Raw genomic sequence first — 55,794 nt, forward strand, 5'->3', positions numbered from 1 at the left:
CGAACACATAGCCCGCTGAGGCAGAAGCGCTCACGGTGCCGGCAAAGTGCAGCGCGATTGGCGTGCCGAAGGCAAAGCTGACGGTGAACGTCTGGCTGCCGAAATCTCCATTGCTGGACTCGAACAGGGCACCGTTGCCGTTGCGGGAGATCGAATGATCACCATGCCAGGCGGCGCTGGTTGACAAGGGCGACCCCGGCAGATAGCCCGCGTTCAATGTGACGTCTGCCGTCCAGTGCCCGATGACTGACCAGTTGCCACTCACGTTGCCGTTGCCGCCGATGCTCCCCGAGGCACCGATCGAGAAGGTCAGCAGCCCCAAGGCGCCGGGGCCACACAGAGTCAGGTTCTGGCAATTGACGGCATTGATCGTGAATGCATCGTCAATGCTGCCGCTGGCCGAACTGCTGCCATTCACGGACATGGCGGCGCCATTCGTGCTGGTCAGGTTGGCGCTGGCTTCGGCCAGCAGATGCAAGGCGCCCAGCCCGGCGGAGGCTGAGGCATTGGAACGGCCCAGCCCCGTGGACACCGCCGCCCCGCCGCCGGCCGCTTCGAATTGCGAAGACGCGGCCGTGAAACTGACAGGCACCGCGTCAGCGTTGGAGTGGTAGTCGGTCGGGCCCGGGATATTGATGGTGCCGCTGCCCGCCGAAGCCGTGGCCGAGAACTTTGGCGTCGCTGCTTGCGCGGCAGCGCCGATCGACAACAGGCAGGCGGCCAGAACGAGTGCAGGTGGACGTGCCATGCCAATCTCCGATGTCGCTGAAGCGCCGGATTGACGCATGGAACCACCGTGCCGCCTAGCGCCAGCCCGGCCCGCATCGTCACTGTTGATGGCGCCAACCACCCTGTTCGGGTAATGGCACCCACCACGATTGAATTCGCGGCCGGCGCGCGATTTGACTAGATTCCCTCGGCCCGACCGTAACGCCGCAACCGAAGGAATTCATATGCATAGATCCTGGAGACTGCCCTCAATCGCCCTGCTTTTGAGCTTGCAATTCGTGGCATCCGCAGCAGCGGCAGCGCCCTGCGACGGGTCGAGCGACCCCTGCACCATCGACCTCGACCGTGCGTCGGCCAATTTCGCAACCGGCGCCGCGTCGTACTACGCCGAAGCAGTGCTGGTGAATGGCACGGACGCCTACTACGGTGCGAACCCACAGTTCCTGCCTACGCTGCAAATCACTCACTCGGCCGGCAGTGACGGCTTCACTTTCCAGCCGCAGATGTACGCCAGCGTGGGCGGTAGCGGTATCCAGGGGTTGTTCGAAGTCGCAGCCACGCTGCAGTTCACCGGCCTGTCATTCACTGCGGAACCGGGCTACCAGATCACCGGCCTTCAGGCCGTGGTGAAGGGCAGCTTCTCCTTGGTGGGCAACGGCTACGGGGGCCTGGCCTTGCCCGGCCCGCTCCAGTGGGTCGACCAGAACTTCACCGCCACGGTCCCACTCGATCCGGCCGCCGCCGACTTCCAGACCGGCTTCACTGTCGCGGCCAGCTATGTCGAGGGAGAAGAAGGCACGGCGCTGTCGTACGGGACCGGCAGTGCCAGCATCGACAGCGTGGCTTTCATCGTCAGCGTCTCACCTGTGCCCGAGCCCGGCCCGTGGGCCATGCTCGCGGCCGGTGGAGCGCTGCTGCCGTGGCTAGTGAAGCGTCGGTCACGGCGTTCTCAGGGCGCTCGCTCAAACCCTCCCCTAACTCGCGTTTGAACCTGCCGGCCGCGCGCCGGCACCCACGCCCCAACTCCCACTTCAGGAGAAGGCGTGCTTTCCATCCTGGTCGGCCACAGCTTCTTTCTGCGCTTCGACACCAAGCAGTTCGAGCGCGCCAAGCCCTACCCCCCGTTGGCCACCCTGCAGGTGGCGGAACTGCTGCGCCGCCAGGGGCATGAGGTCGCCCTCTTCGATGCGATGCTCGCCACGAGCACGCAGGACTTCGACCGCCAGCTCGCCGCCGTGCAGCCGCAGGTGGTGCTGCTCTACGAGGACAACTACAACTACCTCAGCAAGATGTGCCTGGCCAAGATGCGCGAGGCCGCCTGCGCCATGGTCGCCAGCGCCCGCCGGGCCGGAGCCCGCGTCATCGTCGCCGGCTCGGACGCCAGCGACGCGCCCGACCACTACCTGCGCGCCGGCGCCGACGTGGCACTGCGCGGCGAGGGCTTGGACGTGCTGCCCGCGCTGCTGCGCCGCCTGGAGGCCGAGGCCGCGCTGCCGGGCGACGAACTTCTCGCCGGCCTGGAACAGCCTGTCTCGCTGCAGCCGCGCGGCGGCGACGCCGACCTCGAAGCCCCGGCCGCCTGGGATCTCGTCGACATCGAGCGCTATCGCACCACCTGGGTCGCCGCCCACGGCTATTTCAGCCTCAACATGGCGGCGTCCAAAGGCTGCTCCTTCCGCTGCAACTGGTGCGCCAAGCCCATCTGGGGTCAGCGCTACCAGCAGCGCAGCGCCGCGGCGGTGGCTGCCGAGATGGCCGAGCTCAAGGCCCGCTTCGCGCCCGACCACATCTGGTTCGCCGACGACATCTTCGGTTTTCGCGCTGACTGGGTGCAGCGCTTCGCCGCCGAGCTCGACGCCCGCGGCGGTGGCGTGCCTTTCACCATCCAGACCCGCGCCGACCTGGTCAGCGACGCGATGGCCCGGGCCCTTGCCGACGCCGGCTGCCGCGAGGCCTGGATAGGCGCCGAGAGCGGCAGCCAGCAGGTGCTGGACGCGATGAACAAGGGCACGACGGTGGACGAGATCCTGCAGTCCCGCCAGCGCCTGAAGGCCGCGGGCGTGCGCGTGGGCTTCTTCATCCAGCTCGGCTATCTGGGCGAAGGCCTGCCCGAGCTGCTGCAGACCCGCCAGCTGATCGAGGCGGCGCGGCCCGACGACATCGGCGTCAGCGTGTCCTACCCGCTGCCGGGCACGCGCTTTCATGAGCAGGTCAAGGCTCAGCTGGGCGCCAAGACGCATTGGGACGACAGCGGCGACCTCGCCATGATGTTCCGCGGCACCTTCGGCAGCGAGGTCTACCGCACCGTGCGCGACCTGCTGCATGAGCAGGTGAGCCTCGGCGGCCTCGACGCTGCAGCTCGACGCCGCGCGGGGGACGAGATCAAGCGCCGCTGGGCTCAGCTGATCGAAAGCCTGAGCCCCGCCGCCGCGCTCATGCCATGAGCAAGCCCTTCAAGGCCAGCGCCCCCGTGCGCGGGTGGCTGCCACGGCGCAGCTCCCAGCCATGAAGCCGGCCGCAGCCCTCGGCAAAGGCCGCCCAGCCCGGTTGGCCGGCGGCATAGGGCTGGCTGACGTGCAGGCGCTCCAGCAGTTCGCCGGCATCCAACGGCCGCAGCAATGCATCGTCGGCAGCTCTCTCAGGCGAGGCGAAGACGAGATGGGCGAGGCGCTGCGGCTCGGCCGCCAGCGGTGCCCAACCGCCACGCAGGTCCAGCTCGTGCTTCTCGACGCCACTGCGCCGGCGGATCACCGGCGAGGCCTGGATGCGCTCGCGCAGCGCAGCGTCATCCACCCAGCGCAGCGCATCAAAGCGCAGGTGCAGGAAGTTGGCAATGCCGGTGGCCCGCAGCGTGTGTGGGTCAACAAAGCTGGCGTCTTCGGTCAGGAAGTCCAGCCCCTGCTGCATGGCATGCAAGGCCAGCGTCGACTTCCCCGCGCCGCTCTCGCCAACGATCAACGCACCGACGCCGCCCCAGCCCACGCAGCCCGCATGCAGCGGCACCAGGCCCTGGGCGCGGCAGGCCAGGCTGAACAACGCGAACTCGATCAGCTCGTAGCGTGCGTGGTACGGCCAGGCCAGCAACGCGCGCGACATCTGCACCACAGCGCGGCCCGCCGCGGCATTGACCAGCACGACATTGCTCTCATCCATGGCCGCCCCGAGCAGGCCGGCGCCACCGAGCATGCGCGCGGCGGGCGGCTCGGCGTTGAACTCGCGGCCACCCTCCACCAGCCTCAATTCGACTTGCAGCGCCGGGCCACCCAGGTCGTGCGCGGGCAGGCCGCGATAGGCCGCGTCGGCGAGGTCCAGCAACTCGGCGCTGTCGCTGCGGAACTCGACAGCAGTGCCGAGCAGCGTGAAGCCGCGTTGCAGGGCCAGCGGTGCGCGCTCGCCAAAGGGGTCGGCGATCTGCCGTGGATCAGCGCGCCAGGTGCTCATGAAGGAAGTTTCCGTGAAAGAGATTGAATTGCCCGGCACCGCGGCATTGCAGGCCGCGTTGCGGTCGACGACGGACCGCCTGGCCGCCGAGCTGGCCAGCCCGATGCCCGTGGCCCCGGCCTGGAATGATTTCGAATGGCGCGCCGCCACGGCCGTGGCCGTCATGCACGGCGTCAGCGCCCTGCTTGCCGGCCGGCTGAAGTGGGCCGGGCCGTCGCACTGGCAGGCCTTCATGGCCGAGCAGGCCGAGCAGGGCCGCAGGCGCGAGACCCGCGTGCGCACGCTGCTGGCCCGCCTGGACCAGGCTGCCGCCAGCAACGGCCTGCCGCTGCTGGCGATGAAGGGCTCGGCCCTGCTGCGGCTGGATCTCTACGCGCCGGGTGAGCGGCCGATGAGTGACGTCGACCTGCTCGCCCAGCCGCGCGACGTCGACGCCGCCGACCGGCTGATCCTCGCGGCCGGCTACGAGCAAGGCATCGCCAAACACCGCCATATCGCCTACGAGCCCCTGCAGCAGCGCGCCGACCGCGCCTTCGGCGAGCACGAGGACAACCCGATCAAGATCGAGCTTCACGAGGCCGTGCGCGAGCCGCTGCCGGTACACGAGGTCGACATCACGCCCGGCCTGCTGGCGTCCACCGCGCCGCCGGGCCTGAACACCTACGCCAGCCCGGCCATGCTGATGCGCCACTTGCTGATGCACGCGGCCGGCAATCTCTGTGGCCGCAGCGTGCGGCTGATCCAGCTGCATGACATCGCCGCGTTGGGCGCGCGGCTGAACAAAGCCGATTGGGCTGAAGCCCTGGCTCCGGCGAACGACGGCCGCGCCGCCTGGTGGGCCGTGCCGCCGCTGGCGCTGGCCGAGCGCCTCTTCCCCGGCCGGTTGCCACCCGCTGCTGCGGCTGCGGCTGCGGCTGCGCTTGCCGCCTGTCCGCCCTGGCTGCGCCGGGCCAGTGCCGGCTACCAGTTGGCCGACGTGTCCCTGTCGCGGCTGGGCATTCCGCTGCTGCCGGGCCTCGAATGGTCGCGCGGCCCGGCCGACGCGCTGGGCCTGGCCTGGCTGCGCCTGCGTCCCCAGGAGCAGGCCATCACCGCGCAGATCCTGCCGCGCCAGCACTCGCTGGCCGGTTCGGCCTGGACGCGCCAGCCGCATTGGCGCAAGGCGCTGAGCTTCCTGTTCGGCACACCACCGCGGGCGCAGACGCTGTATTCCTTGCATCGCGCCCTCGCCTACCGGCCCGCCAGCTCGGCATGAAGGCGCTCGAACTGCTCATGGCTGAAGTCCGCGTCCTCGGCGAGCGCGCGGCGCTGGGCCTCATCGGCGAGCTGCAGCCGCAATGCTTCATCGCCATCCACCCGCTGGATCAGCGCGGCCAGGCCGGCAGCGTCGCCCGGCTCGACGACCAGCGCCGCCTGTGGCGCCCATTCGGCCAGATGGCCGACCGCCGTACCGACGCCGGGCACACCCAGAACCGCCGCTTCCAGCACGGCCAGCGGGCCGGCCTCGTGGCGGGAAGTGACGACATGCAGATGGGCGCGTGCCAGCAAGGGTTGCAGTTCGGTTTGCGTCATGAAGCCGTGAAAACGCACGCGCCTGGCCACGCCCAGCCGTGCCGCCAAGGCCTGCACCTCGCCACGCAGCGTGTCCTCGCCGATGAGATCCAGCTCGGCCAGGGGCAGTTGCGCCAGCGCCTGCAGCAGGCAGGCCTGGTCTTTCACGCGATTGAGGCTCGCGACCTGGGCGAGGCGCAGCGCCTCACCGGCTTCACGTCGACGCGGCTCGCGGCTTGGCCAGGCTTCGAGGTCCACACCCAATGGCAGGCGCCGCCCCACATGACCCAGCGCGGCCAGTTGATCGAGCACGGCGCGGCTGGCAGCCGTCAGCACGTCGGCCCCACGCAGCACCCAGGCCTCGCGCAACCGGCCGCGACAGCCCAGGCGGCCGCCGTAGCCGATGTCATGCAGCGCGACGAGCTCGCCGCCGGCCACGTGCACGGCGCTGCGCAAGCCCAGCCACTTCGCCGCCGCGACGGCCACCAAGCCGCAGCTGCCCGACCAGATGGACTGCACGAGGTCGAAACGGCCGCGGCCGTGCTCCTGCACGATGGCCCGCACCGCCCGCGGCACAGTCAGGCGCCCGCCGATGTTGTGCACCCGCGCACCGCACAGCCACCACGCGCCCGGCTCGGCCTCCTGCCGCAGCGCGAACACATGCACCTCATGCCGCACAGCCAGGCGCTTGAGCAGGGCCAGCAACGCCGGCACCACCCTCACCTCGCCCGAGCGGTCCACGCCGCCGGGCACGACGACCGCGATCTTCACGAAAACACTCCATGAACACCGACACCCGACTGCTGGACACGCAGCAAGCCTTCGACAGCGTCGCCGCCGACTACGACGGCCCGCGCGGCAACAACATCGCCATTCAAGCCATGCGCGACGAGATGTGGCGCTGGCTGGCCTCCAGCTTCGCGCCTGCCAGCCGGCTGATCGACCTGGGCTGCGGCACCGGGTTGGACGCCGTGCATCTGGCGAGCCAGGGCCACCATGTGACGGCGACCGACTGGTCCGAGCGCATGGTCGAACGCACGCGGGACCGCGCTCGCGACGCCGGCCTCGATGTGGACGCGCGCGCCATCGGTGCCCACGAGCTGAACCGGCTGGAGGGCAGCTTCGACGGCGCCTATTCCAACCTCGGCCCACTGAACTGCGTGCCCGACCTGGGCGCCGCGGCTGGCGAATGCGCCCGCCTCATCAAACCCGGTGGCCGCCTCGTCTTCACCGTCATCGGGCGCTACTGCCCTTGGGAGGTCGCCCACTATGTGCGCCAACGCCGCTGGGCCCGCGCTGGCATCCGCTTCGCGCGCGACACGGTGGCCGTGGGCATGAACGGCCGCACGATCTGGACGCGCTACTACACGCCGGCCGAGTTCTACGCCGCGTTCGCGCCGCACTTCGAGCTGGAAGTGCAGCGCGGCCTGTGCGTCTTCGTGCCGCCGCCCTACCTGACCTGGCTGGCCGAGCGCCACCCGCGCTGGCACGAGCGGCTCTGGGCCCTGGACCGGCGCGTGGCCGGCTGGCCGGGCATCAACCGCCTGGGTGATCATTTCCTGCTCGTCATGCGCCGGCGCATGAGCTGAACGATCTCGTCGAGCAGGGGATGGCGGCACCAGCGCAAGGCCGCCACACAGGCGATGGGCGCGAGCGTCAACGGCACGGCCAGCACGGCCAGCGCCGCGAGCGCACTGCCACCCAGCGCCGCCCACAAAGCATGCGGCGTCTGGCCGAGATGCCGGGCCGCCAGCCAGAGCTGCACCGGCAGCGCCACGCAGGCGGCCGCACACAGCGCCCAGGCGAAGGACTGCAGGCTGCCATCAAAGAGCACGGCGCCCAGCGCCAGGCGCGCGACCAGCGTCACGCCCGTCGGCAGCGCGGCCAGCTCCGGCCGCCCGACCGCGGCCAGCGCGGCGTTGAGCTGCGTAAACACGAGGCCCAGAGCCGCTACCAGCGCGAGCGGCAGCACAGCTGGCGTGCAATCGGCCCAGGCCGGGCCGTAGAGCAGCCGCACCAGCGGTTCGCGATAGGCCACGGTGAGGGCGAGCAGCGGCCAGCCCAGGCCCGTCAGCAACGCGGTCGCTCGGCGCAGCGTCGGTTCCAGCGCCAGCGCCCGCGCATGCCGGTCGGCCAGCAGCGGCAATACGCCGAAGTTCAGGGCGCGGCCGGCCACCGTCTGCAGCAGGCTCACCACCGCCTGCGCACGACCCAACAGCCCCAGTTGATGCGCCCCGCCCAGACGCCCCAGCAGCAGGTCCGGCAGCAGGCCGTTCAGGCTGGCCAGGCTGCTGGACAACAGCGAGGCCCCGCCAAAGCCCAGCATCCCGCTCCAGCCCTGCCAGGCCGGCCGCCAGCTCAGGCCCTCGGGCCGCATGCCGGCGTAGGCCAGGCCGCAGGCGGTTGCGGCCGCGAGCTGCGCCCAGACCAACCCCATCGCGCCCGCGCCGCTGGCGCACAGCACCACCCCCACCAGCGCCTGCGTCAGCACGCCCAGCCACGACACGCGCGCAATGCGCGCCGCCGCCAGTGCGCGCAGCTGCAGCGCCGCCATCACGCCGCCGAAGGCCGACAACGGCAGGCCCAATGCCAGCACCTGCAACAGCGGCGCCAAGCCCGGCTGACCCAGCAACCGTGCCAACGGTTCGGCCAGCAGCGCCAGCGCCAGCGTCGTCACCAGCGTCGTGGACACCACCAGGCCCAGGCATGCGGAGAAGCGTGCCGGCGTCAGCTGGGGTTCACGCTGCAGATAAGCCGACACGCCGAAGTCGCGCAGCAGCTGGGCGGTGCTGAACACCGCCATCGCCAGCGCAAATAGGCCCAGCTCGGCGGGCAGCAGCAGGCGCGCCAGCACCAGGCCAAGCAGGAAGCGCATGCCGGTTTCGCCGATGGAGGACAGCAGATTGCCCAGCGCGGCGCGGCGCACGTCGACGTGGCCCAGAGCAAGCGGCAAGGCGCTCATTGGTGCATCCTTCGGCCTGCGGCCTGTCCCGCCAAGCGGGAGCGAGCTTGCTTGGGGCGGCCCGGCGCTGCGCTCATGCCGTGAGCGCATCCGAGTAGGCAGACACGAGGCTGCGGCCAAGCGCGGCGGGCGAGCAATGGGCGTCGAAGCGCGCGCGCACGCGCTGGCGCCGCTGCAACCACGGTTCGTTGGCGAGTTCGATCAGCGCATCAGCCAGCCGTGCCGCGTCGCCTACTGGCCACAGCCGTGCCGCCTGCTCGCCCGGCAGTGTGCCGAGCAGGCCGCGGAACGAGGGAATGTCAGTGACGATGGGACTCAGCCCGCAGGCCAGCGCCTCGATGACGCTGTAGCCCGAGCCCTCGCGGTGGCTGCCCTGGACGAGAAAGTCGGCCGCAGACATCAGCTGCTCGATGGCGGCGTGCGGCTGGGTGCCGAGCAGGTGCACGCGGCCGGCCAGCAGCGGGTCCCTGAGCCGCTCGCGTACGGCGTTGTAGAGCGGCGCCTTCCCAAAGCACATCCACAGCTGCAGGCCCGGCAGGCGCGGCACCGCCAGGGCAATGCCGTCGAGCACCGCCAGCGGGTCCTTGTTGGCGTTCAGGTGCCCGACCCAGAGCAGGCAAGGCGCGCCTGCCAGGCCGGTGATGCGACGCGCGTCGTCACGGTCACGTGGGCGGAAGTCGCAGCTGGATTCGGGCACCTCGTAGATCCGGGTGCGGGCCGCGACGAGGCCGCGCCGCACGAAGGGCTGGGCCTGCTCGCGAGCGCTGAACATCAGACCACGGGCCCGCGCGAGCGCACGCCGCCAGCGCCACCACGTCCAGGGCCTGCCAGGCGGGCGGGCCGCATGGTCCTGCAACAGCAGCGGTACCGCCGGGGCCAGCGCGGCAAGCCAGTGGATCTCACGCGCAAAGTCCAGCCCCTGCAGATGCAGCACATCGGGATGCAGGCGCGCCAGCAGTTCCGCCAGTGGCGCGGACGGGTGGCGCCCATCGCCTGCGTCCAGGGGCAGGAAGTGGTAGTCCACGCCGTCCTGCGTCAGATGATCACGCCGGTTGCTGCATTGCACGACGCTGACCTGTGCGCCGGCCTCGGCGGCCGACCGTCCGCAATGCACCAGGGTCGACCATTCCTGCAACAGCTGCTCGGGTGGCCTGCCGAGCGTGTCGAGGAAGGGGTTGATCTGGACGACGCGGAGCATGTCAGTGGCCCATCATCTTCACAGTGCGTGCAGTTGCGGGTCCCACAGCTTCACGGCGCGCTCCAGCCAGCGCAGCTCACGCGGGCTGTCATAGCGCGCCGTCCGGTAGCGCCAGGCCGAAGCGGCACGCAGCGCCGCCTTCTGCCAGCCGGGTGCGCGGATGTCCGTCAGCGTCGGGAAGCGACAGCCCAGCACGGTGCGGAAGTCGCGGATGCGCTCGCGCAGCGCGGGGCTGAGCCAGGGCGCATCCTTGTGGCACCAGTAGTCCACCCATTCTTTCTGCGCCCAGGCGTCGGCGCTGTCTGGGAAGGTGAAGCCGCGCGGCAGGGCGGGGTCGCGGGGCGTCCAGCGGCCATCGCCAAGCCGGCGCGGCGGCAGCGGCGTGTGGATGTGCAACATGATCTCGGCGGCCGGGTGCAGGCGCTTGACCTGGCGGATGAAGGCGAAAGTTTTCTCCGTCTCGCCCTCGGGGTCATGCGGCGGCGCCAGCATGAAGGAAAGCTCGGGCACCACGCCGTTGGCGCGGCAGGTTTCGACGACGGCCAGGGTCTGGTCGACCCTTGTGCCCTTGCGCATGTCACGCAGCATGCCATCGCTGGGTGACTCGGCGCCGATATAGGCCATACGCAACCGGCTGCGCCGCACCAGGGCCCAGGACGCGGCGGACAGGCCTTGCAGCGCGTCGGCGCGGGCATAGCACCACCAGGGCATCTGCAGCCGCGCCAGCACCTCCAGGAGCGGCTGCATGTCGACCTCGCGGTCGAAGAAGTTGTGGTCGTAGAACTGCACCGAGTCTGCGCCGAAGCGGGTCTGCAATAGCCGCAGGTCACGCTCCAGGCGTTCGGCCTCGGGCAACGCCGTCTTGCCGCGGAACATCGCGGCCACGCCGCAGAAGGTGCAGCGGTAGCGGCAGCCCAGGGCCGCCTGGTAGCCGGTGGTGCGTCGGCCGAGATAGGTCGGTCCGACATAGCGCTGCGGGTCGTCGACCTCGTCGTAGCTGACGTCGAGTTGCAGCGGCGCCGTCGAGAAGGCGCGGTCGGCGTTGTGCACGATCTCGCCGTCGCGGCGCCATGACAGGCCGGCAACTTCGTCCAGCGGTGTGCGCTTGTTCAGCGCATCGAGCAGCTCCATGAAGCCCTGCTCGCCCTGGCCACGCAGTGCGTAGTCCACGCAGTCGCTGTTCAGCGCCGCGTCCGTGCACAGCGTCGGGAAATAGCCGCCCCAGACGATGGGCAGCTCCGGCGCGACGGCGCGGATAGCGCGCGACACGGCCAGCGCCGCCGGCAGCTGTGGTCCACCCATGACCGAGAGGCCCACGGCCACGTAGCCACCGTCGCGCACCGCTGCCGCGGCGGTCTCGGGCAGATGGCGGTCGAGGTTGCCGTCAAGGATGCGCGTTTCGTAGCAGCCCTTGAGCGCCGCGGCCAGGTGCATGACGGCCAGCGGGAAGCGCGCGTTGGACGTGATGCGCGGGTTGATGAGGAGGATGCGCGTCATGCCAGCACTTCCTCTTGCAGCAGCTCCAGCCCGGGCTCACGCAAAGGCGTTGCCTGCAGCGCGGCGACGAGATGCGGCGCCAGCGCCTTGGGCCGGCCGTCGATGCGAACCGGCACGAGGCCGAGGGCCTCGCCGAGATCGGCATCGGCATACAGCGGCCGGCCGGCCAAGACGACAAGGCGCAGGTCGGCTCGCGTCGCGCTCGCCAGTGGCAGGCCCGCCGGCAGCGCGATCAGGTCGGCGCGCAGGCCCACATCCAGCCGGCCGCGGTCATGCAGGCCCAGCAGGCGCGCGGCGCCCTCGGTGACCCAGGATTCCAGGCGCTCGTCGCGCCAACCCGTCAGCTCACGTACCAGGGCCAGCTCGGCCAGCAGGTCACGCCCGCCGCTGATGCGCGAATCGCTGCCCAACGCCAATCGACCGCACGCAAAAAGCCAGTCGGCATCCAGCGTGCGGCCGAAGAGATGCAGGTTGGAACCGGGGCACCAGATCAGGCCAGCGCGGGCTTCGACCATGCGGCGCTGCTGAGCCGCATTCAGGCCCAGGCCATGCACGAGCAGTGTTCTGGGAGCGATGCAGCCCAGGGCTTCGAGGCGGTCAAACTCCAGCGCCGCGGCCGTGTCGATGCCCTCCGCCGCATGGACGATCCATGCGCGGCCCGGGCGCGCGGCCTGCCGGGACTCGCGCACGGCCTCCTCGCCATCCAGCGCGAGGGAATGCGACCAGCCGCCCAGCTCGAGCACATCGACCGGGAAGCCCGCGTCGTCCAGCGCCGCATCGTGTGGGTCGTGGTGGGCCACCGACGTCACGCCGCTGAGCAGGTTCTTCAAGCCGCCGATGAAGAGCCGCTCGGCTCTCGGCACGGCGCGATGTGCCAGCAACTGTGGGTCGGTCGACAGGCGCGGCGTGATGTCGGCGATCCATTCGCTGGCATTGCGATAGCGGTCCCTGAACTTCAGCCGCGGCAGCGCGGCGTTGAGCTGCAGGTGGTCGTGGGCATTGATGAGGCCGGGCAGCAAGCGGGCGCCACCGAGGTCCACACGCCGGCCACCGGCTCCGGCAGCGATGCGCCCGCCATCCGTGCCCAGGCTCATGCCATCGGCCGCATTGACGAAGTGCAAGTTCATGGTTTCACCAGCCTCATTGCCAGCACGACAGCCAAGCCGTTCCACCGCGCATAGAAAGCTTCGGAGCCCGTGAAGGGCTCGCACAGCTCGCGGCCGACGCAGACCTCGCGACTGGCCTCCAGCACCAGGCCGGCCCGCCAGGCCGCTGCCAGATGGGCATCAGGGTCGTGCAGGGCATGCAGCAGCTCATGGCGCTGGCCGGCGGCGTCGGTGAAACTGCGCGTCATGCCGGCGCGCGCGGCGGCCGGATGGAAGTCCGAATAGACAAGCTGCCCGCCGGGCGCGAGCACTCGGGCCGCCTCGGCCATCCAGGCGTCCAGGCTGGGCGCGTGGCCGACGGCGAGGCCACTGACGATGACGTCGAAGCTGGCCGCCGCGAAAGGCAGGTTCAGCATGTCGGCCCGCACGCGATGGGCGAGCGGCGCGCGCGTCAGCATGCCGGCCGACAGATCGCTGCCGACAACAAGGGCCGCGCCTCGCTGCTGAAGCAAAAGACCGTAGCGCCCGCTGCCGCAGGCCAGGTCCAGCACACGCCGGCCCGCCACGTCGGGGCACATGGCGAGCACGGCTTCCTGCTCGGCGCGCATCAGCGGGTTGTGGGGCAGCGGCGGATAGCTTTCTGCCCAGAGGTCGTAGGCCGCTTCGTTGGCAAAGGCACTCATGAAGCGAACCACTTGGAACAGACGCAATGCGCACATTCGGGCCGGTTCCCGGCATGGATGGCAGCGCGCAAGCGGCGCATCGAGGGCGCGTTCAGCCCCTCGCTCAGCCCTGCATCGCCAAGCCGCGAGTTGCCGGCGATGAAGAAGCAGGGCCTCAGGCCACCGTCGGCCTCGATGACGGCCGAGTGCTCGGGCGCGTTGCAGCGCACCGGCGGAGGCTCGCCCAGGCCCAGGCGCGCGCGATAGTGGGCCTCGATGCGGCGCAGCTTGGGCGGCGTCTCGGCGATGAAGCCGCTGGCGAAGTCGGCAGCGTGGTCGCGCTCCAGCGCGTCAAGGGCAAGAGTCAGCACGGGCAGGTCTTCGACCCGCAGCGCAACGCCGTCGACCGGTTCACCATGGTGGCGGCCAAAGGCCTCGGCGTGGCTGACATCGGCGGCGAGGAAGGAGATGCTGGCAGCGCCGAGCTTGCGCGCGAGCGCCACGAGATCGCCCAGTTCACCGGCATTGCCGCGCTGCACGGTCACGCGCAGGCCCACGTCCAGGCCCTCGTGCACGGCAGCGCGGATGCCGGCGCAAACGGCCTCGAAGGCGTCCAGGCCGCGGATGGCCGCATAGCTCGCCGCGGTGCTGCCGTCCAGCGACACGGTGACCTGGTCGAACCATCGCGCCACCTCGGCCGCGTGCTTGGCCAACGCAAGGCCAGCCGTCAGCAGCCAGAGCTGGTGGCCCTGGCCGCGCAGCAGAGCGGCGATCTCGGCCCATTGTGGGTGCAGCAGCGGCTCGCCGCCTGAGACCAGGACGGTCTCGGTACCCAGCTCGCGCAGGCCCGGCAGCAGGCCCTTCACGGTCTGGATGTCGATGTCACGCCGCCCATGCCGCCAGTAGTCGCAGCTGACACAGCGCGAATTGCAGCGCTCGGTCAGGTAGAGCGTCGCCAGCGGCAGGCGCTCGATAGGCGGCGCCAGCGAAACAGGCCGCTCGACGATGGCACTAGAACATGCCATGCAGCTCGACAAAGCTCTGCCGCCGGTTGTCGATCGCGTTCTGCGGGATGCCACCAAACTTGCGATAGCCCGCGCGCAGCTGTGCGAAGGCGAAGGGCGTGTACTCGTAGACGAGGCTGTAGCGCACCTTGTTGTCATGGGCCACACGGCGGTCGGGGTCGAGGTACTCACCGGTGAGCTTCAGGTTGTGGCCCTGCTGCACCAGCCAGTTGGCCTCCAGCAGCGTCGCGACTTGCTTGCGCTTGCCCTCGGGATAGCCGGCATCGCTGATCATGTCGATCTCGGCCAACCAGGCCACCGGCCCCGTCGTCGTGCCGGCGAAGAGGCCGTAAGCCTGGCGGTTCCCCGCTGCCGACTTGACCTGCGCGGCCGCTGCGCCGACGCGGCCCCAGGGCTGCATCCAGATGGCCTGGGCCGTCGTCTGGTGGCCGTTGGAATTGCCCGTGTTGCCTGGGCCGTTGCTGCGCACGAGCTGCAGGGACCAGTCATCGCTTTCGTGCCCCAGCTCCAGGCCCTTGTCGGGCACGGTCATGCTGACCCCGCTGAGCTGGCGAACGAAGGCCAGGCTGTCCTGCAGGCGCCAGCCAAAGGGCAGGTAGAACTGGCCGGCCTTGGCATACCAGCCCAGGCCGGGCGTCTGCAGGCGCACATAGGCCTCCTGGCGCTCGGACTTGCCGGGCGCGACCTGCTGGTCGAGGTAGGCGCCGAGGTAGTCCTTGATGAGCTGCACGTCGGCGTACAGGCGCACCTGCTCGGTACCGCCAACGCTGCGCGTGGGCTGGCCCGAGACGGAGGTGCGCGTCGTCGCGGTGCGCAGGTCCCCACCCAGGCGCAGGCGATCGTCCAGCAGCGAGCCGGTCCAGCCCTGAAGTGCATCGGGCAATGTGTTGGCCGGGATGACGTTCTGCGCGAAGGTGTTGCCCACCGCATTGCGCAGGCCGCCGCCGGTTGGGTTGACATGGCAGGCCACGCATTTGAGGCCGGCGCGGATGGCGAGATAGGGCTCGGCGCTGGCGCTTGAGAACAGCAGCGCGAAGGCCAGGCCGAGAAGCAGTCGTGCGGCCTTCATTTCTGGGCTCCGTTGTTGATCCATTGGCGGATCAAGCCGATGGTTTGGGCGTCCAGATAGGGGCCGCCCAGCGGCATGCGCGCGCCGACGGCCTGGTGGCCTTCGAGCTTGTGGATCAGGTAGCTGTTGTCCGCATCGCCCGGCGCCACGCGCTTGAGCGCCGGCACGCCGCCGCTGGATACACCCACCAGCATCGCGAAGCTGTTGGTCGCGTCCAGCCGCAGGCCGCGTGGCGCGGCCGCGCCGGCATGGCAGGCTGTGCAGATCGGCGTGAACACATGCGACTGGATGGAGCTGAAGCTGGCCGTCATCGGGCCGCTGGGGTCGTCGCCCTCGCCGAGCGGCCGGCCGTTGGCGTCCAGCCCTTCACCGCTGCCGCCGCCACAGCCCGCGATCAAAGCGGCCGCAGCGCCCAACGCAACCACCCATGGTTTCCAGATCTTCATCACTGCCCTTTCCTGGCTTCACTGCGGCGTGAGTGCCAGCGCCTGCAGCGCAGGTTCAAGGCAAGCTAGGGATTCAGAACGCGGTCGTCAGGCCGAGCACCAGCGTGCGCCGGCGTGTCGCGTCCGTCCAGGTATAGGGCCCGCCGCGGCCGGCTGCTGTCCAGGCAAGCTGCAGCTCGCTGCTCGTGCCAAGTTGCCAGGAGGCACCCAGGCGCAGGTCTGCACGCGTCGCGCCATGCGGCTCGGCATAGGGCGAGGCCCGACCGCCGCGGCCATGCAGCAGGCCAACATGACCCAAGGCTGCCACGCCCCGCGCCAGCGGCCATCGCAGGTTGAACTCGGCATAGACGCTGCGCTGGCCAATACCGTAGTAGTCGGGCGAGACGTACGCGCGCAGGTTCCAGCGTTCTCCCAGCAGGCCGGCATAGACCTCCTGATAGTCGTAGTTCGACACGTTCTCATAGGCATGGGCCACGATGCCGGCCTCGCCGTCCAGGCCCGGCGCCAGGCCGAAGACCCGGCCGCCATAGAGCTGCAGCGCGGCGCCACGCCGTTGGGAGAAGCGGGCATGCGCCAGCTGTGCCCCACCATACCAGCCGGCCTCGCCGTCCCAGGCCAGGCCAAGCTGGGCGCTGGGACGGTTGGCGCTGTACGACATGCCGCGCTCCCGCGCATCCGTCTGCAGCGACAGCGTGCCGCCCACGTCGGCCCAGGCTGCGCCCGCGCCGGCCAGCAGCGTGGCGACCAGCGTCGTCAGTCGGGCCAGGTGCGCGGGGGGAAACATCAATCGGCAGTTTGCCCCAGCATCGTGCAGGTTGCGCCGCGAGTGCCGGCGTGGCGGGCCAGCGTCGCGCAGCTGTCGATGCGGCCCTGGGCGGTGTTGACCAGGGCCGTCTTCAGCGCCAGGGTGCCGCGCGTGCCGTCGAGCTCGCGCACCAGGGCGAGCAGGCCGGTCGCATGCGCGGCCGCGAAGGACGATCCCGAGACCAACGACCAGCCGCCACCCACGGCCGTGCTGGGCACGTCACGCCCCGGCGCGATGACGGCGCCTGCGGGCAGTGGCGGCGCAAGGCCGACGACGAGCACGCCGGGATGGTTGGCCGGAAAGGGCCCGTTCTCGCTCGGCATCGCCGCGACCACGGTGGCGCCGCGCGCCTGGGCCTGGTCCAGCAGCAGCGCGAGCAGCCGGTCGTCCGGCCCACCCAGGCTCATGTTGATGATGTGGGCACCCTGCTGGATGGCTGCGTACAAGGCCTTGGCCAGGCCCAGGCTGGTGCACAGCGTCTGGGTGCCCGCCGCCTGCCAGCAGGCGCGCAGGGCCAGCAACCGGGCTTGAGGCGCGATGCCGGCGATGCCCAGGCCGTTGTCGGCCCGCGCCGCGATGATGCCGGCCACCGCCGTGCCGTGGCCCTCGGCCGGCGGCGCCTTGTCGTCGACGAAGTTTTCGTTGACGGTGACCTGGCCGGCGAGGTCGGGGTGGTTGGCCTCCACGCCGCTGTCGACGATGGCCACACGCACGCCACGGCCGGTGGCCAACTGGTGCAACTCGGCCAGATGCCACTGGCCTGCGGCCGGCTGGGCTTGGTAGAGGGGCTCCTGCTGGCTGCCCTGGGCGCGGTAGAGGCTGACGGGCTGGGCCCAGGCGACGCGCCTGTCCTCGGCCACAGCCTCGGCGACCTTCGCCGAACTGCGCGTGTCCCCCTCGGGCAGGCGCATGACGAAGCAGTCCACGCCGGCCAGCGGCATGGCCCATTCGCTGCGCATCTCCAGCTTGTGGGCCTGGGCCAGTGACTGGGCGACCTGCTGGCGCGACTGCCGGCCCACGCCCTCGCCATAGGTGCCCGCATAGCTGCCGTCGGGCCGGTAATGGGCCTTGGGCAGCTGCAGCATGACGAGGACCTGGCGCTGGGCGTCCTCGGCCTGGGCATGGGCGCCACCGCCGGTCAGGCAGCAGGCCAGCAGTACCAGCAAGCGCCGCCAGAGTCTCATTGCGCCGGACCCGGTTGCAGCGGCTCAGCCAGGGCGATGATGGGCGCCGTGCGCAGGGCAGCCAGGCCGCGAGCGTCGACACGCAGCAGCCAGGCGCCGGTCTCGGTGGGCCCGGCGACGACACCGGCGCCCTGGGCTTTCAGCAGTTCCCGCACCGCCTTCTCGGTGGTGCCGGGCTTGAACATCACCAGGGCATCCGCCACGACCGGCACGCTGCCGCTGGCGGACAGGCCCTGGTAGGCCGGCTCGTCGGAGCGCGGCGCCAGCACCAGGAACAGCAACAACGCGACGGCCGCGCCCTGCAGGCCCAGGGCCCAGGGCATCCAACGCGGCGCACGGACAGGTTTTGCCTTGAGCGGCTGCATCAGCGCATGCATCTTTGCCAGTCCCGCCTCGACGTCGCCGCTGTGCAGCGGAGCACCGGCCACGCTCAGCAGCGTCTGCATGGGCTGCTCGGCCGCCAGCTCGTTGCGGCAGGCGGCGCAATGCAGCAGATGGCGCTGCACGGTGTCCATTTCGTCACCAGCCAGCTGACCGCGCGCATACCAGGGCAGCAAGGCCTGCATGGCTGCATGCTCATCAGGTTCCATCGGGATCACCACACTCATCACAGTTCTCCTTGCTCCAGCCCGGCGAGGTCGTCGAGCAGGAGGCGCAGCCGGCGCCGGGCGTAAAACATCCGCGTCTTCACGGTCTCAGGCGGGCAGCCGACGACGTCGGCGATTTCGGCATAGGCCATGTCATGGAAGTAGCACAGCTCCACGACGGCGCGGTGCTCCGGTGACAGCTCGGCCATCGCTCCGCGCAGCCGGCCGCGCAGCTGTTCCAGCCCCAGGCGCTGCTCGGGCCCAGGCCCGGGGTCGGACGGCTCCTCCACGCTGTCGCCGTCCACCGGCAGGTCCTGGCGGCTGAGCGCCTTCAGGGCCTTGCGATAGGCGATGCCGAAGATCCAGGTCGACAGCTTGCTGCGCCCGTCGAAGCTGTCGGCGCGCTGCCAGACCACCATCAGGGTGTCGTTCAGCACCTCCTCGATGGCCTCCGGCTGGCGCATCAGATGCGACAGAAAGCGCCACAGCCTGGGGTGGTAAACCCGATAAAGGGCGTCGAATTCAGCCCGCTGGCCGCGCTTGATGCCCTCCAGCAGGGTCAGTTCCAGCGCCTCGGCCGCCGGCCCGCGGGCAGAAGCAGCCGGTACTGCCGGGGCGTCATCGCGCTTTTTTCTGATGCTCGGCCACTTCAACATGCTCGCCACACGGGGTTCCAATGCGCATGAGTCCCGGCTCGGGGCCAGGAGGTTCAAAGCGATGGTAGCGAGCCCCCCCCCGAAACCGGGTTTTGCGGGCCGAGCGACGGGCCGCTCCCTAGCCGGCCCGCGTTGGCGATGTGCTCGTGGCTCAATGCCGCGAGCATCGCCGTCCCCTCGGGGGACCGGCCAGACTCGCTCGCGTTCAGCGATGCGAGGTTGGACGAGGGGCAGTTCAAGCCAGGCCGGCCAACGTCATTTCGTGCAGCCAGTGCGATTCGGCAAAGCCCTTGGTGTCATAGAGCTTCTTAAGCCGCGCGGTGGGCACCGGCAGCTTGCAGGTGGCCGCGGTGAAGTTCTGCTCGCCCTTGCCTTCCTTCCAGGCCGACTGCCAGACCGTCGCCAGCGTGACAGCGCCGTCGGCCATGCGGTTCATGGTGCGCTCGCCCAGTGCGGCCCACATCGCCGCCGACTGGCCGCGGCCATGCACCCGGCGGTAGACCTCCAGCACCTCCTCGGGCGGCAACTCCTCGATGGTGCGGCGCATCAGCTGCACGACGGCGTCCGCCGCGGCCATGGAGCCCTTGAACAGCGGGCGCTTCGCCGCCGCACCCACGCGCTGCTTGACGCCGACCACCACCTCGTCGGCCGCCTGGTTCAGCATGTCGTCCTCGTAGACGGCGTGCACCTTGTCGTCGTCGGCGTCGTCCGCCTGGCCATGGTGCAGATGCGAGACATGCAGGGGCTGGCAGGCATCGCCGATGTAGTGGGCCAGCACGCCGGCGGCGCAGACGTAGGCGTCGAGCTGCTTGGCGGCAGCGGCCTGCACCATGACCTTGTAGAGCTCGGCAACGCGAAAAGGCAGCGCGCCACGCTGCGCGGGTTTGCGGGCGGGGTCGATGCTGCTGTAGAACTGGTCCCACACCTGCGGGTCGCGCGACGCCGAGTCCTGCTGCCAGAGCTGGATCAGCGTCCTGCCCTGGAAGGTGGGCCCACGGCCGGGCTCGTCCATGTCGGCGAAGTGGTTGGCCTTGTCCTTGCCTCGGGTGCTGCGCCACACCAGGTCGGGCACATCGGCCAGGGCGATGAATTTGCTCGTCTGGGTGGCACCTGGCAGGTTGCCGGCGGTGATGTCCTCGTCGCTGACGCCGATGGCCGTCGCATTGGCCTTGAAGACGGCCTTGGCCTTGGCCGTCTGCAGCGCGAAGCAGGCGGCATAACCGATGTTGTAGTGGCCGACCTTGCCCCAGTAGCGGCTCTGGCCGCTGCGCCAGTCCTCGACGAGCTCGACGTTCAGCGCCTTGCACAGCGAACTGAAGCCGGTGGCCAGCGCGAACTCGGTGGCGCGGTTCGAATGCAGGGCGCCGAAGCCATGGCCGCCCCATTGCACGGCCAGCGGTCGGAAGTTCACCGGCGCAGGGGCGCCCTGGTCCTTGGCGGTGCGGTCGGCCACCTCGTCCCAGAACCACACGGCACCGGAGTCGCCCGGGCGCGTCTGCACGGTCTGGCCCGGCCGGCGCGGGCCGATGAGGAATTCCGCCAGCGCGTCCACGCCGCCCACGCTGGCATGGCGGTAGAACAGCCCGTGCACGCAGCCCTCGGTGCGGATGCCACCCGGCAGCTCCGTGAACAGCGGGCAGCCGATCAGGTTGAGGCTCATCTTGTCGGAGCTCAGGTCGATGACGGGGCCGAAACCGCCGACGCCCAGGTACTGGGAATTGGTCGAGCCGATGCTGTCGAGTTTGACGAGGGCGGCGTCCAGCGTCAGCCGGGTATCGCGGCCGGCAAAGCCGGGGTAGATGTCGGCCAGCGGCAGCGCGTCGACGCTGCGCGACGTGATGTGCCCAATGCCGACCTTCTTGCCACGCGGCAGCGCAAAGACTGGCGCGCCGGGCTCGGTGCCCGAGGTCACGTGGCGGCTGACGAGGGCGAAGGCGCAGGCGCCGTCCTCGACGATGGCCGAGGCGACGCCCATGCGCGTCGCGCCCTGGTCGGCCACATGGACCTGGAAATTGGGGCCGAACTTGTCCGCGGCATAGAGGGCCGTGTCGGCCGGTGGCAGGTTGGCCACGCGCCGCTGCACGAGCACGGGGCAGGTGCGCACCTGGCGGCCGTCGGGCAGGTAGAGCACCGGCGGCACCGCCAGCTCGGGGTGGCGGGACAGCGTCTTGCGGTCCAGCCATTCGGTGACGAAGACCAGCACGCAGGGCCAGGACCAGGGCCGGAAATTGCTGTTGTCCAGCGTCCGGGGGCCGAGCTCCTTGCCGGTCTGCTCGGCATGCTCGTCCGCATAGTTGGGATCGTCCAGCCGGATGCGGTAGCGGCCCATGGCCGTGCCGATGACGGTCGGCAGGTTGGCGATGTGGACGTGGTACTGGTCGCGCGCCTCCAGCAGGTCGCGCACGCTCAGGGTGCGCGGGTCGGCGCGGCGGATGAAGCGGTCCATGGGGTCTCCCGAAAGCGAGGAGAGTGTCGGCGCCACCTACGGCGCCGGCAAAGCCATTGGCACCCTCTCCTCATCAAGACTTGGGAGGCGCTATCGTTGCGGCATGAGCGAAGCCGGCGCCTTGCCCCTGGACAACCCGATTGCAGTCGGGACCGGTGAATCTCCCGACGCCGCGCCACAGCTCGTTGCGGGCGGCACCGAGGCCGGCGGCGCGCGTGAATGGCGGGTCAGCGGTGACTGGACGGTGCTGGCCCTGCGCGAGCGCTACGACGAGTTCCGCCAGCGGGTGGCTGCCGCCGTTGCCGAGACCCCCGATGCGCTGTGGGACCTGCGCACCCTGGGGCGACTGGACACCGCCGGAGCGCTGACGCTGTGGCAGGGCTGGGGCCGCAAGCCGCCGCGGCGGCTGCTGTGGCTGCCCGAGCACGTGACGCTGTTCTCGCAGTTCATGCAGCCCACTGCCTTCCCGAAGCGCAAGCGCAGCCTCGGCCCCGGGCTGGAACTGGCCAGCCTGAAGACCCTGGCCTTCGCCCGCCATGGCATCGACATCGTCGCCCTGGTGGGCCGACTGCTGCTGGACTTCGTGCAGATGCTGCGCCACCCCTCGCTGATCGGCTGGCGCGAGATCTCGGCCAATGTCTACCGCACCGGTGCCCAGGCGTTGCCGATCACGGCCCTGGTGGGCTTTCTCGTCGGGCTGACGCTGTCCTATCTGATCTCGAGGCAGTTGAAAGCCTACGGCGCCGACATCTTCGTCATCAACATCCTCGGCCTGGCGGTACTGCGCGAGCTTGGACCGCTGCTGGCGGCCATCATCGTCGCCGGCCGCTCGGGTTCGGCGATGACGGCGCAGATCGGTGTCATGCGGGTCACGCAGGAGCTGGACGCGCTGTCGGTCATGGGCATCTCGCACACGGTGCGCCTGGTGGCGCCCAAGGTCATCGCGCTGTCCATCTCGCTGCCGCTCGTGGCGGTGTGGACGAGCGCCCTGATGCTGTTGGGCGGCATGGCGGCGGCCCGCGCCCAGCTGGGGCTGGACCCGACGCAGTTCCTGCACACCCTGCCCAGCGTCGTCGAGCCGGTCAACCTGTGGCTGGGCTGGGCCAAGTCCATCCTCTTCGGCGGGCTCATCGCGCTGCTGGCCTGCCATTTCGGGCTGCGCGTGAAACCCAATACCGAGAGCCTGGGCCAGAGCGTCACGCAGTCGGTCGTCACGGCCATCACGCTGGTCATCGTCGTCGACGCAGTGTTCGCAGTCTTGTTCTCCACCGTAGGCGTTTGAGATGGAAAACCTGGAACCCATCATCGAAGTCGAGAACGTGACCACGGCCTATGGCGGCCATGTCATCCATCGCAACCTCAACCTGACCGTGCACCGCGGCGAGGTGGTGGCGCTGATCGGCGGCTCGGGCTCGGGCAAGACAACGCTGCTGCGCCTGCTCCTCGGCCTGGAAGTGCCCCAGGCCGGCAGCGTCAAGATCTTCGGCCACCCCTTGGGCCGCTGCGCGGTGCGCGACCTGGAGTGCGTGCGCTACCGCTGGGGCGTGCTGTTCCAGGCCGGCGCGCTGTTCTCGGCGCTGAGCGTCTACGACAACGTCGCCTTGCCCCTGCGCGAACTCAAGAGCGTGCCGGCCGACCTCGTCAAGCCGCTGGTCATGCTCAAGCTGGCGCAGGTCGGCCTCAAGCCCGAGGACGCGCTGAAGCGCCCGGCCGAGCTGTCGGGCGGCATGGTCAAGCGCGTGTCACTGGCGCGGGCGCTGATCCTGGACCCGCAGCTGCTGTTCCTGGACGAACCCACCGCCGGCCTGGACCCCGACAGCGCCAAGCAGTTCGTCAAGCTGCTGCGCCGGCTGCGCCAGGAGCTGGGCCTGACCGTCGTCATGGTCACGCACGATGTCGACACCCTGTTCGCCGTCGTCGACCGTGTCGCCGTGCTGGCCGACCAACGCATCATCGCCAGCGGCCCACTGTCCGAGGTCGCGCGCCTGCCGCATTCCTTTGTGCGCAACTTCTTCCTCGGCCATGTCGAGCGCTGCGCCGAGGAAGATGTGCGGCGTTTCCGCCTCAGCCTGGACGACACCAGCGATGAGGGCGGCGTGCCGGCCGTACTGCGAGAAGACGCTAACGTCTGAACAAAATGAATCAACCCCCACGCTCGCTTTGCTCGCTGCCCCCCGAGGGGGCGCGTCAGTGCCTTCGGACGGCCGGGCGCCACTGACATGGAAAACAAAGCCCACGCCTTGGCCGCCGGCCTCTTTCTGCTGCTGCTTGGCCTCATGCTGGCAGCCAGCGTCGCCTGGTTCCAGGGCGACCGTACCGAGCGCGTGCGCTACACCGTCGTCGCCCGCAGCGGCGTGCCCGGCTTGAACCTGAAGGCGCCGGTCAAGCTGCGCGGTGTCGAGGTGGGCTACGTCGAGACGATTGGCTTCGACCCGGCCGATCCGCGCCAGATCCTCGTCGGCATCGCCGTCGATGCGGCCGCGCCCGTGTCGACCCAAACCTATGCGCAGCTCGGCCTGCAGGGCGTCACGGGTCTGTCCTTTGTCGGCCTGGAAGAGGCTGATACCAAGGGCACCCTACAGCGCGCTACACCCGGCACCCGCCTCGCGCTGCGGCCCACGCTGCTGGATCGCCTGGCCGAGAGCGGGCCGGGCCTGATCGCCGGCTTTGCCGAGACGGCCAACCGGCTCAACGCCCTGCTCAGCGACGACAACCGCGCCCAGCTCGGCAAGACGCTCGCCGAGCTGCAGCAGGCTGCCGGCGACACCAGCAAGCTGATGGCCGCCCTGCAACCTGGCGCCCGCGAGCTGCCGGCGCTGCTGAAGGACGCCGACACCACCGCCCAGCGCGCCCAGGCCGCGCTGATCCGCATCGAGGCACTGGCCGCCGACGGCCAGTTGCTCGCCCAGGACCTGAAGGCCCGCACCAAGGCGCTGGACCAGCTGGAGGCGGCCGCCGCCCAGGTGCAGGCCACCAGCCGCAACCTCGAGCTCGCGCTGGTCGGCGACGCGCCGCCGCGCACCCGCCCCGTGCTGGCTGACGTGTCAGCCGCCAGCCGCAGCATCGAGCGTGCCGCCAACGACCTCGGCGACCAGCCGCAGAGCCTGCTGTTCGGCCGCAGTGCGCGGCCGCCCGGGCCCGGCGAGGCCGGCTTTGCAGAGCGCCTGAAGAAATGAAAGCAACATCGATCCTGCTGGCCGTCGCGCTGGCATTGAGTGCCTGCTCTCTCGCACCGACGGCGCCACCCCGGGCCGTCTATGACCTCGGCCCCGCGCCTGCAGCGGCCGCCAGTGGTGGTGCGCTGGCCTGGCGCGTAGCCGATGTGACGGCGCCACCCTGGCTGTCGGGCGACGGCATCGCCTATCGCCTCAGCTTTCAGCAGGCCCAGCGCCTGGAGCATTATCGCGACAGCGTATGGGCTGCGCCACCCGCGGCGCTGCTGACGCAGCGCTTGCGCGAGCAGCTCACAACGCCATCCGCCTGCAGCGGCAGGCTCGCGCCTCTGCTGGCAGTCAACCTCGACGAGTTCGAGCAGGTGTTCACCAGCCCCACGAGCAGCCAGGTCGTGCTGCGCCTGCATGCGACGCTGGGGCCGGCGGGCGGCACCGGCCCCAGCATGCAACGGCACTGGCGCATCGAGCGGCCTGCCGCCACGCCGGACGCACCCGGCGCCGTGCGTGCCATGGCCCAGGCGGTGGACGAACTGCTGCCGCAGCTGGCCGAATGGCTGGCGGCATCGGCCTGCCGCTGAGTCCAATGTCGGCTGCCAGCTCAGCCTCTATCGCGCGACCGACCGGCGCGGCGGCGCTGCAGCCAGCCCAGCACCAGCAGGCCGGCGCAGGCCATCATCCAGCTCGACGGCTCGGGCACGGCTGCCGCTGTCATGAACTGGCCGGAGGCCGAGCTCGTCATCACACCGTCTGGCAGGGTCCAGTTGAAGTGCAGGGTGTTGCCGAAGTCGGCGCTGGTGTTGGGGCTGCCGGCATAGGGCAGCGCGACGGCCGAGGTGTAGAGCTCGGCGAAGATGAAGACCTTGCTGTTGCCCAGGGGGATGGCCAGCTCATCGCCAAAGACCGTCGTGCCGGATTTCAGCTGCACGGCAGGGGCATAGTCGTTCAGGCGATCGAAGAAATCGGCCTTGGGGTCGCCGACATAAAAGCGTGTCCAGGCCAGCGCATTGCCGCCAGGCGTCAGCGTGCCATCGATGCTGACGCTGAGGTTGGCCAGACCGAGGTTCTGGCCGTTCTGGAAGGTCACCGTGTCCCAGAAGCGGGCCACCGATTCGGCGCCCGTCTTGGCACGGCAGCCCGGGCAGGGTGTGGCGCTGGAGGCTGCGTGCAGCGTGCCGTCGCCAAGGCCTGCCATGCCCCAGGCATAGGAGTACTTGTAATACGACGGCGTGTTGGCCATGGCCGAGAAGCTGCCCTCGCCACCGCTGCGGGTGCCGCCTGTCGTACCGGCGTAGCTGCCGTAGTTGGGCGTCGCGGCTTGCGCGGTGAAGGTCAGCAGGGTGGCGCTGGCCAGGGCCAGCGCGAGAGTCATCGAGGTCTTGTTCATGGTGGTCTCAAGTTCAGACATTCAGGGGTTGGGTGTTCATCAGTGCCCGCGCGCGGGCGGCGATCTGTTCGGGCTGGGGCACGGCGGCCTGCTCCAGCGGCCAGCTGGCCAGCGCCGGGGCGTCGGGACCGGTCAGGCGCTGGGGTGCGGCCTTCAGGTCGGCAAAGGCCTCTTCGGCGACGACGGCGCACAGCTCAGCCGCCAGGCCGCACAGGCCGCTGGCCTCGGTCACGCACAGCAGGCGGCCGGTCTTGCGCACTGAAGTCAGCACGGTGGCCGTGTCCAGCGGCTTGAGGCTGCGCAGGTCGATGACTTCGGCCTCCACGCCCTCCGCCTGCAAGGTCAGCGCAGCGGTGAGGCAATGGCCGACGGTCTTGCCGTAGCCCACCAGCGTCAGCGCGTCGCCGCGCCGGCGCACCGCAGCGCACCCGGGCAGCAGCAGCTCGTCGCCATTCACATCGCCCGGCGCATGGGCCAGGCCGATGTCGCTGAACAGCAGGCTGGGCAGAGGCTGACTCAGGGCGCCGGTCAGCAGCCCGGCGGTGTCGCTCGGCGTGCTGGGCATCAGCACCTGCAGGCCGGACACGTGGGCAAACAGCGCCTCCAGGTTGTGGTTGTGCTGGCCGCCGATGGCCCAGCCGGCCCCGGTCTGGGCCAGCACCACCATCGGGAACTCGAACTGCCCCCCGCTCAGCGCCCCGAGCTTGCCGGCGCTGTTGACCAACGCGTCCATGGCCAGCATCAGGAAGGGCGAGTACAGCAGGTCCACGACGGGGCGCAGGCCCATGGCCGCGGCACCCACGGCACAGCCGACGATGCTGGCCTCAGCCAGCGGCGTGTTGCGCACACGCTCGGCACCGAAGGCGGCCAGCAGCTCGGGATTCTTGGTGGCCACGCCCTCGCCGATGAAGAAGACGCGCTCGTCGGCCGCCATCGCACGGCGCAGCGCTGCCATCAGCGCTTGCTGGGAAGTCATCGTTTGCATCTCTCGTGCTCCTTCAGGCCAGTTGGGGCCAGGGGGCAGCAAGCGCGGCGGCATAGGCCTGCTCGATGGCGCCAAGCACCTCGGCCTCGCGGCGGGCCAGGTCGTCGGCAGTCAACATCAGCCGTTCGGCCTGGCGTTGGATGGGGTCGCGCTTGAGCCACTGGGCGTGCTCGGTGGCACAGACATAGGCCTGGTCGTCGGGCTCGAAGTGGCCGCGTTGGCGGTAGGTCGTCAGCTCGAGCAGGCGCGGGCGGCCGCTGTCGCGAATGGCGGCCACGGCCTGCACGGCGGCGGCGTGAACGGCCTCGACGTCATTGCCGTCCACCACCTCGGCCACCAGGCCATGGCCCTGCACCCAGTCGGCCACGTGCTCGCCGGGCATGGCCTCGCGGCGGTGCACATAGGCCTGCCACTGGTTGTTCTCGCAGACGAAGAGAACAGGCAGGCGCCAGGTGACGGCCAGGTTGACGGATTCATGGAAGATGCCCTGGCAGGCCGCGCCATCGCCGAAGAACACGGCCGTGATGCCCTCGGGCTGGGCGCCGAGCTTCTGCGCCAGTGCCACGCCCGGCGCCAACGACAGCCCGCCGCCGACGATAGTGGACGTCAGCACCACACCCAGTTCCTTGACCGAGATGTGCAGCGAACCCGAGTGGCCACCGCAATAGCCGCTGGCGCGACCCAGCACCTCGGCGAACAGTCGCTCGGGGTCGGCGCCGCGCGCCAGCAGGTGCCCGGCGCTGCGGTGGTTGGTGAGCAGCTTGTCCTGCGGGCCCAGGGCGGCGACGACGCCAGCGGCGCAGGCCTCCTGGCCGACCGATGTGCAGGTGCCGGGGTTGCTGGGCGAGGCGACAGCGATGAGCTGCTGCTCGTAGGCACGGATCAGCAGCATGGCGTCCAGGCGGGAGGACGCGGTAGAACCGGTGGCGGCGTTCATGCTCAACCCGCCAAGCCGACGTGCGCCGGTATCCATGGGTGCCGCGGGCAGTTCGCGCTGCGTGGGAAGGGTGTTCGTACTCATGTCGGTCTCTCTCAATTCAGCAGTGCAGCAAGCCGCGACAGATCCAGCGCGGCAACGGCGTCGCGCATCGGGGCCGCATAGGCGGGGTTGTTGGGATGGGTGCTGGCGCAGACGGTCAGCAGCTGGATGCGCGTGCGGTGGCGGGCGTCCCAGGGGAAGCCCGAGTCCAGCTTGACGAGGCGCTTCAGCGGCCGGCCGGCGTCGCCAGGCCCGGGCAGGCGATGGCGGCCGCTGCCCAGGCGGTAGGGCTCGCCGAGTTGGCCGGCGTCCATCGCGGCGCGGGTGGCGCGCAGGCTCTCCAGCTCGTCGACCAGGCCCCGGCGGCCACGTGCCAGTTGCGCGTGAAAGCTCGCCTCGCCAGCCTTGCGCTGGCGGGCCGTCATCAGCAGCATGTCGGCGGCCTTGGCGTTCTGCGGCCGGATCTGTTCGGCCCGGCGCTCGGCTTCGATCAGGTCGAAGGGCTCCAGCGCGCGCTCGTTGCGGCGGTCCCAGTCTTCGATCTTGCGTTGCTGCTCGCGCTCGAAGTAGCCGAGCATCTCGCCGACGGTGACGGGCACCCAGGGCAGGCGGCGCTCGGGGCCGATGACGGCGCAGCCACGAAACACCGGCCAGCCCTGCACGGCCTCGCCGCGCTCGCCTTCGAGGTAGGCGCTGAGCTGCTCGTCATGGGCCCAGCGGTTCAGCGTCGTCAGCGGCGAATTGATGAAGAGACTGAAGCCGGCGCGCGGGCCGATGCGCTGGGCGGCTTCGGCGTGGATGCCGCAGTCCGTGCCTGTCCAGGTCTTGGGCCCGAAGCCCTGGGCATGGATGACGGCCTCGCGCGGGCGGCGGCTCGGCTCATCGGAGTCCATCACCTGGCGGGTCAGGCGCAGCCGGACCTCGGGCAGGGCCAGCAGGCCTGGGTTGGGTCGGGCCTGGGCCTCGAACTGGTCCATGACCGCATGCAACGGCTTGAACGAGGCGTGCATGACCGGCAGGCCGTCGTTGCTGGTCGGCTCGGCCGCATTGGCCGCCCAGCAACCGGCTTGGGCGGCGCCAGCGGCGAGCACCAACCCTGCGAGCAGCGCGGCGGCGGCCTGGGCGCTCAACGAGGGGTTGGGACGTGTTTTCATCATGGATGGCTTTCCTCATTCGCCGGTTTCGGGCAAGGCTGCGCCGCACCGCTGCCTGGGAGGCTTCGGCCGGTCGATGACCTGGGGATGCGTGTCTTGCGCCGGTGTCTGTCCGGCATGGGCTCTACTGTGGTCGGCGAGCGCTTCTCGCGCTGCTAGTTCTCCACTAAGGGTTTGTTAAGTCTTTGCTAACGGCGACGCGATGGCCTGCTTGCCTATCATTCCGACCTCGACCCAACCACCGCGCCGCACCTTGCCGCAACTCCCTGCCGACTGGGCCGCTCATCTCGAAAGCGGCGTCTCCCACCGCCTCGGCGGCAGCCATGCCGACGGTCAGCCCGAGATCTGCCGCGGCCTGGCCGCTCAAGCGCTGGCCGACGGCCGCGTCGAGGTGCTGCTGGCGGCCGACATCGCCGACCGGCTGCTGGCCGCCGTGCAGGCGAGCGGGCGCGTCGCCTACGTTGCGGCGCAGCCGGGCAGCCATCGCACGCTGCACGTGAAAGGCCTGGACGCCGAGGTCTTCACGCCCACGGCCGGCCATGCACCGCTGTTCGAGCGCTGCCGTGAACGATTCATCGCCCAGGTCGAGCCCTACGGCTTCAGCCGCGAGGCCATCATGGCGATCTGGTACGACCTGGGCGTGCAACGCCTGGCCGGCATCCGCTTCACGCCCTGCGGCGCCTGGGACCAGACGCCCGGCCCCGGTGCCGGCAACCCCGTGGAACTGCTGCGCTGATGGCCCGCCTTCCCGGCATCTGGATCGATCACCTGCAGCAGGGCGTCACGCTGCGCGTGGGCTCGAGCACGCCCGAGGGGCAGCCCGAGCTGGCCTTCGCGCACGGCGCCTGGGCCCTGGCCGACGGTCGCATCGAACTGCTCGTACGCAGCAAGGCGGGCGCCGAGCTGCTCGACGCGATCCGCGCCACCGGCCGTGTCGCTGTTTCCGCCGGCCTGCCCAGTACCTGCCGTGTGCTGCATGTGAAGGGCGTGGGCGCAGAGGTGCTGCCCGCCTATGCCGAGCAGGGCCCGAAGTTTGCGCATTGCTTCGAGGCCTGGCTGCGGCAGATTGAACTCTTCGGCGCCGACCGCCGACAGGTCAACGCCGTGCTCGGCGACCTCACCCTGGCCGACCTCAGCTGTGTGCGCTTCACGCCGCTGGCGGCCTGGGACCAGACCCCCGGCCCCGGCGCTGGCCAGCCCATCGATCTCATGCCATGAACGAAACCACCACTCCTCAAGCCGAGCGCCGCGCGCTCAAGCTGCGCGACGTGCGCCGCCTGCTCGAAGGCGTCATCCCGCCGGCGATGTGCTCGGTGGGCGCCGATGGCATGCCGCACGTCAACTACCTGTCGCACGCCGAGTACCTCGACGACGAGCATGTCGCGCTGACCTACCAGTTCCTCAACCGCGCCCGCGCCAACATCCTCGCTACTGGCCGCGTGGCGCTCAGCGTCGAGGACCCGATCACCGGCGTGTCGGTGCTGCTTCAGCTTCGCTACGAGCGCACCGAGACCGAGGGCCCGGTGTTTGAGCGCCTGCGCGCCAAGCTCGCCGGCATCGCCGCGCAGACGGGCATGGAGAAGGTCTTTCACCTGCGCGGCGCCGACGTCTACCGCGTCGAATCGCTGCGCAAGCTCGACCCGGTGCACCCGCTGCCGGCGATGGCGCCGCGGTGCGACCTCGCCGCCGGTGTGCGGCGCTTGAGCGAGCAGCTCGCCGAGGCGCCCGACCTGCGCAGCCTGCTGCAGGCCTTCACCACCGGCCTGCAGCGCGACCTGTGCATCAGCCACGCCATCATCTGGCTGCTGGACGAACAGCGCCAGGGCCTCTATACGCTGGCCAGCATCGGCTACGAACAGGCTGGCAGCGGCGCCGAGTTGCCGCTGGCCGAAGCCGGCCTCGCCGGCGTCGCGCTGCGCGAGAACGTGCCGATCCGCATCGGCCACATGAGCCAGATGTACAGCTACGGCATGTCCTGGCGAGCCAAGGCCGAGCAGCTCGGCCTGCAGGCCGCCATGGCCGACACCATCCCCATGCCCGGCCTGGCCAGCCCGCGCAGCCAGCTCGCCGTGCCGCTGCGCGCCCGTGGCCGCACGGTCGGCGCGCTGCTGGTGGAAAGCGAGCACGACCAGTTCTTCAGTTATGACGACGAGGACGCGCTGACGGCCGTTGGCGCTCAACTAGCGCAAGGCCTGGCAGCCTTGCGCACGACGGAGCTGGTGGAAGAACCCGTGACAGCGGCACCTGCGGCCGAACAGGCGGCCGGTGGCACGCCGCTGCGCCTGCGCCACTACCCGCGTGACCACAGCGTCTTCATCAACGACGAGTACCTCATCAAGGGCGTGGCCGGCGCCATCATCGCCAAGCTCGTGCGCGACCAGATCGACAGCGGCCGCGAGGCCTTCAGCACGCGCGAGCTGCGCCTGGCCGGCGGCGACCTGCGCCTGCCCGAGGTGCAGGACAACCTCGGCGTGCGCCTCCTGCTGCTGGAGCGCCGCCTGGCCGAGCGCGACTTCGGCCTGCACATCGAACGCGCCGGCCGCGGCCAGTACCGCCTCATTGCCGACGGCCCGCTGAGCCTGACGACCGAGGGCTGAGTTGCGCGTCTGTCGCGCCATGCGCTACCGTCGAGACACGAGCACTGGCCGGCCTGGCCGCACCTCAGCCCTGACACTGGAGACCCTCGTCGTCACGGCCGCAGTGCCGTAGCGTTGACAGGCCCTAAGACACCATCAACGAAGTGATGCCGGTCTGGCCCGGGTGGTAGAGCCGCAGGCGCACGAAGTAGCGACGACCGGCAAAGAGCTTGTAGACGATGCTGGCATTGCGGTCTTCGCCGCTGTCGTCGTCGGCCGCCAAATTGCGCGGCGTGCCGTTCACGTCCTCGAACAGGCCCAGCAGCGTGTCCGATGCGCCCTTGGTGGCGATGGTGTACCTGCGCGACTCGGTGGGCTTGAACAGATAGTCCACCTGTTGACCGGCCGCAAGGGGCACGGCCACGGCCTTGAAGGCTTCCAGCGTCGGCGTCTGGGCCGCCTGCGCCGGGTACCACTTCAACAACCAGGCCTTGTCGGCCTTGGACAGCTTGCCGGGCGGCACCAGGCCGTCGACGTCATATTGCTCGGGCTCGTCGATGAGGCCGGGCTCGAACTCGTACTCCATGATGGAGTCGGGGTCCCAACTCGAGCCCTGCACCTGGCTGGGCTCGAGCTTCTCCAGGATGTTGTGGAAGGTCGTCTCGCGCGTCCAGCTGTTGGGCGGCTTGCCCAGCGAGGTGTAGACGGCCTCCTCATGCCACTTGATGCCGGCAAAGGGGTTCTGGTGCTCGTGCTCCATGCCCAGCACATGGCCGAGTTCGTGCAATGCGGTGCCGCGGCCATAGGCCGTCGTCAGGTCCCAGCCATAGACGGTGGTCGGTTCGGTCGTCGGCACATGCAGCACGTCGCGCCCGACGGCCGACGCCGAGCTGCCATCGGGCTCGGAGTAGCCGATGCGCACCTCGGCCTCGCTCATCTGCGTGACCTCCTGGAACACCAGGCCGATACCAACGGCCTTCCATTCGGCGAAGGCGGCGCGCACTGCATCGGCTTGCTTCTTGGCCACGGCGTAGTGGCCGCTCTTGAAGAAGCAGTAGTGCAGCACGGTGCCGTTGAGCCACTTGCCTCGGGTATTCAATATGGCACGTGCGCGGCGCGGATCGTTGGCGATGACGGCCGGCAAGCTGGGCTTGATGCGCGGCGGCGTGTTGCACAGCGGCCTGGGTGCCGGGCGCGCGGCCAGTTTTGACTTGTTTGTTTTCGGCTTGCTTGCCATGGATGCCTCCATCGAGCGTCACTGCCCATTGCAGCCCGCTCAGCATGAACCCGGCGCCGCCCGGGACCAATAGCTGACTTGAGGATGACCCCTAAGTCGTCAGGACTCGTCCGCCGCGATGCACTCGATCTCGACACGCGCGCCCAAGGCCAGGCCGTTGCAGCCCAGTGCACTGCGCGCCGGCAGCGGCGTGCTGACGAAGAACTCGCGGTAGACCTCGTTGAAGGCCGGCCAGTCGGCCATGTCGGCCAGCATCACGGTGCAGCGCACCAGGTGCTGCAGGTCCAGGCCCTGGCCGCGCAGCACGGTGCGGATGTTCTCCAGCGTCTGGCGCGCCTCGGCCCGCAGGCCGCCATCGACGAGCTTGAGCTGGCCGGGCACGTTGCCGAGCTGGCCCGACAGATAGAGCATGTTGCCGACGCGCACGCCCTCGGGAAAGGGCACGGTAGCAGGCACGACCTGCCCGCTGTTGAATCGTTCGATCTTCATCGTGGCGTCATTCCCATTGCTTGCTCCAGTGCAGCCGGGTCATAGACCTGGCCACCTTTGATGGTGCGGTAGACACGCCGGATGTCGCTCATGTTGGCAAGCGGATCACCGTCGACCAGGATCATGTCGGCCAGCTTGCCCGGCGTGATGCTGCCGCGGTCCTTCTCGACGCCGAGCACGCGCGCCGGCACCAGCGTGGCGATGCGCAGCACCTCCGCATTGGCAATGCCGGCCTGCGCGTACAGCTCCAGCTCGCGGTGCAGGCTGTAGCCGGCGAAGCCGTCGCTGCCCGGCATGATCGTGACGCCGCCGTCGTGAAGCCGCTTGAGCATGCGCAGCAGGCCCGGCAGGGCCTGGGCATAGACGGCCTCCTTGCCGGCCGGCACGGCGACGGCGCCCGACAGCTGGCGGCGCTTCACGACCGTCGGGAAGCGCTGCACCACCGGCCGCAGCGCCGGCGCGGCGCGCGCGGGTTCGCCGGAGAACAGGCCCTCCAGCACGACCATGGTCGGGTCCAGCACGGTCTGGTGCTGGCGCAGAAAGGTGACGAAATCCGTGAAGCGGCCGTCATTGAAGTCGAACTGCGCCAGCCGGTCGGCCAGCACCGTGTAGCGATCACGCGTGCGCGTGTCCTTCACGTCGGGGAAGAAGTTCAGCAGGATGAAGTTCAGGTGTTGGATCTCGTCGGCCCCGGCCTCGACGAAGGCGCGCGCGAAGGTGAAGGCCGGCACATGGCCGCTGACGCGCAGACCGCGCTCGTGGGCGCGGTCGGCCACCGTCGCCACCAGCGCCGGGCTGAAGGACGAATAGATCTTGACCTGGGCATAGCCGTGGTCGGCGTACCAGTCGACCGCAGCCCGCGCCTTCTCGGGCGTGTCGACCTTCACGTCGGTTGGGCCGGCCAGCGGACCGATGCCTTCGATGATGCCCGACAGCGTCACACGCGGGCCCAGCTCCGTGCCGGCGTCAAAGCGCTTCACGCGGGCCAGCATCGGCAGGTTGTCGTTGGCCATGTCACGGCCACTGGTCACGCCGGCGATGAGGTCGAACACGCCGTCGACGCTGCTGAAGTGCTGGTGGACATCCCACAGGCCCGGCATCAGGAAGCGGCCGGCGGCGTCGAGCAGCTCGGCATCCGCCGGCGCGTCGACGTCGGCGTCCGGGCCAACGCGCACGATGCGCTCGCCGCGGATCAGCACGCTGGTTCCTGCCCGCACGCTCAGGGAGACGGGGTCGAACAGGCGCGCATGGCGGATCAGCAGCGCGCCCCTGGGCTTGTGCGTCTGCTGCTGCACCAGGCGTGCATGCCAGGCCTGGTCCGCCGCCTGCTGGGCGGCCTGCAGGCTGGCCAGGCGCGGCAGCGTCGCGGCCTCCAGCACCTCGAACCAGTCGTCGATGACGCCGGCCGTCTCGCCCTTGTCGTCCAGCCAGACCGGCACCGGTGTGAACTCGATGCCGCCGATGCGGTACAGCGTCAGCGGGCCCAGCGTGTCGCCCTGCTCCAGCCAGGCTTCGCCGGCCGGCAGCAGCTTCAGGCGCCGGCCCGGCGCCTTCAACAGCGCGCGCGTCAGCACACCCATGAATTCCGGGGGCGCGTTGGCCGGCAGGTAGAAGCCGGCCGCGCGCGTCTCGCCCGTCTCGATGCGGTTGCGCCAGCGCGCCAGGCCCGCCGCATCACGCGCGAAATGCTCGCTGAACTCGACCTTCCAGTAGTCGTTGCCCTTGGCCTCGTAGCCGAGCGGCAGGCCGTTGCCATCGAGCTGCCAGCGCGCCTGGATGACATCGCCGCGGCCGCGGTCGTTGAAGCGATAGTCGGCCACGGTGACGCCGGGCTCTGGCACCGTGATCGTCTGCGTGCCGGCCGCGTTGCCATGGATCTGGACCTGGTCCTCGCGGGCCTGCGCAGCGCCTGCGAGCAGGGCCAAAACGAGCAGCCACTGCTTCATTGCCAGGCCTGCGCCATCACGCGGCGGAAATTGCCACCGAGGATCTTGTCAATGCGCGCTGAGCTGTGACCGCGGGCCGCCAGCAACTGGGCCAGCTCGATGAACTGCATCGGCCCGCAGAGATCGGGCAAGAAGAGGCTGACGTCCGGCGTCTCACCCGGCGCGCCGATGCCCATACTGCGCCGCAGCTCGGTCTCGGCGGCGAGCATGGCGCGGTAGGCGTCCATGTCGTCGATGGCCGTCGTGCCGCCGTCGGTACCGAGGCCCACATGGTCCTCGCCGCAGACGTCGATGGCGTGCTCCAGATGATGGATGAGGTCCGAGGCCATGGGCTGGCCGGCCAGGCGCAGATAGGGCATGAAGTACAGCCCGACGACGCCGCCCTTGTCAGCCAGCAGGCGCAGCTCGGCGTCGCTCTTGTTGCGCGGATGGTCGGCCACGGCGCGGCAGCCGGTGTGGGTGATGGCCACGGGCCGGCGTGCGACGCGCAGCGCGTCCAGGCAGGTCTGCTCACTGCTGTGGCTGAGGTCGACGAGCACGCTTTCGGTCTGCAGCCGCTCGACGACCTCGGCGCCAAAGCCGCTCAGGCCGGTGTCGTCAGGCACTGTCGCGCCGCAGCCGACGGCGTTGCGGCCGTTGTAGGTGAGCTGGATGACGCGCACGCCCAGATTGGCGAACAGCGCGACGCGCTCGACATCGCGGCCCAGCATCTCGGTGTTCTGAAAGCCGTAGATGACGCCGGTCTGGCCTCCTGCGCGGGCGGCGTCGAAGTCGGCGGCCGTGTGGACCTTGCGCAGCAGCGCGGACCGGGCGCGGATGAAGGCGTCCCAGCCGGCGATGTCGGCCACGGTCGCCTCGAAAGGCTCGGCGCTGCCGGCAACATGGCCCAGCGTGATGTTGACAGCCGTGAGGCCGGCCGCGCGGGCATCGCCCAGCGAGCGCTCGTCGACGTTCTGGCCGGTGCTGCTGTAGGCCATCTCGCTGCGGTCGCCGGCGCTGGGCTGGATGCGGATGTTGGGGTTGTCGAGGACACCCAGGGCGTTGATCACGAGGTTCATCGGGGCTTCTGGATTTTCAGCAAAGGCAACAACAGCAGGCAGCTCAGGCCGACGAGGGCGTCCAGGCCCAGCGTGGCGGCATAACCCCAGTGCTGGACGGCATAGCCCTGCCAGACGACGCTGTAGGTGATGGAGAGATTGGTCAGCGCCATGTAGGCGGCGAACTGCGTGGCGGCGACGGCCGGCTGCGTGATGCCGATGAAGACGGCCACGCGCGCGCCGTAGATGAAGCCGAACAGCAGCTGGTAGGTGACGACGGCGGCCATGAAGGCGGTGGCCAGCGCCGCGGGCGCGGCCTGGCCCGGCACCCAGCCCTGGCGTTGCAGTTCAAACAGCAGATAGACGCCCGGCAGGCTCAGCAGCGCCACATAGGTGGCCAGCGCCCGGCGCAGGTTGACGCGGTCGGACAGCCAGCCGCCAATGACGCAGGTGACGGCCGTGGCCGCCTGCGAGGCCGTGGCCAGCCAGCCGATCTGCTCGTTGGACAGGCCCAGGTCGACGGCCAGGTTGGACTGCAGCCCGCGGGCCAGTGCCATGGCCGAGATGGGCAGCACGGCGAACAGCAGGCCGGCCAAGGCCAGGCGCGAGCCGAACAAGGCCTGAAGGGCCTGACGCAGGAAGGCGAGGACCTCGCTGCCCGCGGCGGCCAGGCCGGCCGAAGCGGGCCTGGCGGATTGGGTCGGGGCCTCGCGCATCGGCAGGACGACCAGGCCCAGCACCGCCGCAATGACCAGCGCCAGCACCAGGATGCCGGTGCTGAAGCCGATGCGGCCGATCAACAGCAGCGCCCCGCCGCCGCCGATCAGCACGCCCAGGGACTGGCCACCGAACATCATGCCGCTGGCAAAGGCGCGCTCGTCCTCGCGCAGCGTCGTCACCGCCAGCGCATCGACGGCCACATCCTGCACCGCGCCGAACAGGTTGTGCACGACGAGCAATGCGGTGAACAGGCCGAGCTGGGTGGCGAGGTCGAGGCTGGCCAGCGGCAGCAGGGTCGCCACCATCATCAGCTGCGCGCCAAGAATCCAGCCACGGCGCGGGCCCAGGCGCCTGCACGCGATCAGGTCGATGAAGGGGCCGTAGGCCCATTTGAAGGCCCAGGGCAGCAGCACGAGGCCCAGGAACCCGCCGATCTCGGCCGTGCCCACGCCCTGACGGCGCAGCTGCGTCGCCACCGTCGTCATCGCGAAGCCGATGGGCAGGCCCTCGGTCAGGTACATCAGGAAGAACGCCGCGATGCGCCCTTTGCGGGTCGCCAGCAGATTGGGCAGTCGCATCGCCTGTCGTCTCCCTTCGCGTGAACACGATTCGATTCTAGAATTTCATTCTAATGAGCAAGACCCGAGGTTCTACTGCCCTGGACGCCGTGCTGGCACTGGCCTGCCCCGGCGAGCGCGGCGCCAGCCGGCGCGCGGTGCTGCTGCACGCCCTGCCCTGCTTCAACGCCCGCGGCATCGAGGCCGCCACCATCGAGGAACTGCGCCAGCGCAGCGGCCAGAGCGTGGGCACGATCTACCACCACTTCGGCAACAAGGAAGGCGTGGCGGCAGCCCTGTTCTTCGCCGGCTTCGACGATCAGAGCCGCACCATCGCCCTGCGCACCGAGGGTGTCGCCGATGCCCATGCCGTGGTGGTTGCGCTGGTGACCGCCTATGTGGACTGGGTGACCGCCCTGCCCGAGCTGGCGGCTTTTCTCTTCATGGCCCGCGAGACCGTGGCCCAGGGGCCGCACGGCGATGCTCTGCGCGAGCGGCTGGAGGCGCGCTACGCCCCCATCGATGCGCGTCTGGCCGAGGGCGTCCGGGCTGGCCTCATCACCGAGCTGCCTGCCGAACTGATTCCGGCCCTCGTGCTGGGCGCCGCGGAGTCGTATTGCCGCGGTTGGCTGGCGGGGCGGCGCGAGGCCAGGCCGGCGGCCTATGCCGGGCTGCTGGCCGAGGCGGCCTGGCGGGGCATCGCCGCCTAGGAAGCTGCAGCGCTTGCCGCTGCCGGCGCGTCCTCGGCGACGGGCAGGCCCTGCTTCCTGACCTCGTCGTCGATGTGGCGACGCTGTTTGCGCGCTGCCTCAAGGTCGCGCCGGGCGGCGTCTTCGTTACCGAGGCGACGTTGCGCCAGCGCGCGGCCGTAGAGGGCCATGGGCAGGGGCTTGATCTCGATGGCCGCATCGAAAGCCTTGAGGGCGCGCGACGCGTCGTCCAGGCGCAAATAGGCCCAGCCCAGGCTGTCGCGGGCCGACACGGCGCCGCCGTCCAGGCTCACGGATTCCTTGCAATCGTCCAGGGCCATCTTGAGGTCCAGGGCCAGGCGCACACGCAACCAACAGCGGTTGTTGAGCACGCGGGCCATGCTGAAGTCCGAGCGATGGCTGGGCATCCACAGCTCCCACTGGCGCAAGGCCTCGGGCGCGAGCTCCAGGCGGGCGTAGACGTCGGCCATGCCGGCACGCAGATGCGAGGACGGCGGCAGCCCCGCGTCCAGCGCGCGAAGGTCGGCCAGTGCGCCTTCACGCTCGCCCTTGGATACCCGCAGCGAGGCGCGCAGCGCCAGCGCCTCATCCAGCGCAGGGTGCAGGCGCAGGGCTTCGTCGAGGTCGGCCTGGGCCTTGGCGAACTGCCGCATCGACAGATGCACCCGCGCCCTTGCGAGGAAGTGCGCCTCGTTGCGGGGCTCAAGTTCGCAGGCGCGGTTCAGGTCCTCCAGCGCACGCTCATAGTCACCGCGGGCCGCGGAGGCCTCGCCGCGCCGCGCCAGGGCGAGCGCGTCGTCGGGCGAGATGTCCTCGGGCCGTGTCGCATAGCGCGCGTCGTAGGAGCCGGCAGTGCGTGCAAACACCGCGCCGCCGTTCCAGGTCGCGTAGAGCTTGCGCTGCAGCTGCGACACATAGATGCGGTGCGACAGGAAATAGTCCAGGCCCAGCAGCATGTCCACGTCGGCACCGCTGGCCTCGTCGATGATGAACTGGCTGTTGTGGATCTTCTCGCCGCCGAACTCGAAGGTCTCGATCGGCCCGGTCCATGCCTTGGCCTGGCCCGAGCCGGCGCCGCCGATGCGACCAATTTCGATCAGGTCGGACTCCTTCACGCCGACACGCCTGGCCGTGCGCAGCTTCAGCGAGGTGCGCGGCGCGCCGGTGTCCAGCAGCGCCTTCACGTCCTGGTCGTTGACGCGGGCAGGCACCTTGATGGCCGTGTCGCTGCCGCGCGATCCCGTCTCCAGCGGCAGCACGATGATGGGCGCCTCGCCGGCCCAGTAGGCAAAGATGGTCTTGTCGCAATCGCCCTTGGGGAACATCAGCCGCACGACGCCATGGGCAAGGTCGTATTCGGCATCGGCCATGGACAGGAAATTGCGTCCCAGAACGCCCTGGATGCCCGAACCCACCTCGTTGCCGCCGACGATGAACTCGACGTTGTTGAGCGTGGTGCCCTGGAAGATCACCTTCTCGACGCGGGTGGCCCGCGCCTGGACGGAGCCGGTGTAGCCCCAGATGCGCAGACCGTCGGGCAGGCTCCTCAGCCGCAGGTTGAGCTGGGCCGCCACCGAGGGCGTCAGGAAACTGTAGAAGGCGCCGCTGTCGATCAGCATGGGCACTTCGGTGCCGTTCAGGTTCAGCGTGCCGATCGGGCGATGGTTGACGACGCGAACCGGGATCTCCAGCTTGCTGAGCTTGCATTCGCCCCAGGCCGGCGCGGCGGTCAAGCCTGCAGCCAGCAGCGCCCATGCGGCGCGCGCCCGAATCATCTTCACCTGATCTCCTGGCTTCTTGATCTGGCGCATTCGAGCGCCCGGCGCGCACTCTAAGGCGAGCAGGGCGAGGCCGGAACGCGGACACCACGGATGCCGGGGGTGAGCGGCAGCACCCGCCGGGGTAAACCATGTGGCTGCAAATGAACCGCGTAAGCTATCTTATTGAACCGCCGTTTCATTTTTTATCCGTGAACACTTTCCCCTCGGCCCCCTCCCGGCCGGTGTCCATTGCCGCCCTGGGCGAATGCATGCTCGAATTGCAGGGCCAGGCCTTTGGCCAGCTGCGCCAGAGCTTTGGCGGCGACACGTTGAACACCGCCGTCTACCTGGCCCGCTGCGGCGGTGCGAACCTGCGCGTGCACTATGCGACGGCCCTGGGCGACGACTCGCTGAGCGCCGGGCTGCTGGAGCGCTGGGGGGCCGAAGGCGTGCAGACCGGCCTGGTGCAGCGCCTGCCGGGCCGCCTGCCGGGGCTGTACCTGATCGAGCTCGACGAGGGCGGCGAGCGACGCTTTCACTACTGGCGGGGCCAGGCGGCGGCACGGTCCTATTTCGACACCTCGACGTCCGCCCTGGAAGAGCAGGCCGACGCACTGGACGCCCTCTATCTCTCGGGCATCAGCCTGGCGATCCTGCCACCGGCCGGCCGCGAGCGGGCGCTGGCACTGATGGCGCGCATGCGTGCCGCGGGCAAGCACGTGGCCTTCGACAACAACTTCCGCCCACGGCTGTGGGGCTCGCTGGCCGACGCGCGCTACTGGTACGACCGCGCCTTTGCCGCCTCGACGCTCGCCTTGATCACCGCCGACGACCATCAGGCCCTGCACGGCCTGGCCGACCTCGAGACAGCCGTGACGGCTGCGCAAGCCCTGCCGGTGGCCGAGATCGCCATCAAACGTGGCGCGCTGCCGGCCCGGGTCGGCTTGAACCACGTCTGGCAGGACGTGGCCACCGAAGCCGTTGCGCGCGTCGTCGACACCACCGCCGCGGGTGACTCCTTCGCCGCCGGCTACCTGAGCCAGCGCCTGCGCGGCGCCACGCCGGCGGAAGGCGCAGCGTTCGGCAACCGGCTGGCGGCTCGCGTCATTCAGCATCCCGGCGCCCTGATCCCGCGCGACGCGATGCAAGACCTGATTGGATAGGCACATGCGACTCCTGTGGACCCTGGCCTTGGCGGCCGGTCTTTGCCATGCCGAGGGCAACGCGCCGCTGCACCCCGCCACTTACGTTCACGCCGGCTGGGCGCAGACGACCGGCGGCCAAGGCGGCAAGATCATTCGCGTGACGACGCTGGCGGCCGAGGGCCCCGGCAGCCTGACGGCAGCGCTGGAGACGCGCGGCCCGCGTGTCATCGTCTTCGAGGTCGGCGGTGTGATCGACCTGGGTGGCAAAAGTGTGAAGCTGCGCGAAGGCAAGGTGACCATCGCCGGCCAGACCGCGCCCGACCCGGGCATCACCCTCGTCAAGGGCGAGCTGGAGGTGTTCGCCAAGGACGTCATCCTGCAGCACGTCAGCATCCGCCCCGGCGCCTTCGGGCGGCCAAAGCGCAGCGGCAACGACCACGACGGCTTCTCCACCGGCGACGGCGCCGAGCGCGTCATCGTCGACCATTGCAGCTTCTCCTGGGCGACGGACGAGAACCTCTCCGTCGGCGGCCACCGCTTCGAGGGCGCCACGCCCGATGACTGGCGCGCCCATACCTCGCACGCCATCACCTACAGCCACAACCTCATCTACGAGGGGCTGAACGAGGCGGTGCACATCAAGGGCGAACACAGCAAGGGCTCGCTGATCCACGACAACGCCACGCAGATCCTGCTGCTGGGCAACGTCTACGCCTCCAACCGCGAGCGCAACGCGCTGTTCAAGGGCGGCGTGTGGGGCGCCATGGTCAACAACCTGATCTACAACCCCGGCTGGCGCGCGGTGCACTACAACCTGATCGCCCACGAATGGGTGGGCCGGCCCTACCAGGTCGGCAAGATCACGCTGGCGGGCAACGTCTACCGCGCCGGGCCGGGCACGGCACTCAACCTGCCCTTCTTCACGTTGGGCGGCGTGGGCGATGTGCAGCTCTACGAGCAGGACAACCTCGCCGTCGACCGCCAGGGCCAGCCGCTGCCGATGACGGGCCGCTACACGACCAGCGCCGAGATCATTCCCGTGCGCCAGCCCTATCTGCCACCAGCCCTGTCCTGGCTGCCGCCACGCGAGCTGGAGAAGCTGCTGCCGCTGTACGTCGGCTCGCGGCCCTGGGCGCGCGACCCGCTGGACTTCAAGCAGCTGTCCGACATCGCCGAGGACCGCGGCCAGCTCATCGACGATGAGACCCAGAACAACCCCGATGGCCTGCCCAAGCGCAAGCCGACGCAGCACGCGTTTGTGGAGGCCGACTGGAACCTCGCCGACATGGCGCCGAAGGCGGGTTGGCAGTCGCTGTTCACGCAGGTTTCCAAGTGACCTTGCTGCGCCGCGAGCTGCTGGCTTTGCTGGCGGTGCCTCCGGCCTTTGCCCTCGACTGCGCCGATGCGCCCGGCCAGCCCTATCTGCCGCCCTGCCAGCCCTGGCCCAAGGGCATCGAAGGCCAGCGCAAGGCCGACATGGGCGACGGTCGCTACCTGAACCCCGTGCTGGCCGGTGACCGGCCCGACCCCACGGTGCTGAAGGATGGGCCGGACTATTACCTGACCCACTCCAGTTTCGAGGCCGTGCCAGGCCTGTTGATCTGGCATTCGCGCGACCTCGTCAACTGGCAGCCGGTGGCCAACGCGCTGCATGAAGCCGTCGGCAGCGTCTGGGCGCCGGACCTGTGCAGGCATGGCGATCGCTACTACCTCTACCTGCCGGTCAAGGCGCAGCCCAACGACATCCTGGTCAGCTGGGCCGACCGCATCGAGGGGCCGTGGTCAAAGCCGCAGCCTCTGGGCCTGCCCCACCACATCGATCCAACCCACGTCGCCGACGAAAATGGCCAGCGCTGGCTCTTCCTCTCAGGCGGCGATCGCGTGCGCCTGAGTGACGACGGCCTAAAGCTGGCCGGCCCCGTCGAGCATGTCTACGACCCCTGGCGCTATCCCGAAGACTGGGATGTCGAGAGCTTCTCGCCCGAGGGGCCCAAGATGCTGCGCCACGGCGGCTGGTGGCACATGCTGCTTGCCGTGGGCGGCACGGCCGGGCCGCCCACTGGCCACATGGTCATCGCCGCGCGCAGCCGCACGCTTGACGGCCCCTGGGAGCAGGCGCCGCACAACCCGCTGATGCGCACCCGCTCGCCACGCGAGCGCTGGTGGTCGCGCGGTCATGGCAGCCTGGTCCAAGGCCCGGACGGCGATTGGTGGACGCTGTATCACGGCTACGAGAACAGCTTCCACACGCTGGGCCGACAGATGCTGCTGGCACCGGCGCGCTTCAGTGCCGATGGCTGGTTCCATGTCGATGCCGACGACGGCGCGCCGCTGCCCAAACCCAAGGGCGGCGACGCCGTACCGCATGGCCTGGCGCTGTCGGACGATTTCAGCGGCACCACGCTCAAACCCCACTGGCAGTTCCTCAGCGGCAGCGGTCAGGCGCCGCGCGCCCGCGTGCTCGACGGGCGGCTGCATCTGCGTGCGAACGGCGGCAAGGGCCCGGGCGACAGCCCGCCGCTGGGCTTCATCCAGGGTGACCCGGCCTTCGAGGTGGCCTTCGATCTCGACTTCGACGAAGGCGTGCAGGCCGGCGTCGTCATGTTCTACAGCCCGCGGCTTTATGCCGGCATGGGCGCCAACGCCCGCAGCTTCCAGCTGCATCGCTACGGGCAGGACATCCGCGCCGTGCCCAAGCCTGCCGGCATCGCGCGGCGCATGCAGCTCAGGCTGCGCTGCGCGCGCCATGTGCTGACGCTGTACTCGCGCGCCGACGCGTCCCAGCCCTGGGCCAAGTTCCCGGTGCAGATGGACGTCAGCGGCTACCACCACAACACGGCGGGCGGCTTCGCCAGCCTGCGCCCGGCCGTCTACGCCGCCGGCCAGGGCGAGGCGCGCTTCTCGAATCTGCGCTATCGCGCCCTCGACTAAGGAGACCTCATGAAGATCCAAACCACCCTGCTCGCCGCGGCACTGCTCAGCCCTGCCGCCTGGGCCCTGGAGCTTAAATCAGCCGACGTGCACAACAGCGACGACTACCCCACCGTGGTCGCTGTCAAGCACCTGGGCCAGCTGCTCGCCAAGAGCAGCGGCGGCGCGCTGACGGTCAAGGTCTTCAACAAGGGCGCCCTGGGCAGCGAGAAGGAAACCATCGACCAGGTCAAGCTCGGCGCGCTGGCCATGACACGCGTCAACCTCGCGCCGCTGACGGCCATGTGCCCCAAGACGCTGGTGCCGTCCCTGCCCTTCCTGTTCCGCGACACGGCCCACATGCGCCACGCCTTCGACGGCGCCCCGGGCGAGGTGATCCTCAAGGCCTGCGAGCACCAGGGCATGGTCGGCTTGGCCCTCTACGACTCCGGCGCCCGCTCGGTCTACGCCCGCAAGCCCATCAAGACGCTGGCCGACATGAAGGGCCTGAAGATCCGCGTGCAGCAGACCGACCTGTGGGTGGCCGCCATGACGGCCCTTGGCGCCAACCCCTCGCCCATGCCCATCGGCGAGGTCTACACGGGGCTCAAGACCGGCCTCATCGACGCGGCCGAGAACAATGTGCCGAGCTACGAGGGCTTCCGCCACTTCGAGGCGGCCAAGTTCTACAGCCGCACCGAGCATTCGATGACGCCCGAGGGGCTGTTCATCAGCAAGAAGATCTGGGACAAGCTGACGCCCGAGCAGCAGAAGCAGCTGCGCGAAGCCGCCAAGGCCTCGGTCGCCGTCGAGCGCGAGCGCTGGGATGCGCAGGAGGCCAAGGCGCTCGCGGCGGTGAAGGCGGCCGGCGCCGAGATCATCACGCCCGACCGCGAGGCCTTCCGCCAGGCCGTTCAGCCCGTCATCGCCAAGTTCGTCAACACGCCCGACCTTCAGGCGCTGGTGAAGACGATCCAAGAAATCAAATGAACGCCTACACCAAGCTCTGCGCGGCCCTGTCACGCTGGTCGCTGCGCACCGCCGTGCTGGGCCTCGTCGTCCTCGTCATCTGCGTGCAATGGCAGGTCGTGGGCCGCTACCTGCTGAACGACTCGCCTACCTGGACGGAGCCCTTCGCGCTGCTGCTGGTGCTCTACATCACGGCCCTGGCGGTCGCGGTGGGCGTGCGCGACGCCGGCCACCTCGGCATGGAGTCCGTCGTCGTGCTGCTGCCCAGGGCGGCGCAGCGCGTGGCCGAGGCGTTTATCCACCTGTGCGTGATCGCCTTTGCCGTGCTGATGGCCTTCGCGGGCTGGGAGTGGCTGACGCTGAAATGGGCTGAGCCCAAGCCCATGCTCGGCGTGTCCGAGGGGCTGGACTATCTGCCGCTGGTCATCTCCGGCGTGCTGATCGTGCTGTTCTGCATCGAGCACCTGATCGCGCTGTGGCGCGACCAGACCATAGAAGAAGCGGGAGTCTGAGGTGGAGGGTCTTGAACTCTGGGTCATGTGCGGCAGCTTCGTGCTGCTGCTGCTCTTGGGCGTGCCGGTGGCCTTTGCCATCGGACTGTCGTCCGTGGCGACGGCGCTCGCGGCCGACCTGCCCATGGCCATCGTCTTCCAGAAGATGGTGGGCGGCATGCAGGTCTTCTCCTTTCTCGCCATCCCGTTCTTCATCTTTGCCGGCGAGTTGATGCTGCACGGCGGCATCGCCGAGCGCATCGTCAACTTCGCCAACCGGCTGGTGGGCCATGTGCGCGGCGGCTTAGGGATGAGCAATGTGCTGGGCTGCACGCTGTTCGGCGGCGTCGCCGGCTCGCCGCTGGCGGACGTGTCGGCGATGGGCTCGGTGATGATCCCGCTGATGAAGCGCGAAGGCTATGACGCCGACTACGCGGTCAACGTGACGACGCATGCAGCGCTGGTCGGCGCACTGATGCCCACCTCGCACAACCTCATCATCTATGTGCTGGCCACGGCCGGCATTGCGGCGGTCAGCGTCTTCAACCTCATCCTCGCCTGCCTGATCCCGGCGGTGCTGTTGACGCTGTCCAATCTGGCTGCAGCCTATGGCGTCGCGGTGAAGCGCGGCTATCCGACGCACGGCGCCTTTCCCGGCTGGGGGCCTGTGTTCTCGGCCTTTGTCGCAGCACTGCCGGGTCTGCTGGTCATCGTCATCATCCTGGGCGGCATCCTCAGCGGCGTGTTCACGGCCACCGAGTCGGCCGCCACGGCCGTCTGCTGGGCGCTGATCGTCACGGGGCTGGCCTACAGATCCTTGAGCCGCCGCGGCTTCCTGGAGGCCTGCGCCAAGGCCTGCAAGACGACCGGCGTCGTGCTGCTCTTGATCGGCATCTCCGCCGCCTTCGGCTACTTCATGGCGTTGTACGAGGTGCCGCAGAAGACCGGCGAATGGCTGGAGCAACTCAGCGGCAACCGCCCGTGGGCGATCTTCCTGTGGGTGAACGTGCTGCTCTTCGTGCTCGGCACCTTCCTCGACATGGCGGCCACCATCCTGATCTGCACGCCCATCTTCCTGCCCATCTGCATGAAGGCCGGCATGGACCCGACGCAGTTCGGCGTCGTCATGTTGCTGAACTGCGCGCTGGGCCTGAACACGCCGCCGGTGGGCAGCACGCAGTTCGTCGGCTGCGCGATCGGTGGCGTCAGCGTCGGCCAGGTCATGCGCTCGATTGCGCCCTTTTACGGCGCGCTGCTGGCCACGCTGCTGGCCGTCACCTACATCCCTGCGCTGTCGATGGCGCTGCCGGCATGGGTGGGCGGCTAATAGCCTGGATATCGGGCCAGCACCCGATTCCACTCGGGCAGCTGGCGCGCCCGCTGCAGGCCCAGGTTGAGGCGCTGCATCAGCTCTGGCCGCCGCTCCAGCGTGCGCCGGCTGACGTAGACATGGACCGGGCTCACGGCCAGCTCCAACACCACCTCTACCGCCTCGCCAGGCTCACGCGCGGCGCGGTAGAGCAGCGTGGCGGGGTCGTCGATGACGTAGTCCACGCGCCGTGCGCGCAGGGCCGACAGCGTCAGGTCATTGGCGTGCAGCGGCACCAGTTGGCCCGCCAGTTCGGGAGCCTCGAGTTCACGGCGCACGGCCAGTGGGAAGGACACGCCGCGGATCATGCCCACCTTGACCGCGCGGCCCTTGAGGTCGGACAGCCGGCGCGGCGAATTCGCAGCGCCCGCAAGGCCCATCAGCGCCACGCGCTCGTTTCGGTAGGGTTGGGTGAAATCGCCAAACGCCAGCCGCTCCGGCGTGTGCGTGGCCGAAGACATCAGGTCCAGTTCGCCTTGGGCGATGTCCGGAATCTGCCGCGCCCAGGGCCGGCGCGACCATTGCAGACGCTCGCCGCAGGCCTGGGCCATCAACTCCAGCAGCTCCACGTCCAGGCCCTGCGGGTTGCCGGAAGCCCCCTTGCTCTGGAAGGGCGGGTAGTCGCTCCAGGCGATCCGCAGAGGCGCCCGGTCGTCGGCCCACACCATCGCATCGGGCAGGGTCAGGAGCAGCAGACAGGCATCGCGGCGGCGCAGGTGCATCGCCCGACTCTCTCACAGCGCCGCCCGCTTGGCAGCCCCATGCGACCATGAACCTTGCACGCCGCCAACTGTTCGCTGCGCTGGTCACGTGGCCGGTGCTCGCCCGTGCCGAAACCCTTGACGAGACGCTGGTGGGCTTGCAGCGCCGCTGGCACGCACGGCTGGCCTGGCGCCCCGGTCCCGGCTGGCGCGCCGAAGCCCAGGCCACAGCGCGCCGGCTGATCCTGCAGCCGGGTGACGATGGCAGCGACTTCGCAACCGAAGTGCTGGGCGAGCAAGACCGGAGCAGCCATACCGCCCAGGCGCTGACGCTGCGCGGCGCACTCGGCGACCACGTACCGGCGCTCTATCTGCGCCCCAAAGGCACCGGCCCGCATCCCGCCGTCGTCGTGATGCACGATCACGGTGCGCGCTTTGATATCGGCAAGGAAAAGCTGATCCGGCCGCTCCAGCCCAACCCGTCAGCCCTGGCCTGGCTTCAGCGCTATTACGGCGGCAGCTTTGTCGGCGACACGCTGGTGGAGGCGGGCTTTGCCGTGCTGGCCATCGACGCGCTGGGCTGGGGCGACCGCAGCCGGCCCGGCCTGGCGCGCGACGACCAGCAGGCCCTGGCCAACCACCTGATGCAGCTCGGCCAGAGCTGGGCCGGCATCATCGCCAGCGACGATCTGCGCTCGCACCGCTGGCTGCGCGAGCGGCCCGAAGTGGATGGCAAACGCGTCGCGGTGCTGGGCTTCTCGATGGGGGCTTTCCGCGCCTGGCAACTGGCTGCCATCCGCGATGAAGTCTCGGCCTGCGTCGCCGCGCACTGGATGTGCACGCGCGAAGGGCTGCTGCGGCCGGGCGAGCACACCTTGGTGGGGCAGTCGGCCTTCAGCATGGCCCATCCGGGGCTGGCGGCGGAGCTGGATCATCCGGATGTGGCAGCCTTGATGGCGCCCAGGCCGCTGATGCTGTTCGGGTCGCCTGACGACAAGCTGTTTCCGTGGGATGCGGTGCAGCGGGCTTGGGGACGATTGGGTCAGGCTTGGGGACGAGGGGCCGGCTTGCAGACGCGCGCCACGGCCGGAGGGCACCTGTTCGACGTCGAGCAGCAGCGGGCGGCAGCGACATGGCTGGCAAGTCAGTGCCGTTGACGAACAGCACGGCCCGGGCGCGGCCCGACAAGGCGAGTTTTCACCTCGGCAACATCCGGCCGACCCTGACTTTGTTGGCATAGTCCTTCCACCACAGCGGCGAGCATTGAATGCGTGCATCCCACAACCCCCTAATCCCGATCGCCGATCAACCCGGCGGCCTGTGGGTCCAGCGCGCCATTGGCTCGTGGCCACCCGGCAGTTCGCCAAGCTCGAAGTGGCCGGCTACACCCTTGCATTGGCCGTGCTCGCTGTCATGGCCGGTCGGCGCGCCATGAAGAAGCGCGACAGCGCGTCGTGAGAGTTCTGGCGGTTTGCGGCAGCCTGCGCGCCGCCTCCTTCAACGCCGCGCTGCTGCGCACGGCCCAGTGCCTGGCGCCGCCAGATATGGAGGTCAGCGTGTGCACATTGGTGGGCGAGCTTCCGCTCTTCAACCCGGACCTGGAGGCGAACCTGCCGCCCAGCGTCGCCCAGTTGCATGCCCAGGTCGCCGCGGCGGATGCGCTGCTGATCGCCAGCCCGGAGTACGCCCACGGCGTCACCGGCGCCATCAAGAACCTGCTGGACTGGTTGGTCAGCTTCGAGCCCTTTGTCGGCAAGCCCGTCGCCGTGCTCAATGCATCGCCACGGGCGCATCACGCCGACGCGGCGCTGAGGGAAACGTTGAGGACGATGTCGGCCGTCATCGTCGAGGCGGCATCGGTCAGCATCCCCTTGCTCGGCTCGGGCATCGCAGAGCCGGCCATGGCCAAGACGCCCTGGGTCGCCGAGGCCATTCGCGTATCGCTCGGGGCGCTGCAAGAAGCGGCTTTGGCACCACCGTTTGCGATGCCTCCGGCCGCAGACCTTTGACGGCGAATCCATAGAAGCGCGATGGCGCTTCGCGCGTCCGGGCGCCACACTTCGGCTAAAACCAGTCCTCGGACCAGCCATGAACGAACTGCTCGCTGCCTACCGCTACACGACCAACAACTACGCCCAGATCGAGGCCAGCAAGCTTTGCGGCTGCTGCAACTGTGTCGGCATCTTCAAACCCGACGACATCGTCGGCTGGACCGGCCTGACGGTGCAGAACATCGACGACCCCAAGGCCATCAATGAGCAGACAGCCATGTGCCCGCGCTGTGGCAGCGAGGCCGTGCTGGGCGATGGCTGCGGCTTTCCGATCAATGCGAGCTTCCTGGCGCGGATGAACGAGGCGTGGTTCCAGCGAACGATGATCCACAGGCCGGCGGCGAAGAAGTGATGGAAAGCGCCCGGCTGACTGGCCGCTGCCTGTGCGGCGCCGTCCATTACGGATCGCCCGGCCCGGTGCTGTTCTCGATCGTCTGCCATTGCCGCGACTGCCAGCGCGCCTCCGGCAGCGGTGGCGTCCCAGTCCTCGGCGTGCCCAAGCCCTCATTCATCTGCCAGGGCCCGGTGAAGCAGTCGCGCATCATCGGCGGCAGCGGGCTGCCGGCCGTGCGCAATTTCTGTGGCGACTGTGGCAGCCTGCTGTTCGGCACGCCCGAATCGGCGCCCGAGATGGTCACCATCTATGTCGGCAGCCTCGACGACCCCGCCCTGTTCTCGCCCACGGCCGTGCTGTTCGTCGGTCAGCGCCCGCCATGGGCCAAACTGGCGACACCGCTTACCGAGCACGAGACCCTGCCGGAGCACTGAAGCGCATGGACCTGCTGGCCGTCTTCACGACCGTGGCCAATCAAGGCCAGGCAGACGCACTGGCCCGTGCAGCCGTCGAGCAGCGCCTCGCTGCCTGTGTGCAGACCGAAGCCGTCCGCAGCACCTACCGCTGGCATGACGAGGTCACCTGTGAGCCCGAGGTCCGCCTGATGTTCAAGACCAGCCGCGCGCGCTATCCGGCACTCGAGGTGCTGCTCCTTGAGCAGCACCCTTACGAGCTGCCAGCGGTCTTTGCGCTGCCTGTGGTCGGCGCGACGCCCGAGTACCTGGCCTGGCTGCGCGAATCGCTGTCAGCCTGAATTCGCACGAGGCGCATACTCGCTGCTATGGCCATCCCGCACGCCACGCCCGGTCAAGCCATCGACATCCGCCCCAGCGCTGACGACCCCGACGGCGCGCGGACGGTGGCGCTGTTCAAGTCACGCGACCTGGAGGTCATGCGCCTCGTGCTGACCGCGGGCAAAGCGCTGCCCCCGCACAAGGTGGCGCACGAGATCACCATCCAGTGCATCTCTGGCGCATTGGCCGTGACGACCGACGCCGGCCGCCATCAGTTGCAGGCAGGCCAGTTGCTCTACCTGGACCGAGAAGCCGTGCACGACGTGCTGGCGCTCGAGGATGCCATGGCTCTCGTGACCGTCGTGCTGCCCTGACTCACCTCTCGAGCGTGCGCGCCGTGGCCAGCTCCGGCCTGAGTTTCAACAGCCCCTCCATCACCTGCTCCGAGAACAGCGCCGCCCCCTTCGGCCCCAGGTGCGTGCGATCGAAGCGCGGCGGCGCCTCGGCCAGCGTGTCGGCGCCGGCCTGGCCCATCGCGGCGACAGCGGCATGGCTGATGGCATTCAGGTCCAGCACCGGCACGCCTTGCTCGGCGCCGACCTTGATGAGGCTTTCAGCCCACGGGCGCAGGTCATTGGCCAGTTCACCGTCCTTGAAGGTTCGCCGCGTCAGCGGCGTGACGAGCATCACCTCGGCGCCGGCCGCCTTGACCTCCTTCACATAGCCGGCCATGTTCGGCCCAAACTCGGTGGCCAGATCGGTGGAGCGGCCCGGCTTGCCGGGCTGGTCGTTGTGGCCGAACTGAATCAGCACCAGGGTTTTCTGCTTGCTCGTGCCGCCCTCGTTCAGCAAGGCCAGCACGGTGGACCACAGCCCTTCGGCGCGAAAGCTCATGCTGGAGCGCCCGCCGCGCGCGAGGTTGATGCAGGCCACCTGCTGGAAGCGGGCGCACAGCGCATTGCCGTAGCCGCTGCGCGGCGCCATCGTCGAGTCGCCGATGAGGATGAGGCGGGGGCCGGTGGCGACATTGGCGGTGGTCTCGCCGCGCGGCGCGGAAGCCGGCGATGAAGCCGGCGTCTGAGCGATGGCGCTGCCGGTCAGCAGCAGGGCAAGGAACAAGGCGGACAGCTTCATGGTTTTGCGAGGGCTGGCCAACCAGCCTTGGGGCTCATGTCGTCGAGGTTCCAGTCCTCGGGCTTGAAGGCGCGGCGTGTTGGCGCGTGGCGGGGGTAGCCGAGCGCGTTCTCGACTTCGGAGTCGATCAGCTTGCCTTTGCCTTGCGCCATGTCGGCCAGCAGCTTGGCGTCCAGCGGATCACGCGCCCAGGGACGGGCGCCGACGAGGGCAGGCAGTTCGCCCACCAGCGCGGCAGCCGCACGCAGCGGCGGCAGGCCAGGCGGCAGGTAGGCCTGGCTGGCCACGATCAGCTTGGCCGTCGTCGCTGCATTGCGGCCAAGAAGCGGCGCCGGCGCGCCTTGCGCGTCGTGGGCGATGTTGTCGGCCATGTAGAGCTCAAGGTCACCCTGGCCCAACAACGTGAAGAAGGGCGTGCCCGCCACCGTGCTGGGGCCATGGCGCAAGGCATTTCCCACCAACGTCAGCTTGCCGGTCTGCCAGGGCTGGCCCTCCCACTCGTTGGCAAGCAGGTTGTAGTGCACGCCCCGATCGCCCGGGTTGAAGATGTAGTTGTTGACCATGGCCCCCTGCGCGCCGCCCTTGAACAAGGCGTTGCGCTGGCGGTTGGAGGCATAGACGTTGGCGTAGATCAGCACGCCGCTGGTGTTGTCGTGGATCAGCGAGCCTTTGCTGTGCTCGCCCTTCACATGCACCGAATTGCCCAGACCTTCATAGATCAGGTTGTGGCTGTAGGTGATGCGGTGGGACGTCGACTTGCGCCAGTGCTCCACCGTCTTGCCTTCAAAGCGCGGGCCGCTGGCGGAGAGGTTCTCGTCGGTGGCCCAGGAAAAGCTGCAGTGGTCGACGATGACGTCGTGCGCGCCGCCCAGCGTCGAGATGCCGTCCTGGTCACCCCCGCCCTTCTTGGGGCGGCCGAACTCGCCGGGCCGAAAGCTCAGGTGCTGGATGACGACGTCGTGGGTCGCGATCGTCGTCTCGGCCTTGATGACGGTGACGCCAGGGTCGGGCGCCGTCTGGCCGGCCAGCGTCAGGAAGGGCTGCGTGATCTTGAGCGGCTGCCCGCCCATGTCGATGACGCCGCCGACCTCGAAGACGACGATGCGCGGGCCGCTGGCCTCGATCGCCTCCTTCAGGCTGCCGGGGCCGGAAGGCGCGAGCGTCGTGACCTTGATGACGCGACCACCGCGGCCGCCCTGGGTCTCGGTCCAGCCGCGGGTGGCGATGCCAGCCGTGGCCGGGGTCTGCGCAGCGGCCGAAGGCAGCCAAGCCATGAGACCCAGGCTGCCGGCACCGGCCAGGAGGCCGCGGCGGCCTGGAGAATGAAGATGCCTCATGCTCAGAAGCTGTAGTCGGCGGTGACCTTGTACGCCCGGCCCAGCACGTCGGCCATGCTGGTGATGTAGCCGACGTAGAGGCTGTTGGCCGTGATCGGCGGTGTCGCGTTGGTGATGTTGTTGACCGCCAGGCTGAGCTTGAGCCCCTTGAAGCCCGAGTAGGCCAGGCTGGCGCCGTACTGGCTGTAGGGGCTGACGCGGTTCACCGTCGAGCCGGCGCGCGGCGTGATGTCGGTCAGCGCGGTGTTGTAGCGCACCGAGACCAGGCCCGACCACGGGCCGTTGCGCAGGCCCACCGAGGCGGTGTGCTTCCAGCGCGGGTTGATCTGGGGCATGCCCGCAAGGCCCGAGTTGACGCCGGCGCCACCGTAGCGCGCGTCGTTGGTGATGATGCCGACATTGCTCAGCACCTCGCCGTTCTTCTCGGCGCTGAAGCGGTAGCTCTCGTAGTAGGTGCCGTCCAGCATGAAGCTGGCCTGACCGATGGGCGTGGCGACGCGGTACATCATGGACAGGTCCAGCCCGCGAATGCTGGTGTCGCCGCGGTTGGCCTGGCTGGCGATGATGTAGTCGATGGTGCCGTCGGCCTTGCGGATGATGTTGGTCGCGTATTTGGCCGGCTGCTGCTGCACCTCGGCGATGGCCACGGCGCCCAGCATGTCGGTCAGCCTAATGCCCCAGTAGTCCGCCGTCATCAGCAGGCCCTTGGTCGGCTCCAGCGCCAGGCCCAGTGTCCAGCCCTTGGACTTCTCGGGCTTGAGGAAGCTGTTGTCCGGGGACTTGGTCCAGTAGCTCATGGTCTGGTTGCAGACCTGGTCGCGCGTGAAGCCGTTGACCGGGTTGCCGGTGTTGGTGATGGTGGGCGTGGCGCTCGGGCACAGCACCGGGTCGTCCATCATCTGCGTGCGAACCTCGGGCGTCGGGTTCTGGATGTCCATGATGGACGGTGCCCGGAAGCCCGTGTTGGCCGAGGCGCGCAGCACCAGCTCGTCCAGTGCCTGGTAGCGGGCCGACAGCTTGGGGTTGACCGTCGTCGTCTTCAGGTCGCTGTAGGTGTCGGAGCGCACCGCGGCGTTGAAGCTCAGCCGCCTGGTGACGGGCGCGTCCACTTCGATGACGGCCGACTTGATGTTGCGCCCGAGGTCGCGTGCCACGCCGGTGGGCGTCTCGCCAACGAGGTCGTGCTTGCTGACATTGCCGAAGGCGTCGATCGCATAGCTGCCGTTGGCGTTCTTGGCCACGTAGTCCAGCGGTGCGGCCTCGACCTTGGCCGAATCGCGGCGCACTTCGCCGGTCACGGCCAGCATCAGCGGGCCACCGGCCAGGTCCATCAGCGAGCGCGTCAGCGTCAGGTCCACGCTGCGGTTGAAGGCGCGGTTGACGCGGTAGCTGTAGTCGCTGGCCTCGATGCTGCGCAGGTATTCGAGACCGGCCTCGTCCTGCAGACCGAAAGGATTCAGGATGCCCTTGGTGAAGCCTTCCTGCGCCTTGGAATAGAGGATGTAGCCAGCACCGGCGCGGGTGTCGCGCAAGGAGCGGCCGTAGTTCAGGCCCACGCGGTAGTCAAAGCCGGCCACCGTGCCCTCCGCGCTGAGCACCAGCCGGTCGTTGGTCTGCTCGTCATTGCGGTAGGCCGAGCCGAGTTCTGCCGGGCCCCAGACGAAATAGATCGTCCGGTTGTTCATGTTCAGGTCGGTGACTGTGCCGGGCGTCTTGCTCGCGTCGATGAACATCGCCGGCGAGTTGGCACCGGTGTTGCTGCCCACCACCTTGACGGCCGGCGTGATGCCCTTGCCCGGGTAAAAGCGGCTGGTGGCTGGCATGTTGTAGGTGGTGGCCGGGGCCGTGCCGCCTGGCACCTGCATGCCGCGGTACTTCTGCACGTTGAACCTGGAGTGCAGGCCTTCCAGCGCCAGCGAGTGGTCGTTGTTGATCTTCCAGCTCAGCTTGCCGAAGACGTTGGTGATCTCGCTGCCATCGGTGACGGCGTCGTAGTAGTTGGGGTTGCGGTAGCAACCGGCGTTCGAGTAGGTGGCCGGCGTGGCGACGCTGCCGGCGCCCAGCGTCGGCAGCGAATACGGCGCGGCGCAGCCGGTCACAAACGCCGGGTTGTAGTTGGAATTGGCGCCGGTTGCGAAGCCGAAGTTGGCAATCGGGCTGGGGTTCTTGTTGTCGGGCAGCAGGCCCAGGCCCATGGCCGACAGCACCGAGTAGTCATACAGCTCGGGCCGGTCGATCTTGAACAGGGCCGACTTGCGCTGATGGTCCAGCGACAGATAGGCGTTCCAGCCATCGGCGCTCAGGTCGCCCGCGCCGACGATGGCGCCGACGGCCTTGGTCTCGCCGCCACCGGCATGCTCCGGCTGGTTCCACTCGACCTTGACCCGCGCGCCCTTGAAGCTGTTGTAGGTCCAGAAGTTCTGCACGCCGCCGATGGCGTCGGAGCCGTAGATGGACGAGGCGCCGTCACGCAGCGTCTCGGCACGGTCCAGGGCCATGCGCGGGATGACGTTGACGGAGACGTACTGGTCCTGCAGCGGCTCGTTAG

General features: G+C 69.4%; 54 protein-coding genes (2 of these 54 only partly in view). 24 read left to right on the plus strand and 30 right to left on the minus strand.

Features of this window, described 5'->3' with window-relative positions:
* A protein-coding gene (locus tag ASC95_RS24860) for a PEP-CTERM sorting domain-containing protein (protein WP_082568074.1) crosses the window boundary here: on the minus strand, positions 1–787 show its 5' portion. 242 nt of this gene lie to the left of the window's left edge; 787 of the gene's 1,029 nt are visible here — the first part of the coding sequence; its start codon is at positions 785–787; its stop codon lies beyond the left edge, outside the window.
* 166 nt (positions 788–953) lie between these two features.
* Here ASC95_RS24860 and ASC95_RS24865 point away from each other — a divergent pair, with 166 nt between their 5' ends.
* Both ASC95_RS24865 and ASC95_RS24870 read left to right on the plus strand, forming a co-directional pair.
* Positions 954–1,718, plus strand: coding sequence for a hypothetical protein (locus ASC95_RS24865; protein WP_157256492.1), 765 nt, complete (start codon positions 954–956; stop codon positions 1,716–1,718).
* 54 nt (positions 1,719–1,772) lie between these two features.
* A complete protein-coding gene (locus ASC95_RS24870) occupies positions 1,773–3,173 on the plus strand; it encodes a radical SAM protein (RefSeq protein WP_057300322.1) in 1,401 nt (466 codons plus the stop codon).
* Here ASC95_RS24870 and ASC95_RS24875 read toward each other — a convergent pair.
* On the minus strand, positions 3,163–4,170 hold the full coding sequence (locus tag ASC95_RS24875) for a hypothetical protein (RefSeq protein ID WP_057300323.1): 1,008 nt from the start codon (positions 4,168–4,170) through the stop codon (positions 3,163–3,165). The genes ASC95_RS24870 and ASC95_RS24875 overlap by 11 nt on opposite strands.
* A 13-nt stretch (positions 4,171–4,183) precedes the next feature.
* On the opposite strand from ASC95_RS24875, the gene ASC95_RS24880 reads away from it, so the two are divergent.
* Entirely contained in the window at positions 4,184–5,425 is a 1,242-nt protein-coding gene (locus ASC95_RS24880) for a nucleotidyltransferase family protein (protein ID WP_162250849.1), read from the plus strand.
* Here ASC95_RS24880 and ASC95_RS24885 read toward each other — a convergent pair.
* Positions 5,401–6,492 carry a glycosyltransferase family 4 protein gene (locus tag ASC95_RS24885; RefSeq protein ID WP_057300325.1) on the minus strand — a complete coding sequence of 364 codons (1,092 nt, stop codon included), beginning with the start codon at positions 6,490–6,492 and terminating at the stop codon, positions 5,401–5,403. The two genes, ASC95_RS24880 and ASC95_RS24885, sit on opposite strands and share 25 nt — an antisense overlap.
* An 11-nt stretch (positions 6,493–6,503) precedes the next feature.
* Between ASC95_RS24885 and ASC95_RS24890 the strand changes: the two genes are divergently transcribed.
* Positions 6,504–7,310, plus strand: a complete 807-nt coding sequence (locus ASC95_RS24890; protein ID WP_057300326.1) for a class I SAM-dependent methyltransferase — start codon at positions 6,504–6,506, stop codon at positions 7,308–7,310.
* Here ASC95_RS24890 and ASC95_RS24895 read toward each other — a convergent pair.
* From ASC95_RS24895 to ASC95_RS24955, 13 genes are all read right to left on the minus strand, one after another.
* Positions 7,274–8,683, minus strand: a complete 1,410-nt coding sequence (locus tag ASC95_RS24895; RefSeq protein WP_057300327.1) for an oligosaccharide flippase family protein — start codon at positions 8,681–8,683, stop codon at positions 7,274–7,276. The two genes, ASC95_RS24890 and ASC95_RS24895, sit on opposite strands and share 37 nt — an antisense overlap.
* A 73-nt stretch (positions 8,684–8,756) precedes the next feature.
* Positions 8,757–9,881, minus strand: coding sequence for a glycosyltransferase family 4 protein (locus tag ASC95_RS24900; protein WP_057300328.1), 1,125 nt, complete (start codon positions 9,879–9,881; stop codon positions 8,757–8,759).
* Positions 9,882–9,899: 18 nt separating this feature from the next.
* Entirely contained in the window at positions 9,900–11,378 is a 1,479-nt protein-coding gene (locus ASC95_RS24905) for a radical SAM protein (protein ID WP_057300329.1), read from the minus strand.
* Complete coding sequence (locus ASC95_RS24910) at positions 11,375–12,505, minus strand: amidohydrolase family protein (protein WP_057300330.1); 1,131 nt, start codon at positions 12,503–12,505, stop codon at positions 11,375–11,377. Before ASC95_RS24910 ends, ASC95_RS24905 begins: the two co-directional genes overlap by 4 nt.
* A complete protein-coding gene (locus ASC95_RS24915) occupies positions 12,502–13,167 on the minus strand; it encodes a class I SAM-dependent methyltransferase (protein WP_057300331.1) in 666 nt (221 codons plus the stop codon). Before ASC95_RS24915 ends, ASC95_RS24910 begins: the two co-directional genes overlap by 4 nt.
* Complete coding sequence (locus ASC95_RS24920; RefSeq protein WP_057300332.1) at positions 13,164–14,171, minus strand: radical SAM protein; 1,008 nt, start codon at positions 14,169–14,171, stop codon at positions 13,164–13,166. The genes ASC95_RS24915 and ASC95_RS24920 overlap by 4 nt, the downstream gene beginning before the upstream one ends.
* Positions 14,158–15,240: a hypothetical protein gene (locus ASC95_RS31240; protein ID WP_057300333.1), complete on the minus strand. Its 1,083-nt coding sequence runs from the start codon at positions 15,238–15,240 to the stop codon at positions 14,158–14,160. The genes ASC95_RS24920 and ASC95_RS31240 overlap by 14 nt, the downstream gene beginning before the upstream one ends.
* Positions 15,237–15,686, minus strand: a complete 450-nt coding sequence (locus ASC95_RS24930; protein WP_057300334.1) for a hypothetical protein — start codon at positions 15,684–15,686, stop codon at positions 15,237–15,239. Before ASC95_RS24930 ends, ASC95_RS31240 begins: the two co-directional genes overlap by 4 nt.
* A gap of 73 nt (positions 15,687–15,759) precedes the next feature.
* A complete protein-coding gene (locus ASC95_RS24935) occupies positions 15,760–16,470 on the minus strand; it encodes a TorF family putative porin (protein WP_057300335.1) in 711 nt (236 codons plus the stop codon).
* On the minus strand, positions 16,470–17,657 hold the full coding sequence (locus ASC95_RS24940; protein WP_057300336.1) for a S8 family serine peptidase: 1,188 nt from the start codon (positions 17,655–17,657) through the stop codon (positions 16,470–16,472). Before ASC95_RS24940 ends, ASC95_RS24935 begins: the two co-directional genes overlap by 1 nt.
* Before the next feature lie 14 nt (positions 17,658–17,671).
* On the minus strand, positions 17,672–18,283 hold the full coding sequence (locus ASC95_RS24945; RefSeq protein WP_057300337.1) for a zf-HC2 domain-containing protein: 612 nt from the start codon (positions 18,281–18,283) through the stop codon (positions 17,672–17,674).
* Complete coding sequence (locus tag ASC95_RS24950) at positions 18,283–18,918, minus strand: RNA polymerase sigma factor (RefSeq protein WP_082568079.1); 636 nt, start codon at positions 18,916–18,918, stop codon at positions 18,283–18,285. The genes ASC95_RS24945 and ASC95_RS24950 overlap by 1 nt, the downstream gene beginning before the upstream one ends.
* Positions 18,919–19,153: 235 nt before the next feature.
* Positions 19,154–21,364 (minus strand): hypothetical protein, encoded by a 2,211-nt coding sequence (locus tag ASC95_RS24955; protein WP_057300338.1) that lies wholly within the window; start codon positions 21,362–21,364, stop codon positions 19,154–19,156.
* 103 nt (positions 21,365–21,467) lie between these two features.
* On the opposite strand from ASC95_RS24955, the gene ASC95_RS24960 reads away from it, so the two are divergent.
* The 4 genes from ASC95_RS24960 (at position 21,468) to ASC95_RS24975 (ending at position 25,115) form a co-directional block, all read left to right on the plus strand.
* Positions 21,468–22,646, plus strand: coding sequence for an ABC transporter permease (locus ASC95_RS24960; RefSeq protein WP_082568080.1), 1,179 nt, complete (start codon positions 21,468–21,470; stop codon positions 22,644–22,646).
* A gap of 1 nt (position 22,647) precedes the next feature.
* Positions 22,648–23,496, plus strand: a complete 849-nt coding sequence (locus ASC95_RS24965) for an ABC transporter ATP-binding protein (protein WP_082568081.1) — start codon at positions 22,648–22,650, stop codon at positions 23,494–23,496.
* An 87-nt stretch (positions 23,497–23,583) separates the two neighbouring features.
* Positions 23,584–24,540, plus strand: coding sequence for an MlaD family protein (locus ASC95_RS24970; RefSeq protein WP_057300339.1), 957 nt, complete (start codon positions 23,584–23,586; stop codon positions 24,538–24,540).
* The gene (locus ASC95_RS24975) at positions 24,537–25,115 is read left to right on the plus strand and encodes an ABC-type transport auxiliary lipoprotein family protein (RefSeq protein ID WP_057300340.1); all 579 of its coding nucleotides are present in this window, start codon (positions 24,537–24,539) and stop codon (positions 25,113–25,115) included. The genes ASC95_RS24970 and ASC95_RS24975 overlap by 4 nt, the downstream gene beginning before the upstream one ends.
* Before the next feature lie 20 nt (positions 25,116–25,135).
* Here ASC95_RS24975 and ASC95_RS30940 read toward each other — a convergent pair whose 3' ends face one another.
* Genes ASC95_RS30940 through ASC95_RS24995 form a run of 4 tightly spaced genes read right to left on the minus strand, consistent with a single transcriptional unit; the run spans position 25,136 to position 29,042 of the window.
* Positions 25,136–25,921, minus strand: a complete 786-nt coding sequence (locus ASC95_RS30940) for a PEP-CTERM sorting domain-containing protein (protein ID WP_057300341.1) — start codon at positions 25,919–25,921, stop codon at positions 25,136–25,138.
* A gap of 13 nt (positions 25,922–25,934) precedes the next feature.
* Positions 25,935–26,906 carry an alpha-ketoacid dehydrogenase subunit beta gene (locus tag ASC95_RS24985; RefSeq protein WP_057300342.1) on the minus strand — a complete coding sequence of 324 codons (972 nt, stop codon included), beginning with the start codon at positions 26,904–26,906 and terminating at the stop codon, positions 25,935–25,937.
* 13 nt (positions 26,907–26,919) lie between these two features.
* Positions 26,920–27,927, minus strand: coding sequence for a thiamine pyrophosphate-dependent dehydrogenase E1 component subunit alpha (locus ASC95_RS24990; protein WP_200960196.1), 1,008 nt, complete (start codon positions 27,925–27,927; stop codon positions 26,920–26,922).
* 11 nt (positions 27,928–27,938) lie between these two features.
* A complete protein-coding gene (locus ASC95_RS24995; RefSeq protein ID WP_157256494.1) occupies positions 27,939–29,042 on the minus strand; it encodes a hypothetical protein in 1,104 nt (367 codons plus the stop codon).
* A gap of 199 nt (positions 29,043–29,241) precedes the next feature.
* On the opposite strand from ASC95_RS24995, the gene ASC95_RS25000 reads away from it, so the two are divergent.
* The 3 genes from ASC95_RS25000 to ASC95_RS25010 are packed head-to-tail and all read left to right on the plus strand — an operon-like array spanning position 29,242 to position 31,636.
* Positions 29,242–29,775 (plus strand): hypothetical protein, encoded by a 534-nt coding sequence (locus ASC95_RS25000; protein ID WP_235538044.1) that lies wholly within the window; start codon positions 29,242–29,244, stop codon positions 29,773–29,775.
* Positions 29,775–30,257: a hypothetical protein gene (locus tag ASC95_RS25005; RefSeq protein ID WP_057300346.1), complete on the plus strand. Its 483-nt coding sequence runs from the start codon at positions 29,775–29,777 to the stop codon at positions 30,255–30,257. The genes ASC95_RS25000 and ASC95_RS25005 overlap by 1 nt, the downstream gene beginning before the upstream one ends.
* On the plus strand, positions 30,254–31,636 hold the full coding sequence (locus tag ASC95_RS25010; protein ID WP_057300347.1) for a GAF domain-containing protein: 1,383 nt from the start codon (positions 30,254–30,256) through the stop codon (positions 31,634–31,636). Before ASC95_RS25005 ends, ASC95_RS25010 begins: the two co-directional genes overlap by 4 nt.
* 124 nt (positions 31,637–31,760) lie before the next feature.
* Here the strand turns inward: ASC95_RS25010 and ASC95_RS25015 are convergent, their stop codons facing one another.
* The 5 genes from ASC95_RS25015 to ASC95_RS25035 form a co-directional block, all read right to left on the minus strand.
* Positions 31,761–32,852, minus strand: a complete 1,092-nt coding sequence (locus ASC95_RS25015) for a hypothetical protein (RefSeq protein WP_057300512.1) — start codon at positions 32,850–32,852, stop codon at positions 31,761–31,763.
* Positions 32,853–32,951: 99 nt separating this feature from the next.
* Positions 32,952–33,341, minus strand: coding sequence for a RidA family protein (locus ASC95_RS25020; RefSeq protein WP_082568083.1), 390 nt, complete (start codon positions 33,339–33,341; stop codon positions 32,952–32,954).
* Positions 33,338–35,287: an amidohydrolase family protein gene (locus ASC95_RS25025; RefSeq protein ID WP_057300348.1), complete on the minus strand. Its 1,950-nt coding sequence runs from the start codon at positions 35,285–35,287 to the stop codon at positions 33,338–33,340. Before ASC95_RS25025 ends, ASC95_RS25020 begins: the two co-directional genes overlap by 4 nt.
* Complete coding sequence (locus ASC95_RS25030) at positions 35,284–36,345, minus strand: dipeptidase (protein ID WP_057300349.1); 1,062 nt, start codon at positions 36,343–36,345, stop codon at positions 35,284–35,286. The genes ASC95_RS25025 and ASC95_RS25030 overlap by 4 nt, the downstream gene beginning before the upstream one ends.
* On the minus strand, positions 36,342–37,622 hold the full coding sequence (locus ASC95_RS25035) for an MFS transporter (protein ID WP_057300350.1): 1,281 nt from the start codon (positions 37,620–37,622) through the stop codon (positions 36,342–36,344). Before ASC95_RS25035 ends, ASC95_RS25030 begins: the two co-directional genes overlap by 4 nt.
* 53 nt (positions 37,623–37,675) lie before the next feature.
* Here ASC95_RS25035 and ASC95_RS25040 point away from each other — a divergent pair, with 53 nt between their 5' ends.
* On the plus strand, positions 37,676–38,311 hold the full coding sequence (locus ASC95_RS25040) for a TetR/AcrR family transcriptional regulator (RefSeq protein WP_057300351.1): 636 nt from the start codon (positions 37,676–37,678) through the stop codon (positions 38,309–38,311).
* Here the strand turns inward: ASC95_RS25040 and ASC95_RS25045 are convergent.
* Positions 38,308–40,086 carry an aspartyl protease family protein gene (locus tag ASC95_RS25045; RefSeq protein ID WP_235538054.1) on the minus strand — a complete coding sequence of 593 codons (1,779 nt, stop codon included), beginning with the start codon at positions 40,084–40,086 and terminating at the stop codon, positions 38,308–38,310. The two genes, ASC95_RS25040 and ASC95_RS25045, sit on opposite strands and share 4 nt — an antisense overlap.
* A 194-nt stretch (positions 40,087–40,280) precedes the next feature.
* Between ASC95_RS25045 and ASC95_RS25050 the strand changes: the two genes are divergently transcribed.
* The 6 genes from ASC95_RS25050 to ASC95_RS25075 are packed head-to-tail and all read left to right on the plus strand — an operon-like array spanning position 40,281 to position 46,913.
* Entirely contained in the window at positions 40,281–41,234 is a 954-nt protein-coding gene (locus tag ASC95_RS25050) for a sugar kinase (protein ID WP_200960197.1), read from the plus strand.
* Positions 41,235–41,238: 4 nt separating this feature from the next.
* A complete protein-coding gene (locus ASC95_RS25055; protein WP_057300353.1) occupies positions 41,239–42,552 on the plus strand; it encodes a polysaccharide lyase family 1 protein in 1,314 nt (437 codons plus the stop codon).
* On the plus strand, positions 42,549–44,147 hold the full coding sequence (locus tag ASC95_RS25060) for a family 43 glycosylhydrolase (RefSeq protein WP_082568085.1): 1,599 nt from the start codon (positions 42,549–42,551) through the stop codon (positions 44,145–44,147). The genes ASC95_RS25055 and ASC95_RS25060 overlap by 4 nt, the downstream gene beginning before the upstream one ends.
* Positions 44,148–44,156: 9 nt before the next feature.
* Positions 44,157–45,116, plus strand: a complete 960-nt coding sequence (locus tag ASC95_RS25065) for a TRAP transporter substrate-binding protein (RefSeq protein WP_057300355.1) — start codon at positions 44,157–44,159, stop codon at positions 45,114–45,116.
* Positions 45,113–45,607: a TRAP transporter small permease gene (locus ASC95_RS25070; protein WP_057300356.1), complete on the plus strand. Its 495-nt coding sequence runs from the start codon at positions 45,113–45,115 to the stop codon at positions 45,605–45,607. The genes ASC95_RS25065 and ASC95_RS25070 overlap by 4 nt, the downstream gene beginning before the upstream one ends.
* Positions 45,608–45,632: 25 nt before the next feature.
* The gene (locus tag ASC95_RS25075) at positions 45,633–46,913 is read left to right on the plus strand and encodes a TRAP transporter large permease (protein ID WP_057300357.1); all 1,281 of its coding nucleotides are present in this window, start codon (positions 45,633–45,635) and stop codon (positions 46,911–46,913) included.
* Here ASC95_RS25075 and ASC95_RS25080 read toward each other — a convergent pair.
* Positions 46,910–47,677, minus strand: a complete 768-nt coding sequence (locus tag ASC95_RS25080; protein WP_057300358.1) for an ABC transporter substrate-binding protein — start codon at positions 47,675–47,677, stop codon at positions 46,910–46,912. The two genes, ASC95_RS25075 and ASC95_RS25080, sit on opposite strands and share 4 nt — an antisense overlap.
* 47 nt (positions 47,678–47,724) lie before the next feature.
* Here ASC95_RS25080 and ASC95_RS25085 point away from each other — a divergent pair, with 47 nt between their 5' ends.
* The 6 genes from ASC95_RS25085 (at position 47,725) to ASC95_RS25110 (ending at position 51,149) form a co-directional block, all read left to right on the plus strand.
* Positions 47,725–48,813 (plus strand): alpha/beta hydrolase family protein, encoded by a 1,089-nt coding sequence (locus ASC95_RS25085; RefSeq protein ID WP_057300359.1) that lies wholly within the window; start codon positions 47,725–47,727, stop codon positions 48,811–48,813.
* Between the two features lie 297 nt (positions 48,814–49,110).
* The gene (locus ASC95_RS25090) at positions 49,111–49,665 is read left to right on the plus strand and encodes an NADPH-dependent FMN reductase (protein WP_057300360.1); all 555 of its coding nucleotides are present in this window, start codon (positions 49,111–49,113) and stop codon (positions 49,663–49,665) included.
* Between the two features lie 79 nt (positions 49,666–49,744).
* Positions 49,745–50,059, plus strand: coding sequence for a hypothetical protein (locus tag ASC95_RS25095; protein ID WP_057300361.1), 315 nt, complete (start codon positions 49,745–49,747; stop codon positions 50,057–50,059).
* On the plus strand, positions 50,059–50,475 hold the full coding sequence (locus ASC95_RS25100) for a GFA family protein (protein WP_057300362.1): 417 nt from the start codon (positions 50,059–50,061) through the stop codon (positions 50,473–50,475). Before ASC95_RS25095 ends, ASC95_RS25100 begins: the two co-directional genes overlap by 1 nt.
* A 5-nt stretch (positions 50,476–50,480) precedes the next feature.
* Entirely contained in the window at positions 50,481–50,795 is a 315-nt protein-coding gene (cutA, locus tag ASC95_RS25105) for a divalent-cation tolerance protein CutA (RefSeq protein WP_057300363.1), read from the plus strand.
* A 27-nt stretch (positions 50,796–50,822) separates the two neighbouring features.
* On the plus strand, positions 50,823–51,149 hold the full coding sequence (locus tag ASC95_RS25110; RefSeq protein WP_057300364.1) for a cupin domain-containing protein: 327 nt from the start codon (positions 50,823–50,825) through the stop codon (positions 51,147–51,149).
* A 1-nt stretch (position 51,150) separates the two neighbouring features.
* Here ASC95_RS25110 and ASC95_RS25115 read toward each other — a convergent pair whose 3' ends face one another.
* The 3 genes from ASC95_RS25115 to ASC95_RS25125 form a co-directional block, all read right to left on the minus strand.
* Positions 51,151–51,909, minus strand: coding sequence for a rhamnogalacturonan acetylesterase (locus ASC95_RS25115; protein ID WP_057300365.1), 759 nt, complete (start codon positions 51,907–51,909; stop codon positions 51,151–51,153).
* On the minus strand, positions 51,906–53,183 hold the full coding sequence (locus ASC95_RS25120; protein ID WP_157256495.1) for a polysaccharide lyase family 1 protein: 1,278 nt from the start codon (positions 53,181–53,183) through the stop codon (positions 51,906–51,908). The genes ASC95_RS25115 and ASC95_RS25120 overlap by 4 nt, the downstream gene beginning before the upstream one ends.
* Positions 53,184–53,248: 65 nt before the next feature.
* Positions 53,249–55,794: the 3' portion of a TonB-dependent receptor domain-containing protein gene (locus ASC95_RS25125; protein WP_235538045.1), read on the minus strand. 340 nt of this gene lie beyond the right edge of the window; only the last 2,546 of its 2,886 coding nucleotides appear in the window; the start codon falls outside the window, past its right edge; it ends in the stop codon at positions 53,249–53,251.

This window comes from Pelomonas sp. Root1217, assembly GCF_001425705.1.
GTDB lineage: Bacteria > Pseudomonadota > Gammaproteobacteria > Burkholderiales > Burkholderiaceae_C > Pelomonas.

Coding starts and splice junctions, on each gene's coding strand:
- ASC95_RS24865 (WP_157256492.1), top strand. CDS start 954: ATGCATAGATCCTGGAGACTGCCCTCAATCGCCCTGCTTTTGAGCTTG.
- ASC95_RS24875 (WP_057300323.1), bottom strand. CDS start 4,170: ATGAGCACCTGGCGCGCTGATCCACGGCAGATCGCCGACCCCTTTGGC.
- ASC95_RS24890 (WP_057300326.1), top strand. CDS start 6,504: ATGAACACCGACACCCGACTGCTGGACACGCAGCAAGCCTTCGACAGC.
- ASC95_RS24895 (WP_057300327.1), bottom strand. CDS start 8,683: ATGAGCGCCTTGCCGCTTGCTCTGGGCCACGTCGACGTGCGCCGCGCC.
- ASC95_RS24900 (WP_057300328.1), bottom strand. CDS start 9,881: ATGCTCCGCGTCGTCCAGATCAACCCCTTCCTCGACACGCTCGGCAGG.
- ASC95_RS24905 (WP_057300329.1), bottom strand. CDS start 11,378: ATGACGCGCATCCTCCTCATCAACCCGCGCATCACGTCCAACGCGCGC.
- ASC95_RS24910 (WP_057300330.1), bottom strand. CDS start 12,505: ATGAACTTGCACTTCGTCAATGCGGCCGATGGCATGAGCCTGGGCACG.
- ASC95_RS24915 (WP_057300331.1), bottom strand. CDS start 13,167: ATGAGTGCCTTTGCCAACGAAGCGGCCTACGACCTCTGGGCAGAAAGC.
- ASC95_RS24920 (WP_057300332.1), bottom strand. CDS start 14,171: ATGGCATGTTCTAGTGCCATCGTCGAGCGGCCTGTTTCGCTGGCGCCG.
- ASC95_RS31240 (WP_057300333.1), bottom strand. CDS start 15,240: ATGAAGGCCGCACGACTGCTTCTCGGCCTGGCCTTCGCGCTGCTGTTC.
- ASC95_RS24930 (WP_057300334.1), bottom strand. CDS start 15,686: ATGAAGATCTGGAAACCATGGGTGGTTGCGTTGGGCGCTGCGGCCGCT.
- ASC95_RS24935 (WP_057300335.1), bottom strand. CDS start 16,470: ATGTTTCCCCCCGCGCACCTGGCCCGACTGACGACGCTGGTCGCCACG.
- ASC95_RS24945 (WP_057300337.1), bottom strand. CDS start 18,283: ATGAGTGTGGTGATCCCGATGGAACCTGATGAGCATGCAGCCATGCAG.
- ASC95_RS24950 (WP_082568079.1), bottom strand. CDS start 18,918: ATGTTGAAGTGGCCGAGCATCAGAAAAAAGCGCGATGACGCCCCGGCA.
- ASC95_RS24955 (WP_057300338.1), bottom strand. CDS start 21,364: ATGGACCGCTTCATCCGCCGCGCCGACCCGCGCACCCTGAGCGTGCGC.
- ASC95_RS24960 (WP_082568080.1), top strand. CDS start 21,468: ATGAGCGAAGCCGGCGCCTTGCCCCTGGACAACCCGATTGCAGTCGGG.
- ASC95_RS24965 (WP_082568081.1), top strand. CDS start 22,648: ATGGAAAACCTGGAACCCATCATCGAAGTCGAGAACGTGACCACGGCC.
- ASC95_RS24970 (WP_057300339.1), top strand. CDS start 23,584: ATGGAAAACAAAGCCCACGCCTTGGCCGCCGGCCTCTTTCTGCTGCTG.
- ASC95_RS24975 (WP_057300340.1), top strand. CDS start 24,537: ATGAAAGCAACATCGATCCTGCTGGCCGTCGCGCTGGCATTGAGTGCC.
- ASC95_RS30940 (WP_057300341.1), bottom strand. CDS start 25,921: ATGAACAAGACCTCGATGACTCTCGCGCTGGCCCTGGCCAGCGCCACC.
- ASC95_RS24985 (WP_057300342.1), bottom strand. CDS start 26,906: ATGCAAACGATGACTTCCCAGCAAGCGCTGATGGCAGCGCTGCGCCGT.
- ASC95_RS24990 (WP_200960196.1), bottom strand. CDS start 27,927: ATGAGTACGAACACCCTTCCCACGCAGCGCGAACTGCCCGCGGCACCC.
- ASC95_RS24995 (WP_157256494.1), bottom strand. CDS start 29,042: ATGATGAAAACACGTCCCAACCCCTCGTTGAGCGCCCAGGCCGCCGCC.
- ASC95_RS25000 (WP_235538044.1), top strand. CDS start 29,242: ATGGCCTGCTTGCCTATCATTCCGACCTCGACCCAACCACCGCGCCGC.
- ASC95_RS25005 (WP_057300346.1), top strand. CDS start 29,775: ATGGCCCGCCTTCCCGGCATCTGGATCGATCACCTGCAGCAGGGCGTC.
- ASC95_RS25010 (WP_057300347.1), top strand. CDS start 30,254: ATGAACGAAACCACCACTCCTCAAGCCGAGCGCCGCGCGCTCAAGCTG.
- ASC95_RS25015 (WP_057300512.1), bottom strand. CDS start 32,852: ATGGCAAGCAAGCCGAAAACAAACAAGTCAAAACTGGCCGCGCGCCCG.
- ASC95_RS25020 (WP_082568083.1), bottom strand. CDS start 33,341: ATGAAGATCGAACGATTCAACAGCGGGCAGGTCGTGCCTGCTACCGTG.
- ASC95_RS25025 (WP_057300348.1), bottom strand. CDS start 35,287: ATGAAGCAGTGGCTGCTCGTTTTGGCCCTGCTCGCAGGCGCTGCGCAG.
- ASC95_RS25030 (WP_057300349.1), bottom strand. CDS start 36,345: ATGAACCTCGTGATCAACGCCCTGGGTGTCCTCGACAACCCCAACATC.
- ASC95_RS25035 (WP_057300350.1), bottom strand. CDS start 37,622: ATGCGACTGCCCAATCTGCTGGCGACCCGCAAAGGGCGCATCGCGGCG.
- ASC95_RS25040 (WP_057300351.1), top strand. CDS start 37,676: ATGAGCAAGACCCGAGGTTCTACTGCCCTGGACGCCGTGCTGGCACTG.
- ASC95_RS25045 (WP_235538054.1), bottom strand. CDS start 40,086: ATGATTCGGGCGCGCGCCGCATGGGCGCTGCTGGCTGCAGGCTTGACC.
- ASC95_RS25055 (WP_057300353.1), top strand. CDS start 41,239: ATGCGACTCCTGTGGACCCTGGCCTTGGCGGCCGGTCTTTGCCATGCC.
- ASC95_RS25065 (WP_057300355.1), top strand. CDS start 44,157: ATGAAGATCCAAACCACCCTGCTCGCCGCGGCACTGCTCAGCCCTGCC.
- ASC95_RS25070 (WP_057300356.1), top strand. CDS start 45,113: ATGAACGCCTACACCAAGCTCTGCGCGGCCCTGTCACGCTGGTCGCTG.
- ASC95_RS25075 (WP_057300357.1), top strand. CDS start 45,633: ATGTGCGGCAGCTTCGTGCTGCTGCTGCTCTTGGGCGTGCCGGTGGCC.
- ASC95_RS25080 (WP_057300358.1), bottom strand. CDS start 47,677: ATGCACCTGCGCCGCCGCGATGCCTGTCTGCTGCTCCTGACCCTGCCC.
- ASC95_RS25085 (WP_057300359.1), top strand. CDS start 47,725: ATGAACCTTGCACGCCGCCAACTGTTCGCTGCGCTGGTCACGTGGCCG.
- ASC95_RS25095 (WP_057300361.1), top strand. CDS start 49,745: ATGAACGAACTGCTCGCTGCCTACCGCTACACGACCAACAACTACGCC.
- ASC95_RS25100 (WP_057300362.1), top strand. CDS start 50,059: ATGGAAAGCGCCCGGCTGACTGGCCGCTGCCTGTGCGGCGCCGTCCAT.
- cutA (WP_057300363.1), top strand. CDS start 50,481: ATGGACCTGCTGGCCGTCTTCACGACCGTGGCCAATCAAGGCCAGGCA.
- ASC95_RS25110 (WP_057300364.1), top strand. CDS start 50,823: ATGGCCATCCCGCACGCCACGCCCGGTCAAGCCATCGACATCCGCCCC.
- ASC95_RS25115 (WP_057300365.1), bottom strand. CDS start 51,909: ATGAAGCTGTCCGCCTTGTTCCTTGCCCTGCTGCTGACCGGCAGCGCC.
- ASC95_RS25120 (WP_157256495.1), bottom strand. CDS start 53,183: ATGGCTTGGCTGCCTTCGGCCGCTGCGCAGACCCCGGCCACGGCTGGC.